Below are 57,671 nucleotides of genomic sequence, written 5' to 3' on the forward strand. Positions count from 1 at the left end.
TCGGAGCGCGCGCCGTTCTCGCCCTCCAGGGTGACCCGATAGTGCACCGTCTGGCCGGATTCCAGACCCGTGATGCGGAACCGGCCCGCACCGTCGCTCGACGGATCGAGTTGCGGTCCCTCGAAGCGGCGCGCATTGGAGAAGGACTCCGACGACGCGGTCTCCACGATCATCCGCGCGGGTGCATCGGACCGCGCCCAGATCAGCGCGCCGTCGGTGCGCGGATCGCCCGAGGCGATGCCGTGCGTGAGGTTCGGCCGGCCCGTGACCAGCCCGGACGACGACGCGCCGGCTCCCGTCGAGGACGATCCGCCGCACGCGGCCAGGAGTGATCCCGCGGGGATCAGGAGCGCGCCGGCGGCACCGGCTTTGAGGACGGATCGCCGGGAGGAGGCGGATCGAAGCGGGCTGGACTGAGAATCGCTGAGGGGCATGCGAGGAGGATGGCGCAGCCGAGTTCCCGGCCGGCGAACACCGGGTTACCAGCGCGGATGGGAGAGGGTGTCCACCAGGTGAACGGCGAAGGCGAGAACCGAACATCAACTCTGTTAACGTCGAATGCGCGGTAATCACACGTCCGGTGGGCCCGCTCGTCTAGCCACAGGCAGCCCGGTCCGCACGGTGACCAACGCCAGGGGCTGATGAGCATGCCTGATAACTCAACAACGTCCGGGAGTTCGCCGCTGTCGACAGTGGGGCTCCAGGAGACCGAGCAGGAACGGAAGAAGACACTGCACAAGGCCATCGCGGCATCAGCGATGGGCAACTTCACCGAATGGTTCGACTACGGCGTCTACGCCGCCACCACCGCGTATCTGACTCAAGCGTTCTTCCCCGGAACCCTCGGCACACTCGGCACACTGCTCGGGTTCGCCGTCTCGTTCGCGCTGCGTCCCCTGGGCGGGTTCGTCTGGGGCCCGCTCGGTGATCGACTCGGCCGGAAAGTGGTGCTGGCCACCACGATTCTGCTGATGGCAACCTCCACCGCACTGATCGGCGTGCTCCCGACGTACGCCCAGGTGGGTGTTCTGGCACCGATCCTGCTGATCGGCCTGCGCGTGGTCCAGGGCTTCTCGACCGGCGGCGAGTACGGTGGCGCCGCCACCTTCATGGCGGAGTACTCGCCCGACGACAAACGCGGAAAGTACGGGAGTTTCCTCGAATTCGGCACCATGTGCGGCTTCGCGGGCGGCACCGCTTTCGTGCTGATGATGCAGCAGTTCCTGACCAGCGAGGAGATGTACTCCTGGGGCTGGCGGATCCCGTTCTTCGTGGCGATTCCACTGGGCTTCGTGGGGTGGTACCTGCGTAACCAGCTCGACGACACCCCGGTGTTCGAGGAGATGGCGGACGAGCAGGAGGCGCAGGGTTCGGCGTGGGATCGCTTCACCTCGCTACTGCGGGACTACAAGCGCCCCATCATGATCATGTTCGGCATGGTGGTCGCGCTCAACGTGGCCAATTACACGCTGCTGGCCTACATGCCCACGTACCTGCAGAACACGATCGGCCTCACCGAATCGGATACCTCGGTGCTCATGCTGATCGGCCAACTGGCCATGGCGCTGTGCATCCCGTTCTTCGGCGCACTGTCCGACCGCACCGGCCGCAAACCGATGTGGTGGATCTCGTTGATCGGCCTGCTCGTCATGGCCGTACCCATGTTCTGGCTCATGGGCCAGGGGTTCTGGTGGGCGGTACTCGGATTCGTGGTGCTGGGTCTGCTGTACATCCCGCAGCTGTCGACCATCACCGCGACCTTCCCGGCCATGTTCCCGACGCAGGTGCGGTACGCGGGCTTCGCGATCTCCTACAACGTGGCCACGGCGATGTTCGGCGGCACGGCGCCGTTGGTGAACGACGCCGTGGTGGAGGGAACCGGGTGGAACCTCTTCCCGGCGGTCTACATGATGGGCGCCTGCGTGATCGGCCTCATCGCACTGCCCTTCCTGCAGGAGACCAAGGGCTGCTCGATCCGTGGCACCGAGGTACCCGGTCCGGACACCAACGCCACGCGACTCGCGCAGATCGAGGAGGCGAAGGCCGCGGCCTGATCGCTGCTGCGACACTGGTCCCATGACCAGGATCATCGCGGGGGCGGCCCGCGGGCGCCGGCTCGCGGTGCCGCCCCGCGGCACCCGCCCCACCTCGGACCGGGTGCGCGAGGCCGTCTTCAGCGCGCTCGTCGCACGCCTGGACTTCGACGACCTCGCCGTCCTCGACCTCTACGCCGGATCCGGCGCGCTCGGGCTGGAGGCGCTGTCCCGTGGCGCGGCGCGCACCGTCCTCGTCGATCACGACGCCAAGGCCGCTGCGATCGCCAAGGACAACGCCCGCACCGTCGGCCTCCCGGGGGCGACGGTGCGCCGGGGGAGCACGGGCAGCTACCTCGGCGGCACGCCCGAGCCCTTCGACCTCGTCTTCCTCGACCCGCCCTACGACGTGCCGGCCGCCACCGTCGACGCCGACCTGGCCGCCCTCACGCACGGATGGCTCAATCCCGACGCCTACGTGGTGCTGGAGCGGTCGGCGCGCACACCGTCGGCGACCTGGCCCGACGGACTCGAACCCGTCATGAACCGCGACTACGGGGAGACCCGCATCGAGATGGCCGTCTGGCAGGATCTACCGGCATGAGTAAGGCGTGCTGCCCCGGATCGTTCGACCCGATGACCAACGGCCACCTGGATATCTTCCGCCGCGCTGCGAAGCTCTTCGACGAGCTGGTGATCACCGTGGTGGTCAACCCCAACAAGCAGGGGATGTTCTCGATCGACGAGCGGATCGCGCTGATCGAGGAGAACATCGCCGACCTGCCGGGCGTCACCGTCGAACGGTGGGAGGGCCTGCTCGTCGATTACGCCCGCGATCGGGGGATGGCCTGCATCGTGAAGGGGCTGCGCAACTCCACCGACTTCGATTACGAGCTACCGATGGCGGGCATGAACATGCACCTCACCGACGTCGAGACCGCCTTCCTCACCACCGCACCCCAGTACTCGTACGTGTCGAGTTCCCTGGTCAAGGAGGTGCGCAAATTGGGCGGTGATGTCTCGGCGCTGATCCCGGCCAACGTGCAGGCCGCGCTGGACGCCAAGCTCGGCGGCTGAACCACCGACACGCGCCCGGGCGGATCCGACGAATCAGCGGCACCACGCGTCACAATGGTGTAGCGGTCGCCACGAGGTGACCGTGGGCGAAGGGGTAAGGCCGTGTACCGAGTTTTCGAAGCGCTGGACGAGCTGGGAGCGATCCTCGAGGAGGCGCGCAGCGTCCCCATGACCGCGGGCTGCCTCGTACCGCGCGGCGACGTCCTCGAACTCCTCGACGACATCCGCGACGCCTTCCCGGCCGACCTCGACGACGCACAGGACGTGCTCGATCAGAAGGATCGCCTGGTCAGCGAGGCGCGTACCCACTACGACACCACCGTCAACCAGGCGAACTCCGAGGCCGACGCCACGCTGAGCCGTTCGCGCGCCGAGGCCGATCGCATCCTCTCCGACGCCAAGGCGCAGGCGGACCGCATGGTCGCCGAGGCGCACCAGCACGCCACCGGCCTGGTCGCTGAGGCCCGCGCCGAGGACGAGCGCATCCGCCGCGGCGCCCAGCGCGAGTACGAGGCCGTCACCGGCCGCGCCCGCGCCGAGGCCGACCGTCTCACCGCCGACGGCAACGCCACCTACCAGCGCTCGGTTGCCGAGGGCATCGCCGAGCAGGAGCGCCTCGTCTCGGCCACCGAGGTGGTCGCGGCCGCCAAGGCCGAATCGGATCGCATCATCGACGCCGCCCACGCCGAGTCCGACCGGCTGCGTGGCGAGTGCGACGTGTACGTGGACACCAAGCTCGCGCAGTTCGAAGAGGTGCTCGGCGCCACCGTCCGCTCGGTGAACCGCGGCCGTCAGCAGCTGCGCACCGCGGCCGGTGTGCACGACTACAGCGACCACGGCGCCACCGACGGCTACCTGGAGGAATTCGCCGATTCCCGCGCCGAGGCGCGGTAGCTGGCGCACCACACCGCATCGGACGTACACTCGGGTGTTTGACTCGAATCGTCGACCTACACCGAGGTAGTTGTGAACGAAATCCAGACGGCCGTACGTCAGCCGGCCGGTAAGCCGTACGTCCTCGATGTCCGCAGCTTCGGCCGCCGGCCCGGTACATCGGCGCAGGTGCACCGCACCGTGGCCGCCCCCGGTCGGATCGGCGTCGACCTCATCGGCATCGACACCGGCGAGGAGATCGACATGGATCTCCAGGTGCAGGCGGTCTCCGAGGGCGTGCTGGTGACCGGCACCGTGAGCGCCGACACCACCGGACAGTGCGCGCGGTGCCTCGCCGACGTCTCCGGCGCGGTCAACCTGTTCCTCACCGAGCTGTTCGCGTACCCGGACAGTGAGACCGACAAGACCACCGACGACGATGAGATGTTCCGCATCGACGACGACATGATCGATCTCGAGCAGGCCATCATCGACGGCGTCGCGCTGGAACTGCCGCTCTCCCCGCTGTGCGCCGAGGACTGCCCGGGCCTGTGCCAGGGCTGCGGTGAGCGTCTCGCCGAGCTCGAGCCCGGCCACGCCCACGAGCAGATCGACCCGCGGTGGGCCAAGCTCGCGAAGTTCGGCCCCGGCGCCGCCGAGGGCGAGGCCGACCGCACGTGAGCAAGCGTCTGCCCGCGCCGCCCGCGTCGGATCGCACCCCGCTGCTGGAGGCACTGGGCGTCGGGCTGGACGACGAGCTGCTCACCCTGGCCCTGACCCATCGCTCGTACGCCTATGAGGCCGGCGGGCTCCCCACCAACGAGCGCCTCGAGTTCCTCGGCGACAGCGTGCTGGGTATCTCCGTCACCGAGTGGCTGTACACCACGCATCCGGACAAGCCCGAGGGTGAACTCGCCAAGATCCGCGCCAGCGTCGTCAACATGCACGCGCTGGCCCGGGTGGCCCGCAAGCTGGGGGAGGGCGGCCTCGGCGCGCACCTGTACCTCGGCCGCGGCGAGGAGCTCACCGGCGGCCGCGACAAGGACTCGATCCTCGCCGACGGCATGGAGGCTCTGCTCGGCGCCATCCACATCGAGCACGGCATCGACACCGCCCGTGACGTGGTGCTGCGCCTGTTCGAGCCGATGCTGAACACCTCGTCCACCATGGGCGCCGGGCTCGACTGGAAGACCTCCCTGCAGGAGCTCACCGCCGAGCGCGACCTCGGGGTGCCCGCCTACCGGATCACCTCCACGGGCCCGGACCACGACAAGGAGTTCACCGCCGTGGTCGTGGTGGACGAGCGCGACCTCGGCGAGGGCGTGGGCCGCACCAAGAAGGAGGCCGAGCAGAGGGCCGCCGCCGCGGCCTGGAAGGCGCTGGACGCCGACGATTCCGTCACCGCCGGATCCGAGGAATCGGCCGCACCCGAGCCGGCCTGATGCCCGAACTGCCCGAGGTCGAGGTGGTGCGCCGCGGTCTGGCGGATCACCTGGTGGGTCGCACGGTGACCTCGGTCGAGGTGCTGCACCCGCGCGCCGCGCGCCGCCACGTGGCGGGCGACGCCGACCTGATCGGTCAGATCACCGGCAGCACGGTCTCGTCGGCCGAGCGCCGGGGCAAGTTCCTCTGGCTCCCGCTCGAGCGCGGCGGCCGGCCCGCCGACACCGCGGTCGTGGTGCACCTCGGCATGAGCGGTCAGATGCTGGTGGGCGAGGGGCTGGACACGCACCTGCGCATCCGGGCCGGGCTCGACGACGGTGCCGTGCTCCGGTTCGTCGACCAGCGCACCTTCGGCGGCTGGGCGGTGGACCCGCTCGTCGAGGTGGATGGCACCCTCGTCCCGGAATCGGTGGCGCACATCGCCCGGGATCCGTTGGACGAGCGATTCGACCGGGCCGCAGTGATCAGCCGGATGAAGGCCAAGGACACGGAGATCAAGCGCGTCCTGCTGGACCAGACGGTGATCTCCGGCGTGGGCAACATCTACGCCGACGAGGCACTGTGGCTCGCCGGCGTTCACGGGCGGCGCCACGCTTCCGCGCTCACCAAGCCCGCGCTGGGCCGGCTCATCGACGATGCCACCGGCGTGATGCGTAGGGCACTGGACCAGGGCGGCACCAGCTTCGATGCGCTGTACGTGAACGTCAACGGGCAATCCGGCTACTTCGAGCGATCCCTCAACGCCTACGCGCGCGACGGTGAGCCATGCCGCCGCTGCGGAACCATCATGCGGCGTGAGCAATTCATGAACCGGGGATCGCACTTCTGTCCCACCTGCCAGACCGTGCCGCGCCGCTGACCGCTACCGCCGGCGATCACGACGGCGACGACGACCGGGCGGGCGCGGTGAGCAGGTGCTGCACGAGATAGACGACGACGCCCAGGATCGCGAGCAGGCCGATCGCGGGAACGAGGGCGACGGTGCCGCCGCTCGGCTGCGCGGTCGCGCACAGGAAGATGCCCGCGAACATGAGCTGCGTCAGGGCGCCGATGGCGAGGAAGAACCGGGACATGGTCGCGTCGAACTCCGGGCGGTGCTGCGGTGTCAACCAGTACCCGCGACGCGGGGTGTTGATCGCCGAATCGGGCAGCTTCGGTGCGAACGCCGCGAGTCCGCCGAACAGGATCGCGAGCCCGCCCGCCAGCAGGCCGAGGGTGGTCAGCGCCTCGCTTTTCGGGGCCCACGACGTGGCATCGCCGCGGAAGGAGAAGTGGGTCGGAAACGGATCGGGACCGGACACCGCCGCCCACGTCAGCGCGGCGCCGCAGAGAAGGACGGAACCGAGGAAGATCCACCATCGTGTCCGCATGCAAGGACCGTACCGCTGGCCGTCGAACCCGGGGAAGGCCGACGGTGCGGGTAGATTGGTCGCATGGCCGACGATCCGACCGCCCCGACCCCTGCGACCGAACTGTGGGTGGAGCGCACCGGCGTGCGCCGCTACGTCGGCCGCAGTTCCCGCGGTGCCGAGGTGCTCGTCGGCTCCGCCGATGTCGAGGGCGTGTTCACGCCCGGTGAGCTGCTGAAGATCGCCCTCGCCGCCTGCACCGGGATGGCCTCCGACCGTCCGTTGGCGCGCCGCCTCGGCGACGGGTACGACGCCACCGTCCGCGTCTCCGGCGACGCGGACCGCGAGAACGAGACCTACCCCGAGCTGAACGAGGTCCTGGAACTCGACCTCTCCGAGCTCGACGAGGAGGCGCGTGAGCGGCTCCTCCTGGTGGCGCGGCGGTCCATCGACCAGGTGTGCACCGTGGGGCGCACGATCAAGGCGGGCGCCGTCGTCAATCTCGACATCACCACGGAGTGATGTCCGTGGTCGATGAGCAGGCGCGCATGACGGCCTGGGTGCACGGTGGAGTCCAAGGAGTGGGATTCCGCTACTGGACCAAGACGCAGGCCCTGGAACTCGGCCTGCTCGGATACGCTGCCAATCAGCCGGACGGGAGGGTCCGGGTGGTGGTCGAAGGGGATCGATCCGCATGCGACACTCTGCTCGAGCGGCTGTGGTCGGGTGATGGTCCCGGTCGCGTCGACCTGGTGGTGGAGTTGTTCGGGCCCGCGCGCGGTGGGCTCCCGTACTTCGAGGAGAGGTGAGCGATGCAGCCGCCCGTCCCTGAGAACAGGCCGGTGGGAGACATCCCCGGGCCGGAGTCGAACTATCTGCCTCCGGTGCCCGGCATGCCGCCGACCGTGTCCCTGCCGGACACCGTCGACGAGCCCCGGCGCCCCGGCCGGATGCGCCAGCAGGACGAGACCACACGCGCCCGCCCGGAGACCGTGGCCGAGGCCCGCGCCCGTACCCGGGCGCAGCGCCAGCGCGTCCAGGAGCAGGAGCAGCAGGCCCGTGAGGCAGCCGAGGCGCTCGCGAAGAAGGCACGCCGCCGCAAGCAGATGATCGGCGCGGGCGTCGGCGTCGGCGTCGTCGGCACCATCGCGCTGCTGTACGCCGCCATCCCCGACGACAACGGCGGCTCCGTGCCGGCCCGCACCGAGACGGCCTACTGCACCGTCGACGGCCAGGTCGTCTCCGACAACTACTGCTCGTCCGGAACGTACAACCCCGTCACGGGTTTCATTCTGCTCAACGGCATGAGTTACCGGTACAACTACGGCGGCGCCGTCGCGAACGGCCGCGTCGTCGGCGGTTCCTACGACCGGCCCGCGAACACCAACTTCCGCACGCAGTCCGGTGCGGCCGTGGATCCGGGCAAGGCCACCTCGTTCAACAACAGCGGTCAGTCGAACGCGGGGAGCAAGCCCCCACCGCCGGCGGCGAACTCGGGCGGCTCGAACAAGGGCGGCACCAACGCGGGCAACAGCAACAACGGAGGCAAGAACATCGATCGCGGTGGCCTCGGAACGTCCAACAAGGGCGGCTCCAGCGGTGGTTCCAAGTCCGGCGGGTCCTGACGTGCGGCGAATGCGGGGAACGCCCCGCCCGAACTGGCGCCAGACGATCCAGTCGCAGGGTCTGGTGTTCGGCACGCCCGCGCGCGACGGCTCGGGCGGTAGCCGCGAGTACTGGGACGAGTCGGTCTTCTACGAGTTCGACATGGACGAGGTCCTCTCCCTGGAAGCCCAGGTGGGAGTACTGCATTCGATGTGCCTGCAGGCCGTGGAGAACGTGATCCTCACCGAGCGGTACGCCGACTTCGGCATTCCCGAGTGGGCCTGGGGACCGATCGAGGAGTCGTGGAAGCGGCAGGATCCCCACGTCTACGGCCGGTTCGACCTGCGCTACGACGGACGCCGTCCCGCGAAACTCCTCGAATACAACGCCGATACGCCCACCTCGCTGCTGGAAGCGGCTGTGGTGCAGTGGTACTGGTTCCAGGAGACCGCGCCGGATGTTCGTCCGTGGGACGAAGGCGGCTACGACCAGTGGAACTCGCTGCACGAGTCCCTCGTCGAGCGCTGGGCCGAGGTCAAGAAGGTCATCCCGCCGTCGGAGCTGCACTTCTCCTGGTCGAGTGCCGATGAATCCGGCGAGGATCACGTGACCACCGGCTACCTGCAGGAGACCGCCGCCGAGGCGGGCTTCGACACCGTGGGGCTGCCCATTGAAGACATCGGCTGGGATCACGACCTCAAGACCTTCGTCGATCTCGAGGACGCCCCGATCAACGCCGTCTTCAAGCTCTACCCGTGGGAGTGGGTGCTGGAGGACGACTTCGGCAAGCGCGTGGCCGAATCGCTCCCGGCCACCACGTGGATCGAACCGCTGTGGAAGACGATCCTGTCGAACAAGGCGATCCTCGCGGTGCTCTGGGAGATGTTCCCCGATCACCCGAATCTGCTGCCCGCCTACATCGACAACCCGGGCTTCCTCACCGAGTACGTGAAGAAGCCGAAGCTGGGACGTGAGGGAGCGAACCTCACCATCGTGGACGCCGGACGCGAGACCGCCACCGGCGGTGTGTACGGCGCCGAGGGCTACGTGTACCAGCTGTTCGACCCGCTGCCCGAGTTCGACGGATACCATCCCGTGATCGGCGCCTGGATCGTGGGCGACGAGCCCGCCGGCATCGGCATCCGTGAGACCTCCGGCCTCATCACCGACGACGGTGCCGCCTTCGTACCGCACCGCATCACTCCGAAAGGGACCCCCGCCTCGTGAACGTGACACTCCTCGCCGATGTGCAGCTGAACACGATCGGCCGCGGTATCGGCGCGATCTGCCTGTACGCGCTCGTGGGCCTCGTCCTCATGGTCGTCGGCTTCTACGCGGTCGACCTGTCGACCCCGGGCAAGCTGCGTGAGCTGGTGAAGGCGGGCAAGCCCAATGCCACCTACATCACCGCCGCGGGCATGCTCTCGATGGCCTTCATCATCGTGGTGGCGATCTACGCCGCGGGCGGTCGCCTCGTGGAGGGCGTGACCTACGCGCTCGTCTACGGCCTGGTGGGCATCATCGCGCAGATCGTGTGCGTGCGGGTGTTGGACCTGGTGACCGGTGTGGACCTGGACGAGCTCATGCACGCGGACGTCTTCCTGCCGCAGGCCCGCGTGATCGCCGCCTGCCACGTGGCCCTCGGCCTGATCGTGGCGATGGCAGTCTTCTAGCCGGCCCCCGATGTCGAGCTTGGACGAGGCGCGGCGCCGGTTCCGCGACGACCTGATCGCGCACGACTGGCTCGTCCCCACCGGGATGGACGGCCTCTACGGCCGAAGTGAGCAGTTCGAAGCCGTGGTCGCGAAGATCGATGCGCGGGTGTCGACCGAAGCCGCTGCGGCCTTCGCCACCCGGCCCCGCACCCTGCGGTTTCCTCCGGTCTTCCCCAGCGAGACGCTCGACCGGACCGATTACGTCGCCTCGTTCCCCGATCTCGCGGGCAGCGTCCACTCCTTCGACGGCGGCGATCCCGAGCACCGGGCCCTCCTGGCGGACCGGGAGGAGGGCTTGGGGTGGGAGCGGCACCTGAGCCCGTCCGGGGTCGCTCTGGTCTCGGCAGCGTGTCAGCCGGCCTATCCGACGCTCACGGGGACGCTGCCGTCCGAGGGCGCCCTGTTGGACGTCTACGGGTACTGCTTCCGCCGCGAGCCCGCGATCGACCCCCTCCGCATGCAGGCCTTCCGCGCGCACGACTACGTGCGGGTCGGCGATGCCGCGCAGGCCGTGGAGCACGCCGACGAGTGGATCCGCCGCGCCACCGCGGTGCTGAGCGATCTCGGACTGGATGTGCGGCCCGAAACGGCGAACGATCCGTTCTTCGGTCGGGCCGGAAGGATGCTCAAGGCCAACCAACTCGACCAGGCGTTGAAGACGGAACTGGTGATACCGCTGTACGGGCCGGACAACCCCGCGACCGCCGTCGCCTCCTGCAACAACCACCAGGATCACTTCGGACAGAGGTTCGACATCCTCCAGTCCGACGGCGCGCCGGCGCACAGCTCGTGCGTGGGCTTCGGGATCGAACGGATCGTCCTGGCGATGGTGCGCACGCACGGTGTGACCCCGTCGTGGGTGTGATCACCGGTCCGACGTGCGCGTCCGTGCAGGGGTTGTGGTCACCGACGGAGGGCCCGTGCGCACACCGCGGCGACTCGTTGCGATCGCATCGCGTATCTTCGTGACGCTGGTGTAGCTTGACATGACTGGTCGCCCGGATGGGCAACCCATGTAGCAATACTTCACTGTCGGCACAATCGATCAGAGGGGGTCGTGCGCCGTGGAACAGACGCTGCGCTCCATTCTCGGCAAATACGGCAAGCTCGCCGTGGATGCGAACTCCATCGCTACGGACGACGATCTCTACGCACTCGGAATGACCTCGCACGCCAGCGTGGCCGTCATGGTCGCCATCGAGGACGAGTTCGATATCGAGATCCCTGATCGGCTACTCAAGAAGGAGACCTTCGGATCGCTCGGCGCGCTGACCGAGATGATCGACGGGCTCCGAGCGTGAGTTCGGGATCGCGGATCGCGATCGTCCACGAGCGGTGGACGGAGATGGGGGGCGCGGAGTCCGTCATCGAGGAGTTGCTCCGGGAGTGGCCCGATGCGCCCGTGTACGTCCCGTTCGCCGATCCCGCGATCGTGCCGGTCGAGCTCGCGGGCCGGCTTCGCGCGACGCGGCTCGATCGGTTGTACCGGGCGTACCGGGCCGGCGGCCTCCGCTCGCACGCGCCGCTGATGCCCCTGGCCCCCGCTGCTCTTCGCGGGGTCGACGTCGGCGATGTCGATGCCGTGGTGATCAGTCACTTCGCCTTGGCAGCAGCCGCCGCGCCGACGGTGGGCGTGCCGACCGTCGGCTATGTGCACTCGCCCGCGCGCTGGGCCTGGGACTCGACCCTCCGGGCGGGTGAGGCGAATTCGCCGGCCGGCCGCCTGGCGCTGGCCCTGCTGGCGAAGCAGGCCCGCGCCGTCGAGAGAGCCGCGGCGCCGAGCTTCACCCGGATCGTGGCGAACTCGAGTGTGGTGGCCCGCCGGATCGAACAGTGGTGGGGCCGCGAGGCCGAGGTCGTCCATCCGCCCGTCGACGTGACCCGATTCAGTACCGGGCCCGCGGGGGAGCGGGAGGACTACTTCCTCATGGCGGGCCGGCTGGTGCCCTACAAGCGCGCCGACCTTGCAGTACGCGCGGCGCGGGCCGCCGGGGTCCGCCTCATCGTGGCGGGCGAGGGCCGGTGGGAGCAACGGTGCCGCGAATTCGCCGGCCCCGAGACCACGTTCGTGGGGCGGGTCGACGATGCACGCATGGTGCAGCTCATGCAGCGCGCGCGGGCGGTGCTGATGCCGGGAGTCGAGGACTTCGGGATCGTGCCCGTGGAGGCCATGGCGTGCGGCACCCCGGTCATCGCGCTCGGTGAGGGCGGCGTGCTCGATTCGGTGATCGACGGCGTGACCGGCGTGCTGGTCCCACCGAGCGACGACGACGGCGTCGTCGCCGGATTCGCCGCCGCGATGTCGGGATTCCGCGACGAGTCGTTCGATCCGCAGGTGATCCGCGCCAGGGCGGAAAGCTTCTGCCCTAAGCGGTTCCGCCAGCAGATGCGAACCGTGGTGGAGTCGCTGTGACCTCGCGATTCGACCCCGGCGATGCGCCCGCCGTCGGCTATTCTGGCGCGGTGAGGCTGCTCCCGGAACAGATGAATTTCGTGCGGGGCCGCAATGACGCACCGGGTACCTCGCTGATGACGATCGGCACCTCGTCGCTGCTGCCCGCGGGCGCCGATCTGGCGGTGTTCACCGAGGCGCTGCACCGCACCACCGACGAGTGCCGCAGCCTGGGCCTGCGCATCCTGTCCGAGGGCGCGAACCTACAGGTCGACTACGGCCCGTTGCCCTTTCGCGGACACCTCACCTTCGCGTCCGAGGGCGAATTCCTGACATGGGGGAACGAGCGGTTCCGGAAGCCCTACCTGCTGGACGGTACTGCGCTGGGCGAACAATGGACGGTCGAGGTGGACGGCCGGGTGGGATACGCCATGTTCGGTGACCACGCCGTCCTCGACGGCTACGCCGCCGCCCTGTTCCGCAATCGCCTCGCCAAGGTCTATGTGGCCCTGCTGGCGGGACGCGAACCGGAGCATTTCGAGTTCGTCGAGGTCGACGAGTTGCTCGCGAACCGCGAACCCTTCCCGGTGGACCTGGAGATGTGGTCGTCCCTGCTGTCCACCGAGGGCTGGGCGAACCCGCAGCTGTCACTCACCTCCGCGACGGCGGCGATGGCTCCCGATCCCGTCACCTTTCGTCACGATCTCCACATCACTCCGTCCGGGCGGCAGTGGCCGCACCACCTCCTCGGGCTGGTCGGCGCGTACTGCGCGCGCTACACCGGCAACCGGCGGTCGATCATCGGCTCGGTGATGGTGAACCGGCTGAACCAGCGCGAGCGCGCCGCCGCGGTCACGATGACCAACGTGGTGCCGATCCGGCTGGACGTGAGCGAGACGGCGACCGGCGCCGAACTCGCGAATCAGGTCTCGGCGGGGATCACGCGTGCCGGCCGCGGCCGCGTCGACACTCGAGAGCTGTTCCAATCGATGCCGGGCGCGATCCGCGCGGGCAGGCTGTACGGGCCCACCGTGAACGTGATCCCCTTCCTGCGGCCGGACCCCGAGAACGAGAAGTGGAACACCCGGGTCCACGGCTACGGTCCGGTCAGCGACGTCTCGGTGGTCATCACGCAGACCGGAGCGGGCGACCTCATCCTGTTCACGGAGTTCAACCCGCAGTTGTATTCGCCGGTGCGGGCGCGGACGCATGCCGACCGGCTCGCCCGGTGGCTCGATGCCACGGCCGGCGCACCGGATCGCCCGCTCAGCGAGATCAGTGCCCTGACACCGGCCGAGGCGCAGGCGCACCGCGCGCTCGCCGGCACGCCCGGCGTGACGCTCGAGCTCGCGCCGAACGCCGATGCGGCAGAACCGGTGTGGGGTGCTCCGACCGACGCCGTCGAGCTGGCGCGTGCGGGCGGACAGAACGGCGTGTACGGGATGACGGTGACCACCGATCTCGGTGATCCGGCGCTGTTCGGCAGCGCGGGCTGGGTCACCCTGCTCACCGAGCACGGTGCGGTGCCGACCGACTATCGGGTGGAGCTCACCGAATCGGGGTGCGTGTACCGCGGGACCGGAGCCGAGCGGGTGCGCGTCCACGGCGGATTCGTCGAACTCGGCGAGATACGGCACATCCTGCGCGGGGACCACGTCGACGATGTCCGGATCACCGTGGGCCCGCCGGTCCGGGCCGTGGTCACGGTGAGCGCCGATGCACCCGACGATCTCCCCGACGTGCTGCGCGCGGCCTGCCCCAACGAGGTCCGGCTGCGGTTCACCGGTCCGGGTGCGAAGGCCACATCGTGAGCGGTACGAGCAATTCCGATCCGCTCACGGTGCACATGGCGGGCGCCGAATGGCCGCGCACCAGTCGTGGCGGCATCCCGAGCTACTTCGCGAGCCTCTTCGCCGCCCTGCGGGCGCGCGCGGACGTCGAGGTGAGCGCCGACGCCTTCGGTGACGCCGAACCCGGCGGCGGCAGCTGGGGCCCGCCGGAGGGCAACCTCCTCACGCGAGCGCGCGCCAGCTCGGCCGGCCGCGATGCCGATGTGCTCGATCGGCACTTCGCGCCCTACGGTCCGGCGCGCGGGCATTCGGCGCTGGTGACGCATTTCCACGGTCCGTGGGCATTGGAGAGCGCCGCCTCCGGTGCGAGCCCCGCTGCGGTACAGGCCAAACGGGCCTGGGAGTGGGTTCGATACCGGCGCTCTGCAGCGATCGTCGTACTGTCGCAGTACTTCGCCGATGTCCTGGTCTCGACCTACGGTGTGCCGCCCGAGGACGTGGTGGTGATTCCACCGGGCGCCGATCTGGATCGGTTCCGCCCCACTCCGATTCCGGACGGCCGTCCCCGCGTGCTGACTGTGCGCCGCTTGGAACGGCGCATGGGAATCGACGTGTTGATCCGGTCCTGGCCCGCGGTCCTGGCCGCCCTGCCCGACGCGCGGCTCGACATCGTCGGCACGGGTTCGCAGGGCGCGGAGCTCGCGCGGCTCGTGAGCGACCTGCGGCTCAGCGACTCGGTCCGGCTGCACGGCGCGGTCTCCGACGCCGAACTCGCAGCCGCGTACGGCGCCGCCACGGTGACCGCGGTCCCCACCCGATCGCTCGAGGGTTTCGGCCTGGTCGCGCTCGAATCCCTCGCCGCGGGACGGGCGCCGGTGGTCACCGACGTCGGAGGCCTTCCGGATTCGGTGGTCGGGCTGGCGCCGGACCTGGTGGTACCCGCGCTCGATGAGGGCGCGCTGGCGGATCGGCTGGTGCGCGCGCTCGAGGGCGACCGGCCGGACGTCGACGCCTGCCGCCGGCATGCCGAGGAGTTCACCTGGCAGCGCTGCGCCGACCGGCACGTGCAGCTGTACCGGAGCCTGGTGCGATGACGAAGGTGGCGTTGCTCTCGCACTCCGCGGCACCGTCGGGCGCCGAACTCGCCTGGGCCCGCATGGCCCGGCGGTTCCCGCAGCACGGGATCGAGCCGCTCGCGGTGCTCACCGAAGCAGGCCCCCTGCAACAGATCCTGGCGGATGCGGGCGTCGAGGCGACTGTGGTCGACACAGGATTCGCGAGCTCATCCGTGTCGATCGCCGGATCCCGGTTGCGCTGGATCTCCGGTGCGGCGCGGATGGTGCGGGCCGGATGGCGCATCGGCGGCGTCCTGCGGGCAGCGGGCGCCGAGGCCGTGCTCGCCGAGTCGACCAAAGCGCTGTTGATGGGAACGGTCGCTGCCCGCCGCGCCGGGATCCCGCTGATCTGGCACGTGCACGATCGCATCAGCCCCGACTACTTCGGTCCCGTCGCCCTCATCCTGCGAGCCCTGGGCCGCGGCGTCGCCCGGGGATTCATCGCGAACAGCCGCACCACCCGCGACACCCTGTGGACCGGCGGCCGGCCGGCCGCGGTCGTCTACCCCGGCGTCGACCTGGCCTCCGTGCCGGGCGGTGCGCCGCAGCGCGCACCCGACGAAGCGCGCGTGCTGATGCTCGGTCGCTTGGCGCCGTGGAAGGGACAGGACCTCGTGCTCGAGGCCCTCGCGAGGACGCGTACCGAGAGTGCCGTCCGATTCGTCGGCGGCACGCTCTTCGGCGAGCACGAGTACGCCGATCAGCTGCGCCGGCGGACTGCCGAGCTGGGACTCGGCGAGCGCGTGGCCTTCGTGGGCAATGTCTCCGAGCCGCTCGCCGAGGCCGCCGCCGCCGATGTGGTGATTCACTTCTCTCGCCTCGCCGAGCCCTTCGGCCAGGTGGTCGTCGAGGCGATGGCGGCCCACTGCGCGGTGATCGCCGCGGCGAGCGGAGGCCCCACCGAGATCATCGACGACGGTGTCGACGGGGTTCTCGTCCCGACCGGTGATCCTGTGCTGCTGGCCGCGGCGATCGACCGGCTGATCGACGACCGGGACCTGCGGACCCGGCTCGCCGACAGAGCCGCGGCGCGCGCCGAGGACTTCGGCATCGATGCGTCCGCGGAGCAGGCGGCGCATCTGATCCACCGGACGCTCGACGGACGGCGGCCCCGATGAAGGGCGCAGTGGGCGTGATGCGCGACGTCGCGCTCGTCTCGTTCGGGAAGTACGGCCAGTACCTCATCACCCTCATCACGCTCCCGCTGTGCGCCCGGTTGCTGGGCCCGTACGGGATGGGCCTTCTGACAGTGGCGCTGTCGACCTTCTTCCTCGGTGCGCTCGTCACCGACCAGGGCATCACCGCCTTCCTCGCCGCCCGGATCGGCGACCCCGGGCTCAGTGAGCTGCGCGGCGCCTACGGCGTGATGCGCGGCACGATGGTGGCGCTCCTCGGCGGACTCTGCGCGGCGACGCATCTGTTCTCCACATCCGACCTGCTCAACATCGCCACGCTCGGGCTGTTCGGCGGCGCGATCAGCGCCGCCGGAGAGGACTGGGTTCAGCTGGGCATGAAGCGATTCGGTGTGATCCTGGTGCAGCAGTCCGTGGGGCGCGCGCTGTACCTGCTCCTGCTCGTGGCGCTGCTACCGATCCGGCCCACCGCACACGTGGCGGTGCTGTGCATGATCGCCTCGTCTTTGGTGCCGGTGTGCTGGTCGTGGGTCTGGGCGTGGCGCGAACTGGGCCCGCCGGGGCGCCCCCGCGAACTCGGCGACCTGTATCGGCTCGGGGCTCCGGTGCTGCTGGCCCGGATGCTCGAGAACTCGTACGAGCAGGGAGCTGCGGCCCTCTTCGCCGGTGCACTGCCGCGGCAGGCGATCGGCCTCTTCAGCGCCTCGGACCGGCCGGTGCAGGCGACCGGTTCGTTGCTCGACGCGGTCGGCTGGACCCTGCTGCCGCGGATGGCCGATCGCAAACGCATCGGCGCCGAGTTCTGGGGAGTGGTCCGGCGCATGGTGTTGGTGGTGGCCGGACTCGGCGCGCTCGCCGCCCTGATGCTGACGGTGCTGGCGCCGTGGATCGTTCCGATCCTGTTCGGGGCCGAGTTCATCGACGCGGTACCCCTGCTCCAGGTCGGGGCATGGTCGCTGCCGGGGATGGCGGTGGCCTCCTTCGTCGCGACCGCGGTCCTGCCGGTGCTCAGCGACAAGATCGGCGTGGTGGCCGGTGCGGCGACCGGTGCAGTGGTCGCCTTCATCACGCTCGGCGTCGCCTTCCAGACCCACGCACCGATGACGCTCGTCGTCGGCATCGCGCTCGCGGAGACCGCCGCGGCCACCTTCTATCTCGTCCGCGCGGAGGTACTGCGCCGTCGAGGAGTCGCGCCGACCCTTGCGGAGGAGACACCGGTATGAGAATCCTCTTCGCGGGCGACAACTGGTACGGCAGCAATGCCCGTTCCCTCGCCGACGGCTTCCGGGCCGCGGGCCATGAGGTCGTCGTCGTCGACACCACCGCCGTGACCGTGCCGACGCGCGGCACGCCCGCGTGGTGGTACGCCAAACGCACCGGCGAGCGCTCGCCGGCCACCGTCGACCGGGTGCACCGCGAACTGGCGGATTGCGTTGCCGCCCTGCGCCCCGACCTCCTGTTCTGCTACAAGACGGTGCATCTCGACCAGGCCCGGCTCCTGTCCCTGCCGGTGCCGGTCAAGGTGCACTACAGCGCGGACGATGTGACGAATCCGTACAACACCACGCCGGCCTACCTCGAACGGGAGGCCGAGTGGGACGCGGTGGTCACCACCAAGGCGCACAACGTGCCCGAACTGGACGCCCGCGGCGTGGCCCGGGTGATCCACGTCTTCAGCGCCTACGACCCCGCCTGGCACCGCCCCGTGGCACGGCGCGGCCCCGTCCGGTACGACGCGGGATTCATCGGCGCGATGCGGCCCGACCGCACCGAATTCCTGATCGAACTCGCGGGCGAACTGGGTGACCGGTTCTACCTGGCGGGCCCCGGCTGGCGGCGGAATCTCGGAGCCAGGACCAGTGGCGCCCGGATCGCCGGCCCGCAGTACGGCGAGGAACTCTCGGCCGCGATCGCCACGATCGGCGCCAACCTCGTGCTCCTCAACTCCGATAACCGCGACACCCACACCTGCCGGACCTTCGAGGTCCCCGCGGCCGCCGGACTCGTCGTGGGGGAGCGCACCGTCGAGCACGAGGCGCTGTTCGACGACGGCCGGGAGGCCTACCTCTTCGACAGCCACGAGGAACTCGCCGAGATCCTGCGTCGCTGCGCCGCAGCTCCCGACGAGGCCGCCGCGGTCGCCGCGCGTGGCCACCGCAGAATCGTCGAGGGCGGCCACACCTATCGCGATCGGGCGGAACAGATCCATGCCGCCCTGGGCTGAGGTCACCCCGGGGTGGGGCAGCATCGTGCAGACCGCGATCCCCCTGATCGCGCTGGCCCTGGTCGCTGCGGCGGGGCGCGGCGCCCCGCGGGTGCTGCTGCTGATCCAATCGGCGTACTGGACGATCTCGTTCATCGCGCGCCCGGTCCTGCTGCTGGTGGCCACGCCGACACCGTCGTTCGGCGACAACATCGCCGATACGCGGCTCTTCCACGCGGGATACGACCGCGGCATCGCCCAGGTGCTCCCGCCGGTCACCTCGGGGCTCTGGATCTACGTTGCCTGCGTCGCCGCCTTCGTCCTGTTCCAACGCCTCCAACCGCCGGACCGGCGGCCCGACGCGGACCTGCCGAAGCAATCGGCCGCCGTGATCGCCACCTTCGTCGTGCTGTGGTGCGTGGGACTGGCGGCCAGGGGTTTCGCGTACCTCACCGGCACCGTGAGTCGCGCCGGTGAGGTCGCCGCAGCCAATCCCTACCTGTCCATCTTCACCGGGATGGGAGCCATCGGCGCCGCGGCCCTCATCCTCTACCTGCGACTGGATTCGCCACGGTGGAACGCCGTCGCGATCGCCGTCCTGGTGGGGGGCGAGTTCGCGTGGGGGGTGGTGCAGTCGTCGAAGACCCCCTTCATGGGTGCCCTGATGGCGGTCACGGTGCGCCTGCTCCTCACCGGATTCACGAAGATGCGCGCCGTACTGCTCGCGGTCGGCGGGATCGGTGCGGTGGGCGTCTTCGGCGCGCTCCAGGGCCTCAAGGTCGGCGCGACGACCGCGCACCTGACCTCGGGCATCGATGCGCCGTATCCGCCCGCGTGGGGGCCGCTCCTGCCGCTGATCCGGCGGTTCGACCTGTTCGAGGCCGCCACCGACAACACCTTCTACCGGGGGCCCGGCTATCTCGATATCTCCGATGTCCTGCTCCGGATGCCCCTGAACCTGATTCCCGCGCAGCTCGGTGTCGACAAGAAGCTCGCCGGGCCGGACTGGGCGGAGCGGGTGCGCGCCAGCTCCGTCGACATGTCGGGCGTGCAGGTCTCGCTGGCGGAAGGGCACATCAACGAGGGGATCCGGATCGGCGGAACGTCGGGTGTCCTCGTGGAATCGATCCTCGTGCTGCTGGCCGTGTGCGCGGTATCCCGGTGCCTGCGGGGACGATCCGTCCCGGTGCTCACCATGGGGGTGGTCTTCGTCGCACTGCCCGCCCTGTTCGAGCGCGGCGCGCTGGGCATTTCGGAGGTCGCGGGGAAGGGACTGCAGCAGTGTGTGCTCGCCACCGCGGTCTTTGCAGTCGTATGGTTCATCCGTATCCTGGGTGCGCAAGATCGCCAGCGCGCACGGGGTGCGCACGCCGAGGCCAGTGGGGGCGAGGCAGGCATGCGGTCCGAATGCGGGAGTCCGCCGTCGAACCCCGGCCCCGGAGTCGCCGCTCCGGTTCTTGCGGCCGTACCGAAAGGAATCCCATAGTGACGCTCCGTGACGTCACCCAGTTCGTGCGGCGAGGGTGGTGGCTCGTCCTGATCTGCGCGGTCGCCGGAACGGTCCTCGGCGTCGGGTACGCGCAGTCCAGGCCCCTCGTGTACACCGCGACGGCGCAGTCCTACGTGGTGGTGAACAACTCCGGCACTTCGGGCGGCGACATGTACAACTCGGTCCAGGCCGCCCAGGCCCGGATGGCCACCTACGCCGAGCTCGGCACCTCCCCGAAGATCACCGCCGAGGTCGCCAAAGCGCTGCAGCTGACGATGAGTCCGGAGGAGATCGCCGCCCAGGTGAAGGTGACCTTCGCCCCGGGGACGTTGTTGCTGCAGTTCACGGCGACCCACCCGTCCGACGTGATCGCGCAGGGGCTGGCGGGGGAGACCGCACGCCAACTGGCTCGCGAGGTGTCCGAACTCGAACTCCCGAGGCCCGGGTTGCCGCCGTGGGTGCGGCTGCTCCCCGTGACGGACGGATCCGGGGCCGTCGCATCGGTTGCCCCGGTGTCGAAGTACGGCGCCGCGGGTCTCGCGGTCGGTGTCCTCCTGGGGTGCGCCGCGGCCTTCGTCCTGATCAGGCTTCGTCCGCGCGTCGCGACGGCCGGCGAACTGGGCGACGACCTCGGCGTCCCGGTCGTGCGCGCCGAGAACGGCGTCGCGGTGCGCGATACCGTCGTCGCGGCCGCCGGTGCCGCCTCGGCGGGGACCGGTGTGTCGATTCTGGTGTCGGCGGTCGACGGTGACGCCTGGCCGATGGCGCAGACCCTCGCCGAGGATCTGGCCGACACCGATTCCGCTGTGCTGCTGATCGACTGCCGTGCGGTGGGACCCGCCTCCGCCGCCTCGGCGTCGGCGGGTGACGCGTCGGGCGGAGCGGAGCCGAGCCTGCGCGCTGCGTTGGCCGCGGGCGTCGACGGCGCGCAGAGCGTTTCCCGGACCCTGGCGCCGGAGGCGGGCACGGTGGCGGTGCTCCCGTCCGGGGCTCGATCCGGGGACGCAGCCGATTCGACGGTGTCCGATCGCCTCCTGTCACCACGCGCGCACGATGTGGTGCGCACGCTCGGCGCGGGTTTCGACTACGTGATCCTCGGCGGCGTGCCGGCGGAATCCCCGGCGCGGTTGGACGAGAGGGTGCGCCTGGTGGTGGCGCGCCTGGGCACGCGATCGCCGGACGGGTACCGCCGCGCCCTCGGGATGAACGAGCCCTCCCGGGCCGGGCACACCGTCGTCGCGGCGAAGTCGAACCCCTGGTGGCAGCGGCTTCCGATCGGAACCAAGGAGTGACGGAGGTGACCGAGGAGCAGCGCACCGACGATCGTGCCGCCGCTGGCCCCGTCTCGCACCGCGAGGTGCACACCTACCTGGGAACGGATCCGGATGCGGTCTTCGGTGTGCTCCATCTGCCCGCCTCGGGCCGCGCCCGGGGATCGGTGCTGCTGCTCCCTTCGCTCGCGAAGGAGCAGTTCGATGCGACCCGTGGAATGCGGAGGCTCGCCGCACAACTGGCCGACCGGGGGCTCGCCGTCCTCCGTATCGATTACCTCGGTACCGGGGATTCCGCGCATTCCGAAGACGGTGACGACGCCGTCGAGCAGTGGGCGGCGAGCTGTCGTACGGGCTTGGCCTACCTGCGCGAGCTGAACGCCGGGCCGCCCGCCGTCGTCGGGCTCCGGGCCGGTTGCCTGATGGCCGCCCGCGCGCTGACCGAGGGACACGAGACGGGGCCGGTCGTACTGTGGGATCCGGTCTCCTCCGGGCGGGCCTTCCTCCGCGAGCAACGGGCCCTGTACCTGATGACGGTCGGCGCAGACGACCGATCGGTGTCCGGCTCCGTGCCGCTCATCGGGACCACGTTGTCGGAGACCGCGGCCGCGGCCCTGTCCGGGCTGCGCCTGGATCCGGAGAGGGTCGGCACCGGTGGCCGATGGCTGGTGGCGACCCGGCCGGGAGGCGGCGACCGCAGAGTCGAGGCCTTCGCGACGGCGGTCGACGCGGACCGCCTCGACGTCGAGCACATGGCCGAGTACGTCCAGCCCCCCGACTACCTCGTGCGCATCCCGGACGACGCCATCGACGCGATCACCGACTGGCTCGATACCGCCGCCACCGGTCCGGAGGTCCCCGTCGACCCACCGATCCGCCGGACCGCGCGCCTGCGTGACCCGGCGGGCGGCGAGGTGACCGAGAGCATCGAATACCTCGGTCCCCATTCACTGTTCAGCATTCGGACGACACCCCCAGGGCACGCATCGGAATCGGCAGGGGACGCGACGCCCGGCGTGCTGTTCTTCGCGACGGCCAATGACACCCACCACGGCCCGAACCGTGAGTGGGTGCGCTTGGCACGCAGAGTCGCCGGAACCGGTGTGGTGGCGGTGCGTTTCGATCGCCGGGGCGCGGGGGAGTCCGGGGTGGTGCTCCGCGGAGAACGCGCGCACGGCTACTCGGAGGAGGCACGCGAGGACGCCGATACCGCCGCGGCCGCCGCCGATCCGGACTCGGCGGGACTGGCCGCGGTCGGCGTGTGCTCGGGTTCCTGGCTGACGGCGCATCTCGGGCGGGAATCCCGTTTGGACGCAGCGGTTCTCGTCAACCCCGTGATCTGGTCGTGGCGCACCAAACGCGCGCTGCGCAATGCCGATGGCCGGACGCGCAGGGGGTGCCGCGGTCCGATCCCGCCTTCCAACGCTCGTTCCGCGGGCGGGTGAAGGCCCTGCTGCAGTCCCGGCTTCCGTACCCGGCCTGGCGCCTCCTCGGTATCGCGGGAATCACCCAGGTGCCGGAGGTCCTCCTGCGCCCGCTGGCGGACGCTGATGTGCACACCACGGTGGTCCTGGCGCCGCCGGACGCCGAGTGGTTCACCGGACAGCGCGGTGGGGAGGGCCTCCGGAGCCTGAACCGGCGCAGTCCCGCCCCGCGAATCGACATCGTATCCACCGAATTCGGCGATCACCCCGCCTACCACGCCGATGTCCGCGCGGCGGTCGCGGAAACGGTGCTGCAGTGGTGCAGCGACCGGGGGACCGTCGGGAGCGATCGTGGGTGAGGACGAGGCCGAAGGACGCGAAGGAGTTCTGAGCCGACGCCTCCTCTTGGGCCTGGGGGTTGGTGCGGCCGCCACGACCGCCGCCGCCTGTCGCTCGTCCGCCGAGCCCCCGACCCCCGTCGACCCCGGGCCCGACGGCCGGATCAGCATCGCCTCCTACGGGGCGGTCGGGGACGGGAAGGCCGATGCCACCGCCGCCTTCGATGCGGCGGTCCGCGCAGCCGCGGGCAAAGCCCCCATCTACGTGCCGCCGGGCGCTTACCGCGTGACCCGCTTTCCCGACCTCCCCGATTTCACCACGATCATCGGTGCCGGTGCCGACCTCAGCACGGTGGTGTACGACGGCGAGGGCACGCTCATCACGCTCCGCGACAGGCACCGCGTGGCCTTCTCCCGCATGGGTTTCCACCTGACCGGCGTGAAGGCGACAGCGGTGCAGCTCGCGAATTCGTTCCGCTGCTCCTTCGATGCGGTGACCCTCCGCGGAGAGCACAACGCCGAGACCGCGCCGCGCTTCCACGGCCAACGCGGTGTGGTGATGGAGGAGAACACCGGCGGCACCAGTTTCATCAACTCCGACATCAACAACTTCGGGGTGGGCATCACCACGAAGTGCATTCAGAACTACGTCACCGCGTGCAAGTTCGCCAACAACCGCATCAGCATCCTCGGGTCCGGCGCAGATCACAACGCCGGCCTCTCGCTCACCAACGTCGAGCTGGTGGGCACCGGCGACCCGCGGGTCACCGAGACGCACATCCGGGTGGAGGGCGCCGCGAACGACTGGTTCCTCACCAACTGTTGGTTCGAGGGCTGCGACACCGGCCTGGCCATCGGCGACGCCAACGGCGGGCCGGCCCAGCTGGGCCTGGTGAACGTCAAGATCGGCGCCCGGAAAGTGGGGATCGATCTCAGGTACTGCCGGCAGCCGTACCTCGCGAACGTCGCCTTCGACACCGATACCGGCACGACCGCGCCCCCGATCCCGGTGCGGATCGACGACACGGGCTGCCCGCAGGGCACCGCCGTCAATCTGATCTCGGGCGCGGCCGAGGACGTATCGTTGTCCCTCTTCCCGGAGGGATGGAGCGTGCAGGGCCGCTACGGCGTCCGCGGTAGCACCGTGCTCGGCCCGATGCTGATGCGTGCGCCCACCGTCGCCGACTCACCGGCGGCCGGACCGGTGATTCGCAGCGATGACGGGGCCTACTGGCAGCTGGTCGTCGACGCCCGCGGGGCGCTCAGCACGAAGCCGCTCGGCTCGAAGCCCCCGCGATGATCACCGCTACGCCCACTGACCAGGCGCGCCGAGCGATACCGCGAGGTCGCGGCATCCGACACCACGGGTATTCTCGACAATCGTGTATCTCAAGTCGCTCACGCTGAAGGGCTTCAAGTCCTTCGCTTCGGCGACCACGCTGCGCCTCGAACCGGGCATCACCTGCGTCGTCGGTCCCAACGGATCGGGCAAATCGAACATCCTCGACGCCCTGCGCTGGGTGATGGGCGAGCAGGGCGCCAAGGGCCTGCGCGGCGGCAAGATGGAGGACGTCATCTTCGCCGGCACCTCCGGCCGCGCGCCGCTGGGCCGCGCCGAGGTCACGCTGACCATCGACAACTCCGACGGCGCGCTGCCCATCGACTACTCCGAGGTCTCCATCACGCGGCGCATGTTCCGCGACGGCGCCGGCGAGTACGAGATCAACGGCACCAAGTGCCGGCTCATGGACGTCCAAGAGCTGCTCTCCGATAGCGGTATCGGCCGCGAGATGCACGTGATCGTCGGGCAGGGGCAGCTGGCGGCCATCCTCGAATCCAAGCCCGAGGAGCGTCGCGCCTTCATCGAGGAGGCGGCCGGCGTGCTCAAGCACCGCCGCCGCAAGGAGAAGGCGGTCCGCAAGCTCGACTCGATGCAGGCCAACCTGGCGCGGCTCACCGACCTGACCACGGAGCTGCGGCGCCAGCTCAAGCCGCTGGGACGGCAGGCCGAGGTGGCACGACGGGCCCAGACGATCCAGGCCGACCTGCGCGACGCCCGGCTGCGGATCGCCGCGGACGATCTCGTCCGGCGCCGCGCCGAGCTCGCCGATCAGAGCGGCAACGAGGCCGCGGTGCGCGAGGAGCAGAACATCGTCGCGGCGCAGTTGGAGGAGATCAGCGCGCTGGTCGCCTCGCACTCCGAGGCCGTGGCCGCGCTCGATCCGGCCGTGAAGGCTGCCGGCGAGGGCTGGTTCTCGCTGTCGGCGCTGGCCGAACGGGTCTCGTCGACGGGACGCATCGCCTCCGAGCGGGCCCGGCTGCTGTCCGAGCCCGTGCAGCACGCCCCCGGCCGCGATCCCGATGAGCTGGACGCCGAGGCCGAGCGCGTGGCCGAGGAAGAGGCCGAGCTCATGGAGGCCCTCGAAGAGGCCGCCATGATCCTGGAGGGCGCCGCCGAGGAGCTGGCCGAGCGCGAGGAGGCCGCCCGCGCCGCGGAGACCGCGCACATGGCCGCCGTTGCGGCGGTCGCGGACCGTCGGGAAGGGCTCGCCCGCCTGGCGGGGCAGGTCGAGACCCTGCGCACCCGCGCCGAATCCGTCGACGCCGAGGCCGGACGCCTCACCGCGGCCATCGCCGAGGCCGTGGAGCGCGCCGAGGCCGCGGAGACCGAGTTCGAACAGGTCCAGGGGCAGATCGCCGAGCTGGACGCCAACGAGGCCGGCCTGGACGAGCATCACGAACGCAGCTCGGCCGCGTTGGTCGCGGCGCAGGCCCGCGTCGAGGAGTTGCAGGCCGCCGAGCGCGCCGCCGAACAGAAGGTGGCCTCGCTGGCTGCCCGGATCGAGGCGCTCACCCTGAACCTGGACCGGGGCGACGGTGCCGCCTGGGTCGTCGAGCACGTGGACGGGATCACCGCGGCCGTCGCCGAGCGGCTGCAGATCCGCCCCGGATACGAGAAGGCCATCGCCGCGGCGCTGGGCCCGATCGCCGAGGCGGTCGCCGCACCGTCGGTGGCCGTGGCGTCCGCCGCGCTGGCCCGACTGCGCGAGGCCGACGGGGGCCGCGCCGCGCTCGTGGTCGAGGGGCTCGCCGCCCCGTCGTCCCCGGCGGGTTCGCTGACCGACGGTGCCGTGTGGGCGAGCGAGTGCGTGACCGCCCCGTCGGCGTTGGACGGTGTGGTGGCATCCGCGCTGGCCTCGGTGGTACTCGTCGACTCGGTCGCCTCCGCGGTGTCCGTGGTGGAGGCGCGGCCGGAGCTGCGGGCCGTGACCACCGACGGTGACGTGATCGCCCACGGCGTGCTCACCGGTGGTTCCGCCGCCCGGCAGTCCACGCTGGAGGTGCAGAAGGCGATCGATGCGGCGGAATCGTCGCTGGGGGAGACCCGGCGATCTGTGGAGTCCGTGACTGCGGCGCTGGCCGGTGCGACCGAGGATCTGGCCGCGCGGCGTGAGGTGACTGAGGCGGCGCTCGCGGCCCTGCACGAGTCGGATGCGCAGCTCGGCGCGATCTACGAGCAGTTGGCACGGCTGGGGCAGGCCGCCCGGAGCGCGCGTGACGAGGCGGAACGCCTGGTGGCGCAGCGGGATCGGATCGAATCGTCGCGGGACGAGACGCAGGCGGCGCTCGTCGAGCACGAGGAGCGGCTGCGGCTGGCGGAGGAGCTTCCCGAGGATTCGGTGTCGGTGGGAACCGATGAGCGGGACGCCGCCGCGGCGGCGTTGGCCTCGGCGCGCAGCGTGGAGATGGAGGCGCGGCTCGCCAAGCGCAGCGCCGAGGAGCGCGCCGTGGGCGTGCGGGGCAAGGCCGAGGGGCTGCGCCGTGCGGCCGCCGCGGAGCGGGCGAACCGGGAGCGGATGGAGCGCGCCGCTGCTGTGCGCATGCAGGCCGCTGCCGTGGCGTCGGCGTGTGCGGAGGGTGCCTCGCTGGTGTCGGATCGCCTGGGGCGCGCGGTGACGCGGGCTGCCGCGCACCGGGATTCGCTGGAGGCGACGCGTGCGCAGCGAGCGGGCGCCCTGGATGTGGCGCGGCAGGAGTCGACGGCGCTGTCGGCCCGGCTGACCCAGTTGACCGATGCCGTGCACCGCGACGAGGTGGCGCGGGCGCAGGCGGCGCTGCGGATCGAGCAACTCGAGGAGCAGGTGCTCACCTCGTTCGGTATGGCCCCCGACGATCTCGTGGCCGAGTACGGACCCGATGTGCCGCTGCCTCCGTCGCAGCTGGAGCTCGACGAGTACGAGGCGGCCCGGGAGAGGGGCGAGCAGGTGGTCCGGCCGGTGGGCATGCCCTTCGAGCGTGCGGCCCAGGAGCGCCGGCTGAAGTTGGCCGAGAAGGACCTCGCAACGCTGGGCAAGGTGAATCCGCTGGCGCTGGAGGAGTTCGCCGCGCTGGAGGAGCGCTACAACTTCCTCTCCACTCAACTCGAAGACGTGAAATCGGCCCGGCAGGATCTGCTGAGCGTGGTCGACGAGGTGGACGCCAAGATCCTGCAGGTGTTCACCGAGGCCTGGGTGGACGTGGAGCGCGAGTTCGTGGAGGTGTTCGCGACGCTGTTCCCCGGTGGCGAGGGCAAGCTGATCCTCACCGATCCTTCCGACATGCTCACCACCGGCATCGACGTCGAAGCCCGCCCGCCGGGCAAGAAGGTGAAGCGGCTCTCGCTGCTCTCCGGTGGCGAGAAGTCCCTGACCGCTATCGCCATGCTGGTGGCCATCTTCCGTGCCCGACCCTCACCCTTCTACGTGATGGACGAGGTCGAGGCGGCTCTGGACGACACCAACCTGCGGCGCTTGATCTCGTTGTTCGAGCAGCTGCGGGACAAGTCCCAATTGATCGTCATCACGCACCAGAAGCCGACGATGGAGGTCGCCGACGCGCTCTATGGTGTGTCCATGCGTGGCGACGGCATCACCCAGGTGATCTCTCAGCGGATCCGTGGGCAGGACCTCGGCGCGCTGCCGGTCTGATCCAGCTAGTACAGGCGCTGGGACAACGTCGGAAATGCCTTAACAATAATGTCGAGCAGTTGGCCAGCAGCAGCCTCGTCGAGTTGGATTGACTGGCTGCTCTTCGGATCTGACTGACGATCGTCAGAGCCAAATGTGGAGAGATGTAAGAGGTCACCGTTGCCGTCGGTAACCACGGAGTAGTAGCAATCGACCTCGGTAGGGTGCCGGCGAACAGTTTGGGAGCCAGGTTCCAGAGCACGGATGCGAGCCATAGTTCCCACCCTAGGGCGCGTAACCGGTGCCGTGACGTGAGAGCGGAATCTTGAGACGTCGGCACTGCGCCGCATCTGGAGCTTGTTGTACGCGGCTCTAGCTCGTGCTCGGTGCCGACGAGGGCCACCGATAGCCCGATCACCAAGGTGGTCAGTCCCTTGAGGGGTGGGAAGCGCCGTGCAGCGCGTCCTGCTCGACGCACCCGTACCGGTGCTCACCGTGAGGACCCCGGAGTAGCGTAGGAGCGGAACGGCGACGGGCCACGACGAGAGGGTACGAACCAGTTATGACCAGCAACGACGCCCAGGCGAACATCGGTGTGGTGGGGATGGCGGTGATGGGCTCGAACCTGGCCCGCAACCTGGCCTCCCGCGAGGGCAACACCGTGGCCATCTACAACCGGTCGCCGGAGAAGACGCGTGAGGTGACTGCCAACCATCCCGAGGCGAACTTCGTCGCCAGCGAGTCGATCGACGATTTCGTCGCCAGCCTCGCCAAGCCCCGCACCGCGATCATCATGGTGCAGGCGGGTGCCGGCACCGATGCCGTGATCGACCAGCTGGCCGAGCGGTTCGAGCCGGGCGACATCATCGTCGACGGTGGCAACGCCAACTTCCATGACACCATCGCCCGCGAGGCGCGCATCTCGCCGACCGGCATCCACTTCGTGGGCGCCGGCATCTCCGGTGGCGAGGAGGGTGCGCTCAAGGGACCGTCGATCATGCCCGGCGGCACGGCCCAGTCGTACGAGACCCTGGGCCCGATCCTCGCCTCGATCGCCGCCGTCGCCGAGGGCGAGGCCTGCGTGACGCACGTCGGCACCGACGGCGCCGGCCACTTCGTCAAGATGATCCACAACGGCATCGAGTACGCCGATATGGAGCTCATCGGCGAGGCCTACGACCTGCTGCGCAACGTGGCCGGCCACTCGCCCTCCGCCATCTCGGACATCTTCAAGAAGTGGAACGAGGGGCCGCTTAACAGCTACCTCATCGAGATCACCACCGAGATCCTCAAGCACGTCGACGCCGAGACCGGCAAGCCCTTCGTCGATATCGTCGTCGACCAGGCCGGCAGCAAGGGCACCGGCGTCTGGACCGTGCAGACCGCCCTCGACCTGGGCGTGCCCGTGGGCGGAGTCGCCGAGGCCGTGTTCGGCCGCGCCGTCTCCTCCAAGCGGGGCCAGCGTGACGCGGTCCGTGCGCTCGGCATCGCCCGTCCCGAAGCCCCGGCGGTCGACGACTCCTTCGTCGACGACGTGGCCAAGGCGCTCTACGCCTCGAAGATCGTGGCCTACGCCCAGGGCTTCGACGCGATCATCGCCGGCGCCGAGAAGTACGACTGGAACATCGATAAGGGTGCCGTCGCCAAGATCTGGCGCGGCGGCTGCATCATCCGCGCCCAGTTCCTCAACGTGCTCGCCGACGCCTACGCCGAGAACCCCGACCTCGCCACGCTTCTCGAAGCACCGTACTTCGCGCAGGCCATCCGCGACGGCGAGGCCGCGTGGCGCCGCGTGGTGATCACCGCGACCCAGGCGGGCGTGCCCATCCCCGGCTTCGCCACCGCGTTGAGCTACTTCGACTCGCTCAACGTGGACCGGCTGCCCGCCGCCCTGGTGCAGGGCCAGCGCGACTTCTTCGGCGCGCACACCTACAAGCGCGTCGACAAGGCCGGCACCTTCCACACCCTGTGGTCCGGCGACCGCAGCGAGGTCCAGACCGACTAGGGCGCACCGATGCCCATCGACGTCCGCCCGGCCACCGTCTTCGACGATGTCCGGGCGGTGGTCGGTCCGAAGAAGGACACCTCGAACGTGTGCTTCTGCCTGAGCTACCGCATCGGCTCCAAGGAGAACCAGGAGCTGCGCGGCCCCGCCCGCGCCGACCGGGTGCGCGGCCTGTGCGCCGAGACCCCGCCGCCCGGCGTGCTGGCGTACGACGGCGAGGAGCCGGTGGGCTGGGCGGCGATCCACCCGCGCTCGGACACCAGCTTCGCGACCAACCGGAAGATCCCACACGTCGACGACCTCGACCCGTGGTCCCTGTGGTGCATCCGGGTGCGCCCCGGTCACCGCAAGCAGGGCATCAGCCACCACCTGGTCGACGGTGCGCTGGCCTTCGCCCGGGACAACGGGGCACGTGTGGTCGAGGCCTATCCCGTGGACAACCGCGGCGCGAAGGTCGACCTCACGATGGCGTACGTCGGAACGCGAGCGATGTTCGAGCGCGCCGGATTCGAGTACGTCACCGATACCACCTCGGTGCTGAACGGCTTCACCCGCGTCCTGATGAGGTTCTCCCTCGTCTGATCAGAGGATCTCGACCGCGTCGCCGTGCACTCGGTGCTCCGGATGATTCCGCACCCTCATCAGCACGTTGTGCCGGGGCGACGACCACTGTCCGAACCGGCTGCGGTGCAACAATTGTCGCAACAACTTGAGATTCGAAAACCTTGCTATTTGTTGAAGTTTTGCATTCGCCTCGGATCGCGTTAACTCGGCGTTAAGCTGGCGTCCTCATCGGGTGTTCTCATCATGTGGTCGAGGAGGGCGAGATCGTGGCGGAGGCTGTGGACGAGTCGGGGCGCTCGAAAGGTCCACCAGGACAGCGAAAGGCGTTTGCCTGGGCGGTCTACCTGCTCGTCGTGGTCGTCGTGGTCTCCGCGGCCGTCTACTACTCCTTTCAACGAGGTGGCCTTACCGCTGACATTCGCAACAAAGCAACGCTCATCGCTCCCGCGGGCGCCGGCGGCGGTTGGGACCTCGTCATGCGCGAATCGCAGGCGATCATGCGAAAAGAGAAGATCGCCACGAACATTCAAGTGATCAACGTTCCGGGAGCCGCAGGGACGATCGGGCTGTCTCGGCTCCACTCCATGCCGGGGCGCGCTGATGTCGCGATGGTCGGCGGTACCGGACTCGTAGCCGGCGTCCAGCAGACCAAATCGGCGGTGAAGGTTTCCGATGTCACCCCGATCGCGCGGATCTTCGAAGAATACGACGTGCTCGTGGTGCCCGCGAACTCCCCGTACAAGACCGTCGACGACCTGGTTGCAGCGTGGAAGAGTAACCCGCAATCGCTCCCGTTCACCGGCGGCGGAAGTTTCGACCAGCTGGTCATGGCCCAGTTTGCCAGGGCTGCAGGAATTTCGCCGAAGGCTACGACGTACATACCGAAGGCCGGCGGCGGTGAGGTGGCACAGGCGCTGGTGACCGGTACCGCCAAGGCCGCGTTCTCCGGCTACGCCGACCTGGTGGACCAGATTCAAACAGGACGGCTGCGCGGGCTCGCGATGGCAGCCAAGGATCCGATCAGCGGGGTCGATCTTCCGACGCTCCGCCAATTGGGATACGAAGTCACGCTGGCGAACTGGCGTGCGATCTTCGCGCCACCGGGAATCTCCTCCAATGATGTCAAGAACATCCGGGACGTCTTCGCGGAGGTCTTGCGGACGGAGGACTGGGCGGAGGCCGAGCGCAGGAACAAGTGGACGCGGTCCTGGCTCGACGGGCCCGAACTCGCGACCTTCATCGCCGACGAGGATCGCGTCGTCGCCGGACTGTACGAGGAGCTGGGCAAATGACCATGGAGGACGAAGGGGCGAGCCTTGCGACGGCGCGCACCCCGAGCGGACGTTCCGCGCTCGTCGTGCCGGCGATCCTCGCCGCTGCGAGCACACTCGTCGTTATCGGCATTCTCACCATGGACGTCCAGGCCAAGGATAAGCCCGGACCGACCTTCTTCCCGTGGCTGCTCGCACTCGCGGGGTATGCACTCGCCGCGGCTCTCGCGGTGAGCTTCATCCGTCATCCCGATGAGCTCGCGCGGGCCGAGAAGAAGTTCCGGACGTACACCGATTGGGCTGCTGCGGGCTGGCTCATCGGTGGGCTGCTGGCCTTCGCGGTCCTGCTCGAGATCCTCGGCTGGATTCTCGCGGCCGCCCTGCTCTTCTGGTGCGTGACGAGAGCGTTCGACAGCAAGCGACCCCTGGTCGATGTCTCCGCCGCCCTGCTGCTCTCCAGTCTCGTCTTCCTCATCTTCGGCGTCCTGTTGGACGTCCCGCTTCCGTCCGGGATCTTGGGGGGCCTGTAGACATGGATCAATTCGGACTGCTACTCGACGGATTCGCGGGTGCCCTGTCGCCTGCGAACCTCATGTGGGTCGTCATCGGCTGCCTGATCGGGACCGCCGTGGGCGTTCTGCCGGGCCTGGGCTCGTCAATGGCTGTCGCGCTTCTTCTGCCGATGACCTTCGCGCTCAATCCCACCGCGGCCTTCATCCTGTTCTCCGGCATCTACTTCGGCGGCCTCTTCGGAGATTCGACGATGGCCATCCTGATGAATACTCCCGGTCAGGCCTCGGCGATCGCCTCGACCTTCGAAGGTCATCAGATGGCGAAAACGGGAAGAGCACCGCAAGCGCTCGCGATCGCCGCGATCGGTGCCTTCATCGGCGGCATGGTCGCATCCTTCCTGGTGGTCCTTCTCGCCCCGTTCATGGCGGATGTCTCGACGAAGTTCGGTCCAGCCGAGTATTTCGCCCTCGCCCTGCTCGCCTTCGGTGCGATCTCCTCGGTCGTTTCCGAATCCGTGATCAAGGGACTCGCATCCCTGGTGATGGGGCTGATGCTGGCCACCGTCGGGATAGATCAGATCTCCGGGACCGAGCGATTCACGTTCGGCTCCGCGAACCTGTTCGACGGGATTTCGCTGGTCATCGTCGCCGTCGGCATGCTGGCGCTCGGTGAGATCATCATCGTGGCAGGACGATTCCGCCGCGATCCCGCTCCGAAGGCGCTGGGCGCCAAGGCCGGGCGTGCGTGGCTCTCCCGCTCCGAGTTCAAGGAGGCGATGCCCGCGTGGGGCCGCGGCACCGCCATCGGGCTGCCCTTCGGTGTCATTCCCGTGGGCGGATCGGAGGTCCCGACCTTCCTGGCCTACGACGTGGAGCGCCGTCTGGACAGGCGACGGAAGGTCCCGATGTTCGGAAAGGGGGCACCCCGAGGGCTCGCAGCGCCGGAGGCCGCGGGAAACTCGACAACAGGCATGGCGATGGGGGCGCTCCTCTCACTGGGCCTGCCGGTCTCCGCGACCGCCGCCATCATGCTCGCAGCCTTCCGGCAGTACGGGCTTCAGCCCGGGCCGTTGCTGTTCGACAATTCGCCGGACCTGGTGTGGGCGCTTCTCGCGAGCTTCTTCATCGCCATGGTCGTGCTGTTGATCATCAATCTGCCGTTCGCCCAGCTATGGGCGAAGCTGCTGCTGATTCCCGCGCCCTACTTGTACGGCAGCATCATCGTCTTCTGCGGACTCGGGATCTATGCGACCTCGCCGACGACCTTCGATCTGGTGATGTTCCTCGGTATCGGGCTGTTGGCCTTCACCTTCAAGCGCTACGACGTGCCGATCGCGCCCCTGTTGATCGGCATGGTGCTCGGGCCGCTCGCCGAGACCAGCGCCCGTGATGCTCTGCTCTCGTCGAACGGGAACTACTCGGTGTTCGTGTCCTCGCCCATCTCGGTCGGCCTCTACAGCTTGTTGCTCCTGGTGCTCCTGCTCAAGGCCCGCCAAGTCGTCACCTTCCGTACCGGAAAGGATGTCTGAACATGACGATTCTCGTCGCCCACTCGACGACCCCGGAGAGCGCGGCGGCCCTCCAAGCGGCCTACGCGGAGTCGGAACGTCGCGGCAGGGAGGAGATCGTGATCTTCATCCTGGACGGGGACGAGCCGGATATCGCGAATGCGGCCGAGCGGGGCCTCGCGGTCACCTTCCGGCACCCGAAGGAACTCGATCGCGATCCGGTGGGCGGACTCGTCGACGCCGGGACGGAGCTGGACGCCTCCGTGCTCATCATCGGTATCAAGCACCGCACCCCGACCGGCAAGCTGCTGTTCGGTTCCTCCGCGCAGCGGATCCTGCTCGATGCGACCTGCCCTGTTCTCGCGGTGAAGGTGAATCAGGGCTAGGCGGCAGTCGAGTCAGCGCCAGCCGAGGGCCGGGGCCACGTCCTTGACCAAGGACTCCAGGAGCTTCGTGTTGTACTCCACTCCCAGCTGATTCGGCACCGTCACCAACAGCGTGTCGGCGGCGGCGATGCCCTCGTCCTCCCGCAACTGCTCGATCAGCTGATCCGGTTCGGCGGCGTAGGTGCGGCCGAACACCGCACGGAACGAGTCGATGGTGCCGAACTGATCACTTCCTCGGCCCTCGTGACCGAAGTAGGCGCGGCTCTCGTCGTCGATGATCGGCATGATGCTGCGGCTCACCGAGACCCGCGGCTCACGGTCGTGTCCGGCCTCCGTCCAGGCCTCGCGGAACTTGCAGATCTGCGTGGCCTGCTGGACGTGGAAGGGCTCGCCCGACTCGTCGGTCTTCAGCGTGGAGCTCATGAGGTTCATGCCCTGCTTCGCCGTCCACTCGGCGGTCGCGTCCGATGCCGCGCCCCACCAGATCCGGTCGCGCAGCGTAGGGGAGTGCGGCTCCACCCGCAGCAGGCCCGGCGGATTCGGGAACATCGGCCGAGGGCTCGGTTGCGCGAAACCCTGGCCCTCGAGCACCTTGAGGAACAGTTCGGTGTGCGAGCGTCCCATATCGGCATCGGTCTCGCCCTCGCCGGGCTCGTAGCCGAAGTAGCGCCAGCCGTCGATCACCTGCTCGGGCGATCCCCGGCTCACCCCGAGCTGCAGTCGCTCACCGGCGATCAGATCAGCAGCGCCCGCGTCCTCCGCCATGTACAGCGGATTCTCGTAACGCATGTCGATCACGCCCGTGCCGATCTCGATCCGCGAGGTCCTCGCGCCCACGGCGGCGAGGAGCGGGAAGGGCGATCCGAGCTGCTGAGCGAAATGGTGCACGCGGAAGTAGGCGCCGTCGGCGCCCACCTCCTCCGCCGCCACCGCCAGATCGATCGACTGGTGCAAGACGTCCGATGCGCTGCGGGTCCGTGACCCCGGCGCGTCGCTCCAGTGTCCGAACGAGAGGAATCCGATCTTCTTCATAGCCCCCTCAACTCCGGACTGCGGTCCGATTATTCCTGGATCAGGACCGGGTGCGGGGAAGCTGCCGGCCCACCAGGCGCCCGCCCTCCAGCAGGTGCTCCGCGACCAGCCGCGGCACATCGTCGACGCTCACCCCGCCGTACCAGGCGTCGTCGGGTTGCACCGTGATCACCGGCGCGTGATTGCACGGGAACTGGCACCCCGTCACCGTGACCAGAACATCGTCGTCGCCCAGGTCGTGCCGCCGGAGCTCATCGCTCAGCGCGCCGGAGAGGCCGGACGCACCCCGCGCCGAACACCGCGGCCCGCGGCACACGAGTACCTGGTGCCGGTGGCGCGGCACGTCCTCCCACGCGGCCGATTCCAGCGGCACCGCATCTGCGGCCATCGGAGCGCCACCGGCGGTGATCGCGGCGGCGAGGAGGGCCGGATCGGGCGCGGAGAGCAGTGTCGGGGCGAGGCGCACCGTCGGGGCCGCGGCGCTGAGCGCGAGCCGCTCCCGCAACCAGTGCGCGGCCACCCGGCGCAGCCATGAACGCTTGGGTCCCGGTTCGGCCCAGCCGGTCCCGATCAGCAGCAGTTCGGGGGCACCGCCGTCGGCGGCCCGGCTGAGCACATCGACCAGCGCGGGATCGTGCACCTGGAGGAAGGCCGGCTCGGCACCCGAGCGCAGGGCGAGCGCCGTCAGCTCGTCCGGATCGATACCCGCCGACATGCCAACGAGGACCGTGGTCACGGCAGTCCCTTGATGCCGTCGGCGATCCGGCGTGCCCCGTCGAGCAACCGGACGCCGGAGGTGGTCTCCGAGAACGGGATCACCACGAACCTGTTCTCCCGCACGGCCCGCAACTGACTCATCGCCGGATCCGTGCGGGCGAAGTCGATGCGGGACTGCGCGGGACTGCTGGTGGAATCGGCCACCACGATCACGTCCGGATTCGAGCCGATCACGTTCTCCATCGACACATCGGCCCAGTTACCGGGCCGGTCCGCGAAGACGTTCACCCCGCCGACCGATTCGATCAGCAGCTGCGGCGAGCCCTTGCCCGCACCGACGAACGGGATATCGGTCTTGGAGTCCCACCACAGGATCCGCTGGCCCCGGGCCGCACCTTTGAGTGCGTCGCCGTTCAGCTCCGTCTTCTGGTCGGCGGTGAGTTTCGCGGCCGCCTCCTCGGCGCCGAAGGCCTTTCCGGCTGCGGCGAACTCGTCCCAGATCAGGTCCCAGGTGGCGCGCTCGGGCTTCTTCTGGCAGCCCGCCGGGGCGAGCACGGTGGGAATGCCGCGACCCGCCCACTTCGCGCGTTCCCCTCCGGCCTTGTCCGTGAACGCCGAGGCATAGGACGCGTAGATCAGGTCCGGGTTCACCGACAGGACCTTCTCCTGCGTGGGGTACTTCGGGGCCAGCACGGGAACGGTCGCGTAGTCGGCCTGGTACCGCGGGGCCACCGCGTCGTCGAGGTAACCGGTGCCCGCCATCCGGCTCGCGACGCCCAGCGCCAGCGCCACCTCGGTAGCGCCCTGGTTCATGGTCACGATCCGCTGCGGCGCGGCCTTGACCTCCGAGGGGACATCGCACGTCGTGACCGTCACGGGGAAGTTCCCGGAGGTCTGCGTGCTGGGGCCGGCCGACGGTGCGCCGGCGCCGCACCCGGCGAGCACGGCACTGGAGGCGATGAGGGCGGGAAGCGCGGAGCGCATGGTTCGACTCGTTTCGTCGGCCACCCCGTGCGCGGGAGCGGCGATGGACATCGCGAGCCGGGCGGTATCGGACTCGAGGCAGTGCCTCACACCGTTGCGCGCCAGTCCCGGATTCCCACCGGATTCCCGCAGCCGACTCGGATCGTGACGCTATCAGGCGCAGTTCCGCTCCCGTGGCATCCACGGGGAACGGCGACAGGGGGCTACCGCCGGGTGGCCCACGCGGCGATCGACAGCGCCGCCACCCAGGCGGCGAGCACCGCCAGCGAGACCCAGGGCGACCAGGAGACCGTGTTCGCGGGGACGCCGATCGTGGCGAACTGGGCGTTCGTCGCCGGAAGCCATGCCAGCACCGCCCGGCCGAAGGGGAGCGCCGGAACCGCGATCGCCTCCACCAGGAACCACCAGCCCAGGACCGCGCCCACGCCGGCGGTGGTCGACGATGCGAGGTACCCGACCGCCAGGCCCAGGATGCTCAGCAGCGCACCCGCGACGGGTGCCGCTACCACCAAGCGAACGACCTCGCCCGCCGGCGCGGGCAGTCCCGCGACCGCGCCGATCACCGCCGCCACCGCGGCGGACGCCAGGCCCGTAACCGCGCCCCCGGAGCCGGCGACCACGGCCTTCGCGGTGTAGACCAACGAGCGGCCGGGGATCAGGACGCGGGTCAATGCGAGCGTGCCGTGGTCGCGGTCCAGCCCCACGAGCAGCACACCCGAGACCGCGAGCAGCGCGCCGCCCACCAGACCGAACCCGTACGCCGCCGTGGTCACCGTGGCGCCGTGGAACGCGGATGCGAACACGCCCACCACGATCGCGACCGCGATGCTCACCGCCACCGTGCCGCCGAGCACCGCGCGGTATCCCGCCGACGTGCGCGCCTTTCGCGCCTCGGCCGAGACCGCGCGGCGCAGCGCCGGCCGTGGGATCACCGAATCAGTTGTCCCGTTCGCGACATCCGTCATGGGCGGGGCGTCGTCGTCGCCCGTCAGCCGGAAGTACACCTCCTCGAGCCCGGACCTGCCGGACCGGGCGGCCGGAACCAGTTCGGGGAGCGGGGCGTCGGCGACGACCGCACCGTCGCGCAGGGCCACCACCCGATCCGCGGTCTGCTCCAGCTCGGCGAGCAGGTGCGAGGACAACAGCACCGTGCGCCCCTCGTCGGCCAACCGCCGCAGGGTGTGCCTGATCCACGCGATGGCCTCCGGGTCGAGTCCGTTGACCGGCTCGTCGAGCACTACGGTGCCCGGATCACCGAGAACCGCACCGGCGATCGCGAGACGCTGCCGCATGCCCAGTGAGTACGACCCCACCGACTGCTGGGCGACCTCCTGCAACCCCACCAGCTCCAGCGCCGCATCGACCCGCGCAGCGGGCAGTCCCATCGCCGCCGCCAGCCACAGCAGGTGATCGCGCGCCGATCGCGACGGTGCCGCCCACTCCGCATCCAGCAGCACCCCGATCGTGGTGCCCGGGTTGGGGAGTTCGTGGTAAGGCGTGCCGTCGATGGTGACGGTCCCCGAGGTCGGGATCTCCAGCCCGGCGATGAGCCGCAGCGTGGTGGATTTGCCGGCGCCGTTCGGGCCGATCAGCCCGGTGACCGCGCCCGACGGGGCCGTGAAGCTGAGGCCCTCGACCGCCACCGTCGGGCCGTAGCGAACCGTGACGTCCCGGAGCTCGATCACCGCGGCTTCGCGACGACGACCGGCGCGGGAACGGGTCGCGGCGAGGGCTTGACCGCGGCGACGGACCCGGTGGTCGGCGCGGCGGCCGGCGGCTTCGCCACGGACGATGACGGTCCGGACGGCCGGGCACTGGTCGTCGGTGCCGCCTTCGGGTCGTTCTTCGGACCACTCTTCGGATCTGTCGGGGAACCGGTGACAGGGCCGCCGCCCTTGCCGCTGCGGGCGAGTTCGGCCAGTTCACCCAGGCCGCTGAAGACGATCGGGGACCACCGGCCGGTCTGCAATCCCGTGAGCACCTGCGCCTCCCAGGCCACGAAGCAGGCGCCGAGCGGGGTGGCGACCATCTCCTGCAGGACCGGCGCGAGATCGTTGCCCGCCTTGGTCAGCGCGTCGATCACCTTGGGGCGGTACTGGGCGTACCAGGGCTTGATCGCGTCGTAGACCGCTTGCTCGGCACCGTTGAGGGCTCCGACCGGACCCGCCAGCGCGGGCTGCGCCTTGGTGATCTCCGGGGCGAGCGCTGCCAGGAAGGGCCCGAACAAGCTGAGGATCGGGTCGTACGCCTGTCCCGCGGCGAAGGCCTCATCGGTGAAGGCTCCGGCGGCGGGTGCCAGCAGGATCAGCGACGCGAGGCCGCCCTTCTCCTTCGGCTTGGGCCACCCCAGCGGGCACTGGATATCGGCCGGGTTCACGCCCGGGACCACGCCGGCCACGGCCGCCGGGGCCGAGGCGCTCGACCCCGCCGGTGCGGTACTCGGCGAGGGGGCCGAGGGCGCCGGGGCGGGCGGTGCAGTCGGCGCCGCGGCGGCGGTGCCGACGGGGACGGTCACGGCCAGGGTGGCCGCGATCGCGAGGCCGAGAGTGCGCGGAAGGCGATACATGCGTGGCTCTTTCGTCGGATCGATCGGGAGAGGAGGCAGGTCACCGGGTGGGTGGGGGTCCGGGTTCGAAGACGCCCTCCAGGTGCCAGACGCCGGTGAAGTCGTTGAACGGTCCGCCCTGGATGTGACTGGTCCAGTCGAGGGTGAAGCGCCGGGTGGCGGGATCGAAGGTGCCGGTGGCCGATGGGCCGGTCGACTTCGCCGCGGCGGGCTGGGCCAGCCACCGCTGCGAGACCACGTCCCACGCCTTGGCCACGTTCTCCTGTCCGGCGGCGGTGGCGTCGGTCTGCGGCACCGGTTTCGGAGCGCCCTGGTTGAACTCCTGGTTGTTCCACGATGCCGCCCAGGCCGCGACATCGGCGGAGAGCGCGGTGCCGGTCCGGGTGACCGAGGGTGCGGGCAGTGCGGCCCTGGTCTGCGGATCGACCGCGTTGGTGGAGATTCCGAACAGCACATCGAAGAACTTGGTGGGCGTGATCACGGAACCCGATATCGAATCACCATTGCGGAAGCCGGGTTTCGCCTCCGATTGGTAGGCGCCCGTGCGCAGCCCGCCTGCGGCCCCAGGGGAGAGTGCGGTCACCTCGCCGCCGGCGATGGGCGAGTTGGCGTTCGAGACGAACGGGCCCTGCGCGGTGCCGCCGACGATCGCCATCTTGAAGTAGGTACCCGTGGGCTTACCGTCCGCGAAGCCGCCCGGGGTGAACCGGAACAGACCGACCAGCTGCTCGGGTGCCTCCTGTGGTGCGTCGCTCGACGCCGAGCCGCACGCGACCGCACCGCCCGCCGCGAGCGTGACGAGGGCGAGGGCGAGTGCCCTGCGTGCCGTCATGGATGAACCTTTCGTCGGAGCGCGAGAACGGATGCCGTGGCGGCGATCCCGAGTGCGAGTTCCGCCCACGGGAGCAGGGCGAAGGTGCCGCCCGGAACCGGGACGAGCCGGTTGGTTCGCGCGAGTCGTTGGTAGTCGGGGAGGTTGTCGTTGATCGCTCCGGTGAGCGTCGCCAGGTCGGAGGACACCGTCTGCCACGAGGCCGTGAATGCACGGATCTCGGGTGTGCGGCGCACCGCGGTGCCGCGATCGATCTCGCCGACCGCGCCCACCAGGGTCAGGAAGTCCTGTTGCAGGGTGACCACCTGCTCCTGCGTCATGATCGGCGCGAATCGGTCGATCACCCGCTGGGCCGATGCGGCGTTGGTCGCCAGTCCGGAGGCGAACGGGTGGATCAGCAGGAAGACAGCGCCGAGCAATGCGGCGGCCGCCGCCCACCTGCGCGAGGAATCCGCCCCCGACCGCAGGAGCACCGCGCCGGAGATCGCGAGCCCGATTCCGACGAGCAGGAGCAGCTGCGGGACTGTACCGAGTCCGCGGATCGACCCCAGCCGATCGACATCGCCGCGAGCCGCGGTCGCCGACACCAGGAGATTGCGGGCATTGGACTCGATCGCGGGGGAGCGGCGGGCGAACTCCGCGGTGCGCGGGGCCGTGGCCAGGCGCCCGGACGCGGCCTCCGCCCGGGCCGCAGCCCCGAATCGCGCGACGGAATCGACGTCACCGTTCAGTCGCGCGAGGGATTCACTGGTCAACTGCGGCCCGAACGCGTCCAGCATCTTCGTCGCGCCGACCGTGGTCTTCGGCAGGCCTCCGGCGATCGCCGAGGCCGCGAGGCCGATGCCGATCACGAGGAGTACCACCGCCGGCCACCGCCGCGGCGGTGCCGTCGCCGCCGTGCGGGGTGGGGCCACGGCTCGTAGCCGCGGCACGCCCGCGAGCAGGGCGCCGGACGCCTCGGGCGCAGCGGTCACCCGTTGTAGGTGCCTGTGAGGTGCCACAGGCCGGTGAAGTTGTTGAACGGTCCGCCCACGATCTGGCTGGTCCACTGCAGGGTGTAGGTGTTCCCGTTGATCGAACCGGTCACCGCGCTGGTCTTGCCGGGGAAACCGCCGCCCGGCTTCGGGGCGCCCTGGTTGAAGACCTGGCCGTTCCACGCGACACCGAAGGCCGACAGATCACCGGACAGCGACGATCCGTTCCGGGTGATGGTCGGCACCGACGTGGCCGAACCGGTCTGCGGATCGGTGGCCTTGGTCGAGGTCACGAAGTCCGAACCGAAGAAGGTTCGCGCGCCCGTCACCTGCGACTGGTACGAACCCGAGGTCAACGTTCCGGAGAGCGGCGTGAGCGTCTTGTCCGAGCTGGACGAGTTGCCGTTGGCGAGGAAGGGCCCGGACTGCGAGCCGCTCGGCAGGATCATCCGGAAGTACGACCCGGAGCCGATCGAGAAGGTGCCCTTGAGGGTGTCCGCGTGGGCGGCGGGGGTCGCGACCACGGTGGAGGCCGCCGCCGCGGCGAGCGACAGGCCCGCGATGAACGCGCGGCGGGGAAGGGTGTTGCGCATGAGTCGATCTCGCTTTCGGTGGAGTGAATGACCCGGTGGACGTGACGGTAGCCCCGGTATTACGGACGGCGAATAATTCGGCTCACCACGAATCCGAAGGTGTGATCTGCGTTTCGTCGGGGCTTGCCCGCTGCGCTCGGCGGACGTAGATTTCAACACATGATGAAAAATGGGTGTCTCATCGTGGGCGGCGGCCCCGCCGGAATGGTGCTCGGCCTGCTGCTCGCCCGTGCCGGTGCGCGCGTCACCGTGCTGGAGAAGCACAGCGACTTCCTGCGCGACTTCCGCGGTGACACCGTGCACGCCTCGACCCTGCGGCTGCTCGACGAGCTCGGTCTGGGCGCGCGCTTCGCCGCTGTGCCGCACCGTCTGGTCGAGCAGATGACGGTGCAGCTCGACGCCGGCGAAGCGGTGGTCGCCGACTTCCGCCGACTTCCGGGGCAGCACAAGCACATCGCGTTCGTTCCACAGTGGGACCTGCTGGACCTGCTCGCCGACGCCGCTGCCGCTGAACCGAGCTTCACCCTGGTGCGTGACGCCGAGGTGATCGACCTGATCCGAGAGGGGGAGGCGATCGGCGGCGTGCGATATCGCGATCGGCGGACCGGAGCCGAGCACGAGGTGCGGGCCGCGCTCACCGTCGCCTGCGACGGCCGCGACTCCGCGGTGCGCGCGGCCGCGGGAATCGTCCCGCGCCGGTTCGGGGTACCGATGGACGTTCTCTGGTTCCGGCTGCCCCGCCGCGATGGCGACCCCGACGGGGTGTTCGGCCGCATGAGCGCTGGGCGATTCGCCGTCACAATCGATCGAGGGGAGTACTGGCAGTGCGCCTACGTGATCCCCAAGGGCGGCGATATCGCGCTCCGCGAAGGCGGACTCGACCGCTTCCGGCGCGAGGTGGTCGGGCTCGCGCCGTGGGCCGCCGACCGCATCGCCACCCTCGGATCGCTCGAGGAGGTGAAGCTGCTCAACGTGGAACTCAATCGCGCGCGCCGCTGGTACGCCGAGGGACTGCTCCTCATCGGCGACGCCGCCCACGCCATGTCGCCCGTCGGTGGCGTGGGAATCAACCTCGCCGTCGCCGATGCAGTCGCGGCCGCCCGGATCCTCGGGCCCACCCTGGGCGAGGGAGGCCCCGTTCCGGTCGGACTACTGCGGCGCGTCCAGATCCGGCGGTGGCTCCCCACTGCGCTGGTTCAAGGGGTTCAGCGCGTCGTGCACCGGGCGGTGCTCGCGCCGGCTCTCGCCGCACCCGGCACCGTCGGGACGGGAAACAGGATGCCTCTGCCCATCCGAGTCCTGCGTCGATTCCCCGTGCTCCGGGGCCTGACCGCGCGTGGAGTGGCCATCGGACCACTGCCCGAACACGCACCCGAGTGGGCACGCCGGGCGTCCGCATGAGCGCCGATCAGCGCCGTCACGGCGTTGACTAGAGTCGTGGGGTGACTACTTCGACCATCGCGATCCTGATCGCCGTCGTCGCCGTTGTGCTGGTGCTGATCGCACTGGCGACCGGCTACTACCTCAACAAGCGGCGTCAGGTCTCTCTGAAGGACGACACCACCGAGCCGAAGAGCCTGGACAAGTCCGGCGGCTATCAGGCGGGCGGCGGATTCAACTTCAGCGAGGGCACGCGTGCGAAGGAACCGGTCCCGGCCACGCCGAAGGTGGAGCCGAAGCCGGCCCCCGAGGCGACCGCGGCGCCCGTGCCCGTGGACACCGAGCCGGAGGCCCCGGAGCCCGAGGTGACGCTCGCGGACCTCGCGGAGACCGAGGAACAGCGTCGCGCCGAGGAGGAGCGGGCGCAGGCGGAGGCCCGTCGCGCCGTCGCCGAGGACGTCGAGCCCGATATCGCGAACGTGGCACCGCAGGCACCCACCGAGATCGAGGAGCTCGAAGACGAGCGCGCCGCACAGGGTGAAGCGCCGCTCAAGCAGCTCGACGAGATCGCCCCCACCGAAGGGCGACTCGACCGGCTCAAGGGCCGCCTGGCCCGCTCGCAGTCGACCGTCGGCGCATCGCTGCTCGGCCTGCTCGGCGGTGGCGATCTCGACGAGGACTCGTGGGAGGAGATCGAGGACACGCTGCTCATGGCCGACCTCGGCACCCCCACCACGCTGAAGGTGGTCGAGGAACTGCGCCGCCAGGTGGCCACCAACGGCGTCGCGAACGCCGCCGAGGCCCGCGCACTGCTCCGCAAGGTCCTCATCGACGAGGCCCACCCCGAGTACGACCGCAGCATCAAGGCGCTGCCGCACGCCGGCGCACCGTCGGTGCTGCTGGTGGTGGGCGTGAACGGCACCGGCAAGACCACCACCACCGGCAAGCTGGCGCGCGTGCTCGTGGCCGATGGCCGTCGCGTGCTGCTGGGCGCCGCCGACACCTTCCGCGCCGCCGCCGCCGACCAGCTCCAGACCTGGGCCGAGCGCGTCGGCGCCGAGGTGGTCCGCGGCAAGGAGGGCGCCGACCCCGCCGCGGTGGCCTTCGACGCCGTCGCCCGCGGCACCGCCGAGGGTGTGGACGTGGTGCTCATCGATACTGCGGGCCGGCTGCACACCAAGACCGGCCTCATGGACGAACTGGACAAGGTCAAGCGGGTCGTCGAGAAGAAGGCCGAGGTCGACGAAGTCCTCCTGGTGCTGGACGCCACCATCGGGCAGAACGGGCTCTCGCAGGCCAAGGTGTTCGCCGAGGTCGTCGACATCACCGGTGTGGTGCTCACCAAGCTCGACGGCACCGCCAAGGGCGGCATCGTCTACGCCGTGCAGCACGAACTCGGTGTGCCGGTGAAGCTCGTCGGCCTGGGCGAGGGCGCCGACGACCTCGCACCCTTCGAGCCCGGCGCCTTCGTGGACGCGCTGCTCGGATAGCGGCGCGGGTAACACCCCCGTAACCGGAGGGCCGAAGTTCGCCCGGACCGGTTACACGAGGGCAACATCAGCGCGACCACGGGGAAACCGCCGGGGCAGAAGCTTTTCTCACCTGCGCCGCAAGGGCGCTCGCGAGGAGGTTTCACCCGTGCTCTTGGCTTCTGTCCCCGACGAACTCTTCGGGAAAGTCGACACCGGCACCACCGCGTGGATGCTGATGTCCGCCGCGCTCGTGCTGCTCATGACGCCCGCGCTGGCGTTCTTCTACGGCGGCCTGTCCCGCCAGAAGTCCGTGCTCAACATGATGATGATGTCCGTCGGCTCGCTCGGCGTGGTCTCCGTCATCTACGTGCTGTGGGGCTACTCCACGTCGTTCTCCGGCGAGGGCAACTACCTCGGCCTCTTCGACAACCCCTTCAAGTACTTCGGTCTCGACCAGCTGACCCAGACCAAGGAGGTCGCGGGTGAGACGCAATACGTGCTCAGCGCAGCGGGCAGCGGCCTGCCGGCCATCGTCTTCGCGGGCTTCCAGCTGACCTTCGCCGTGATCACCGTGGCACTGATCTCCGGTGCACTCGCCGAGCGCGTGAAGTTCGGCACCTGGCTGCTGTTCACCGCCATCTGGACCACCATCGTGTACCTGCCGCTGGCGCACATGGTGTGGGGCGGCGGCCTGCTCTCCGGTAAGGAGGGCAGCATCGCGGCCGCGATGTTCGGCACCACCGACGGTGCGGCCAACGTCGCACCGATCGACTTCGCCGGTGGCACCGTGGTGCACATCAACGCCGGTATCGCGGGCCTCATCCTCGCCATCATCGTGGGCAAGCGCCTCGGCTTCGGCAAGCACTCCTACCGCCCGCACAACATCCCCTTCGTCATGCTCGGCGCCGCGCTGCTGTGGTTCGGCTGGTTCGGCTTCAACGCCGGTTCGGCGGGTACCGCCAACATGACCGCCGGCCTGGCCTGGGTGAACACGACGGCCGCCACCGCGGCTGCGATGCTCGGCTGGCTCGCGGTGGAGAAGTTCCGCGACGGCCACGCCACCTCGGTGGGCGCCGCGTCGGGCGTGGTCGCAGGCCTCGTGGCAGTGACTCCCGCCTGCGCCAACATCAGCCCGATCGGCGCCATCGGCCTGGGCATCGTCGCCGGTGTGGCGGCTGCGTACGGCGTGGCACTCAAGACCAAGTTCGGCTTCGACGACTCGCTCGACGTGGTGGGCGTGCACCTCGTGGCAGGCCTGATCGGCACCGTCTCGCTGGGCTTCATCGCCAAGGACACCGGCCTGTTCTACGGCGGCGACTACAAGCAGCTGGTGGTCCAGGTGGTGATCGCCGTGGTTGCGATGGCCTTCACCGCGGTGCTCACCGTGGCCATCGCCTTCGCGCTCAAGCCCCTGGGCTGGCGGATCGACAAGGAGTCCGAGGCCGACGGCATCGACAACTCCGAGCACGCCGAGACCGCGTACGACCTGGTCTGAGCGCCCGGCACATAAGCTGACTACCACCGACTGAGTAAGGATCATTCATGAAGCTGGTCACCGCGATCGTCAAGCCGTTCACGCTCGAGGATGTGAAGGCCGGACTGGAACAGGCCGGAATCCTCGGCATGACCGTCAGTGAGGTGCAGGGCTACGGCCGCCAGAAGGGGCACACCGAGGTGTACCGCGGCGCCGAGTACTCCGTGGACTTCGTCCCGAAGGTCCGCATCGAGGTCGTCGTCGACGACGCCGTGGTCGACTCCGTCGTCCAGGTGATCGTCGACGGTGCCCGCACGGGCAAGATCGGCGACGGCAAGGTGTGGGTCACGCCCGTCGAGTCCGTGGTGCGCGTGCGCACGGGCGAGCGCGGCGCCGACGCCATCTAGGCCGGAGGAAGACGGGTGGCGGCTCCGCGCGAGACCAACGAGCCGGGACGCTCCGGTGCGGCGACCGAACTGGTCGCCGCCCGGAACCGCCTCCTGGACAGGGCCTCCGGCCCGCACCGGATCGACCCGGCCACCCTGAGAGCCTCCATGGCCGACCTCGCCGAGGTCTGGCTCGCCACCAACGGCGCCGCCGCGGGAATCGGCCCCGACAGCGGTCTGGCGCTGGTCGCCGTGGGCGGACTCGGCCGCCGGGAACTGCTGCCGTACAGCGACTTCGACCTCCTGCTCGTCCACGATAACGGCGTCGATCCGGACATCGTCACGGCCGCAGCGGAGAGCATCTGGTACCCGCTGTGGGACGCCCACATCAAACTCGATCACAGCGTGCGCACCGTGCCGCAGGCCGTGCAGGTGGCCGCCTCGGACCTCTCCGCCGCCCTCGGCCTGCTCGATGCCCGGCACATCGTGGGCGATGAGGAGATCACCAATCTGCTGATCAGCGGCGTGCGCCGGCAATGGCGCGCCGATATCCGGTCCAGGCTCGACGAGACCTCGACCCAGGCGCGCGAACGGTGGCGCCGCTCCGGTGAGATCGCCCACCGCGCCGAACCGGACCTCAAGAGCGGCCGCGGCGGCATGCGCGATGTGCAACTGCTGCAGGCGCTCTCGCTCGCCCAGCTCACCGACGGCATCCCGACCCCGTCGGGCTCCGGCCACGGACGGTCGGGCAACGAACTCGCACAGGCCTACGAGCGACTGCTCGACGTGCGCACCGAACTGCACCGGATCTCCGGTCGCGCCCGGGACCAGCTGCGTGCCCAGGACGCCGACGAGATCGCCGCCGCCCTGCGCCTGGGCGACCGCTTCGACCTGGCCCGGATCATCAGCGACAGTGGCCGCACCGTGGCTTTCGCCGTGGACACCGGGCTGCGCACCGCGACCAATGCGCTGCCGCGCCGCGGTGTCTCGCGGTTGCGCCGCGCGCCCGTGCGCCGGCCGCTCGCCGACGGTGTCGTGGCCCACGCCGGTGAGGTCGCGCTCGCCCGCGACGCCCGCCCCGAACGCGACCAGGGGCTCACCGTCCGCGTCGCCGCCGCGGCCGCCGCCGCGGCCCTGCCGATCTCCGCCTCGACCCTGCGCCGGCTCGCCGACGTGGCGCCCGCGCCGCGCAGCCCGTGGCCGGCGGAGACCGTCGCCGACTTCCTCGCCCTGCTCGGTGCGGGCCGCAACGCCGTTCCGGTGATCGAGGCGCTCGACCGCACCGGCCTGTGGGGGCGGCTGCTCCCCGAGTGGGGCGCCGTCCGCGATCTGCCACCGCGCGACGCGGTGCACACCTGGACCGTGGACCGGCACCTCATGGAGGCCGCCGCCTACGCCGCGAACCTCGCCACCCGCGTGGCGCGACCCGACCTGCTGGTCCTGGGCGCGCTGCTGCACGACCTGGGCAAGGGTCGCGGTGGCGACCACAGCGTGATCGGTGCCGAGATCGCCATCGCCATCGCCGCGCGAATGGGCCTCGACGACGCCGACACCGCGGTGCTCGAGGGCATGGTGCGGCATCACCTGCTGCTCCCGGCCACCGCCACTCGGCGCGATCTCGACGACCCCGCCACGATCGAGTTCGTCGCCGAGCGGATCGGCAACGATCCGGTGCTACTCGAACTGCTGCACGCGCTCGCCGAGGCCGACTCCCTGGCCACCGGCCCCGGCGTCTGGGGCGACTGGAAGGCCGGGCTCATCGGGGAGCTGGTGCGGCGCACGACCCGCGCGCTCGACGGCGACACCCCGCCGGCGCCCGAGCCCGTGGCTTCCGAGATCGCCGCGCTCGCGGCCGACGGCGGAACCCACGTGCGGATCGAGCCCGCCCCTGCACTGGGGCCGCACACCTTCACCGCCACCGTGATCGGGCCCGACCGACCGGGTGTGCTCGCCCGGATGGCCGCGGTCCTGGCGCTCGCGGGGCTGCGGGTGCAGAGCGCCACCGTGACCGGCATCGGCGACAGCGCCGTCAACACCTTCGTGGTGGTGCCGACCTTCGGTGATCCGCCCGACCCCGCCATCGTCCGGCAGCGACTGCTCGCCGCGCTCGACGGTGCCGATGTGCTCTCCGAGCTCCGCGAGCGCGAGCGGTCGGCAACCGCGCCCGCGGATGGTGACGAGGCCGCTCCACCGCTCCGGGTGGCCGCGCCGCCGCACCTGCGCTGGTTCGACGGTGCGCCCGGGACCGCCGTGCTCGAGGTGCGTGCGGGAGACACGCCCGGCCTGCTGGCGCGGATCGCGGCGGCGCTGGAGGACGCCGGGGTGGACATCCGGTGGGCCCGCGCCGCGACCCTCGGTGCCACCGTCAGCGACGTCTTCTGTCTCGATGCGGCCGGCGACGAGACCGCGTTCCGGGCTCGTGCGGAGGCCGCCGTGACGGCTGTTCTGCCCGAGGCCGCGCCGCCCACTCCACCGGAGGACGCGGGACGGCCCTAGCCTCCGATAAGCTGGAGCAATGTTCGAATCCCTCTCCGATCGGCTTGGCGGCGCACTCTCCGGACTGCGCGGCAAGGGCCGGCTCACCGACGCGGACATCGACGCCACCGCGCGGGAGATCCGGCTCGCCCTGCTCGAGGCCGATGTCGCGCTGCCCGTGGTGCGCGCCTTCGTCGCCCGCGTCAAGGAGCGCGCCAAGGGCCACGAGGTCTCGGCCGCGCTCAACCCCGCGCAGCAGATCGTCAAGATCGTCAACGAGGAGCTCGTCGGCATCCTCGGCGGCGAGACCCGCAGGCTGAACCTGGCGAAGACCCCGCCCACGGTGATCATGCTCGCGGGCCTGCAGGGTGCCGGTAAGACCACCCTCGCCGGCAAGCTGGCGCATCACCTCAAGAAGCAGGGCCACACGCCCATGCTCGTGGCCTGCGACCTGCAGCGTCCCGGCGCCGTCGATCAGCTCAAGATCGTCGGTGAGCGCGCCGGAGTGCCCACCTACGCGCCGCACCCCGGCACCTCCGTCGGCGGCGAGGGCACGCTCGGCGTGAGCGCCGCCGACCCCGTCGAGGTGGCCCGCGGCGGCATCGCCGAGGCGAAGGCCAAGCAGCACGACGTGGTGATCGTCGACACCGCCGGCCGCCTCGGCATCGACGAGGAGCTAATGGGCCAGGCCCGGGCGATCCGCGACGCCGTCGACCCCGATGAGGTGCTCTTCGTCCTCGACGCCATGATCGGCCAGGACGCCGTGACCACGGCGCAGGCCTTCGCCGACGGCGTCGACTTCACCGGTGTGGTGCTCACCAAGCTCGACGGTGACGCCCGCGGTGGCGCCGCGCTGTCGGTCCGTGAGATCACCGGTAAGCCGATCATGTTCGCGTCCACCGGCGAGAAGCTGGACGACTTCGATGTCTTCCATCCCGACCGGATGAGCTCGCGGATTCTCGGCATGGGCGATGTGCTCACCCTGATCGAGCAGGCCGAGCAGGTCATGGACCAGCAGAAGGCCGAGGAGGCGGCGGCCAAGATCACCTCGGGTGAGCTGACGCTGGAGGACTTCCTCGACCAGATGCTGATGATCCGCAAGATGGGTCCGATCGGCAACCTGCTGGGCATGCTGCCGGGCGCCGGCCAGATGAAGGACGCGCTGGCCGCGGTCGACGACAGCCAGCTCGACCGCATCCAGGCCATCATCCGCGGTATGACCCCGGCCGAGCGCAACGATCCCAAGATCATCAACGCCTCCCGCCGCCTGCGCATCGCCAAGGGCTCGGGCGTTGCGGTCTCCGACGTCAATCAGCTGGTGGACCGGTTTTTCGAGGCCCGCAAGATGATGTCGCAGATGGCGGGCTTCGGTGGCGGCCCCAAGCGGATCCCCAAGCGCAAGCAGAAGGGCAAGCAGGGCAAGAAGGCCAAGCGGCAGGGCCCCACGCAGCCGAAGATGCGCGGCGGCTTCCCCGGGATGCCGGGAATGCCGGGCATGCCCGCCGGAATGGACCTGTCGAGCATGCCCAAGGGGCTCGACCAGTTGCCTCCGGGCCTGGAGGGCATCGATATGGCCGCGCTGGAGGAGCAACTCCGCAAGAAGCGGTGATCCGCTGAGCTACTGTGCCGAGAATGAGCAGTGTGCACTTCTCGGGCTTCACCCTTCCGGGCGGGGAACGCGACGAGTTCTGGGTGAGCGACGGCGCGATCACCCGTGACCGCGCGCCCGCCGATGCCCGGCTCACCGGCTGGGCGATCCCGGGCTACGTGGACGCGCACTGCCACGTGGGCATCGTCTCCGAGGGGGAGCCGGACCTGGTGCAGGGCCGCGCCCTCGCGCTCGAGGACGTCCGGGTGGGCGTCACCGTGATCCGTGAGCCGGGATCGGACCTGGACACCTCGCCGCTCGATGGGAGGCCGGGACTGCCGCGGTTCGTCCGGATGGGGCGGCACATCGCCCTGGTGAAGCGGTACACCCGCGGCCTGGGGGAGCAGCTCGACGATCCGTCGCAGCTCGTGGACGCGGTGCGGCGGCGGGCCGCTGAAGGGCATGCGTGGATCAAGCTGGTGGGGGACTGGATCGACCGGTCCGTGGGCGACCTCGCGCCGCTGTGGCCCGATGACGTGCTCGCCGAGGCCGTGCGGGTGGCGCACGAGGCGGGAGCGCGGATCACCGCACATGTCTTCGGTGAGGACGCGTTGCCCGGTCTGCTGGCCGCCGGGGTGGACGCGATCGAACACGGTTCCGGGCTCACCGACGACACCATCGCGGTGATGGTGGAGAAGGGGATCGGCTTGGTGCCCACCATGATCCAGATCGAGAACTTCCCCTCCATCGCCGCCCCGGCGCAGCAGAAGTTCCCCACCTACCACCGGCATATGACGGCCCTGCACGACCGTCGCGAGGCCACCTTCCGAGCCGCCTGGGAGGCCGGGATCGCGATGTACGCGGGGACCGATGCCGGCGGCTTCAACGTGCACGGGGCCCTTCCCCGGGAGATCGCGGCGCTCGCCGCGGTGATGCCGCCGGAGGAGGCGATCGCGGCGGCGTCGTGGCGCGCGCGGCAGTGGCTCGGCTTCGCCTCGATCGAGGAAGGTGCCCCCGCCGATCTGGTGATCTACGCGGACGACCCGCGGATCGCGCTGGCCCAGGGCGCCCTACCCGCCCCGGTGGCGGTGCTGGTGCGCGGGCAACTCGCGGAACTCTAGGCCTTGACGACATACCCCTAGGGGGTATCGTGGTCGGTGTCATCGGCACCGACCACGAAGGTGGACAGTATGCGTACCTCCCGGATCCTCACCTCCACCGCGCTCGCCGCTGCGGCCGTGCTCGCGATCGCCGGCTGCGGCACCGACAACGGGGGGCAGGGTGGCCAGCACGCCGGCCACGGCTCAGCCACGAGCGCTTCGTCGGACCATGCCGGGATGCCCGGCATGGGCGCCGACAGCCTGTCGGCCACGCGCAACGGCTACACGCTGGCCGCCAAGGACCCCGGGCAGTCCGGCGGCATCTCGTTCACCATCACGGGCCCCGACGGGAAACCGGTCACCGACGTCGTCGACGAGCAGACCGAGCCGATGCACCTGTACCTGGTGCGGGACGACCTCACCGGCTTCCAGCACGTGCACCCCACGGCCTCGGGAGACGGGTCGTGGACCGCTCCGGTCGCCGCGCCGCTTCCCGGCTCCTACCGCGTGTACGTGCAGGTGATCCCGCGTGCCGCCGAGAAGGACGGCCCGATCATCCTCTCGAACCCGGTCGCCGTGGCCGGCATCGGCAAGGACGCCAAGGCGCCGCTGCCTCCCGCCGCGGCCTCCGCCACCGCGGGCGAGTTCGGCGTGACCGTCTCGGGCACTCCCGCAGTGGGCACCGAATCCCGGCTCTCGATCGCCATCTCCCGCAACGGTTCCCCGGAGACCGCGCTCCAGCCGTACCTGCAGAGCTTCGCGCACGTCACGGCGATCCACGAGGGCGATCTGGCACTGTCGCACCTGCACCCCGTCGGCGGACCCGCGACCGGCACCGGCGGTCCCACCGTCGAGGTCGACGCCATGTTCGGCGCCTCCGGGAACTACCGGATGTTCGTCCAGTTCCAGGTCGACGGGCAGGTCCGGACGGTGCCGATCACCGTGGCCGTGCCCTAGCGATCACGCGTGCGCGCGCAGCGCCGCGATCACCCACTCGGCGACCGGCACCATGGCCGGGCGCTGCGGCCAGCCGTTCAGCACCGCCAATAGCGACCAGTAGCGCTCCACCCGGGCATCGGTGAAGGTGACCATCTGGTCGGCCATCGCGCCCCGGTCCGTGCCGGCGGGCACCAGCGTGTCCAGAAGGGCGCCCGCCGCGGCCGACGCCGGATCGACTCCGGAATCCACCGCCTCGCGCGCCGCCTCCAGGTCCACCATCACCGGGGCCTCGGTGGCCTGCGCGCCGGTCACCGCCATCTCGCGGGTGCGGGCCCGGAACGCGGGATCGGCGACCAGGGCGGCCACCTCGATCCACGCGTCCACCTGGGCGGGCGTGGGATCGTCCGGGAGCGTGGCGGGCAGGGACCGCATTCCGGTGGCGATGTGCGCGCCGGGGGCGTCGGGTGCGATGCCGGCGAAGGTCTCGTCGACGAAGTCATCGATGATCCGCTGCCGCTCGGCTGCGGACAGGGTGGCCATCTCGTGCATGATTCTGAGCTCCTCGGTCGAACTGTTCCTGGTGGCGACCGAACGGAGCACGGCGCGGCGCACGCGGAGCGTGCGGATCTCCGCATCGAGCGCTCGGGCATGGGCTAGCGCCACCTCGGCCAGGCTGGTCTGCCGGTCGAGGAGGGCGCGCACCGTCTTCACGTCGACCCCCAGCGAGCGCAACGTGTGCACCAGCTCGAGCCGCGCGACCGCCTCCGCGTCGTACCGCCGATATCCGGCGGCACTGCGAGTGGTGGGCGGCACCAGCCCCTCGTCGGACCAGAACCGGATCGTCTTGACCGACAGTCCGGTGCGGGTGGCGAGGTCGCCGATGCTGAACAGGGTGTCGTGTTCGGTCACGGGATACAGCCTGCGGTCTCCACTATGGGGAGAGTCAAGACTCTTTTCGTACCGACCGCGGGGCGCGGGGTCGCCCGATCCACCACTGCGCCTTCGGTGCGCGGCTGAGCAGCTCGACGATGCCCAGCGTCACCACGATGGTCACGGCGTACGCGATGATCGTCCCGACCGGGCTCGGAAGGGCGGTCGAGAGCCACGGCGTCCCGTCGGGAGCCTTGGGCAGCAGCAGGACCGACAGCACCATCACGTGGACCAGGAAGACGCCGAACGAGCGCTTCGTGCCGTACGCGGCGAACCGGGTGATCCGGGGGATCCGGTGCCGGTTGCGGGCCAGCAGCAACCCGGTGGTGTAGACGGCGACCACGAGCGCGACGTAGACCGCGAAGTTGATCGGCTGGAACGCGGCCGAGACCACCGACGGGGCGGTCTGCTCGTCGAGCTGCATCCGGTAGTGCACCAGCAGTGCCGCGACGGCCGCGCCGGTTCCGGCGTACACCAGCGGCGCGTTGCCCAGCAGGATCGCTTCGATGCGCTCGCGGTGGAAGGCGGCGAACACGCCCAGCAGGATGAAGAACTGGTACGGGATGAAGGTGGCGTAGATGTGCCAGAAGTTCTCGGACCACCAGCCGGTGGTGGGGTTCCAGTGGGTGACCACCGCGTAGATGGCCACCTGGAGCACCGCGCTCACCACCAGGATGCGGCCGTGTGCGCCGCGCGTGCGCTCGGCGAAGGCGATGATCAGCGGGAACAGCAGATAGATCTGGATGGTGACGAAGATGAAGTACAGCTGGTACCCGTTGATCCCGCCCCACTTCAGGTTGTCCCAGAATTCGCCCAGGCTCGTGGGGATGGTGGAGAACCGGCCGTCGAGCGTCATGTCATAGACCCAGTACGCGAAGGCCCAGATCACGAAGGGGATCACCACCAGCGGCAGTCGCTTGCGCCAGAACTGCAGGGGGCTCAGGCGCGCGCCGCGCTCCACCACGCCGTACGCCAGCACCAGACCCGTGAGCGCGAAGAAGGCGTTGCGGGTGAAGTGCAGGTTCATGGCGATCGCGTTGGTGACGACGCCGTTCACCTCGTCGTTGGTGTTGGTGAGCGCGTGCATGAAGACCACCAGCAGGAAGGTGATGGTGCGCACGAAGTCGAGTTGGTGCAGGTAACCGCCGGACCGCGCCTTCACGGGCTCACCGGACTTCGCAGGCGCCGACCGTGCGACGTCCCGTGCGGGAGTCGCCTTCCGGGCGGTATCCAGGTACGAAGCCATGGAGAAGATTGTGCTGTCCAATCCTGCGGGGTTGCTGGACGCGGCCTGGCAGGGGTCTACACCGGGCAGTGGTGGGAGCTCAGACTGCGACGTACGTTGAGTTTACCCGTCGGTAACCTTGCTCCTGCAATGAACGCGCCGGAAGTGGCACGGATCACGCGAACACCACGAACTGCCGTCGAGCCTAGTCGGCGGTCGCCTCAGTAGTGGAACACCGACCTCGGCGCGGCTCCCTCGTTCGCATTGCACAGCCGCTGCAGCGCGGACGCGAAATCGTCGCGCAGCTTCCCGGCGAGATCGCCCGAGAAGCCCTCGCGGACCACGATCCGCAGCACCGTCACGTCCTGCGCGTCGGCCGGCATGGTGTACGCCGGAACCTGCCATCCGTACGTGCGCAGCTCGTGCGAGACGTCGAACGCGGTGAACGGCGTACCGTCGGCCAGCTGGAGCGTGACGACGGGCAATGCCGAACCGTCCGTGATGATCTCGAGGTGCGGCAGCGCATCGAGCTGCCCCGCGAGCCAGGTCGCGGTTCCGCGCAGCGCCTGCATCACCCGGGTGTAGCCGCGCCGGCCGAGCCGGATGAAGTTGTAGTACTGGCCGATGATCTGGGCGCCCGGGCGGGAGAAGTTCAACGTGAACGTGGGCATATCGCCGCCCAGGTAGTTGACCCGGAAGATGAGCTCCTCGTCGAGTGCGGCGCGATCGCGGAAGACCACGAAACCGATGCCCGGGTAGGTCAGGCCGAACTTGTGCCCCGAGACGTTGATGGACGCCACCCGGGGAAGCCGGAAGTCCCACTCCAGATCGGGATCGAGGAAGGGCGCCACGAACCCGCCGCTCGCCGCGTCCACGTGCACCGGTACATCGGGGCCGCCGGACGATGCGAGCTCGTCGAGCGTCGCGCAGATGCCGGCCACGTCCTCGTACTCGCCGGTGAAGGTGGTGCCGAGGATCGCGACCACGCCGATGGTGTCCTCGTCGACCGCCGCGCGTACCTGCTCCGGGGTCACCACGTACCGCCCGGGGGCCACCGGGAGATACACCGGTTCCACATCGAAGTAGCGGCAGAACTTCTCCCACACCACCTGCACATTGCTGCCGAGCACCAGTTTCGGCCGGCCGGCATCGCCACCCGCGGCCAGGCGGGCCTTGCGCCACCGCCACTTCAGCGCGAGCCCCGCGAGCATCACGGCCTCGGACGAGCCGATCGTCGTGGTCCCGGTGGCCGACGACGGATCCGCGGGGTCCAGATCCGGGGCGTGGAACAGATCGGCGACGATCGCCACGGTGCGCGCATCGATCGCCGAGGTCGCGGGGTACTCGTCGTGGTCGATGGCGTTCTTGTCGAAGGATTCCGACATCAGCGCCTGGCCCTGCGGCTCCATCCAGGTGGTCACGAAGGTCGCCAGGTTCATCCGCGACTGCCCGTCCAGCATCAATTCGTCGTGGATGAAGCGGTACGCCTCCGACGGGCCGGTCTCCTGATCGGCGAGCCGGGACCGGGGGATGGGCTCGGTGCCGAGCCGGCCCGAATACGCGGGCATCAGGACCGAATCGTCATCGAGTGGCGTGCTGAACTCGCTCATGAGCGCACGCTACCGCCGAACCGCGGCGTCGGCAGGGCGGCGCGGGTGGCCGCGATTTCGCCCAGCTCGCAGGGCATGGCAGAATGGATCGCTGCTGACCGGCGCCGGTACGTATGCCGCCCGGCGGTCACGCTTTGAAGACGGCAAAACCGGGTGCGCCATCCAGGCGCATCGCTGAATTGCACAGTGACTACAACGTAAGAGGAACACAGCAGATGTCTGTCAAGATCAAGCTCACGCGGCTCGGCAAGATCCGCAACCCGCAGTACCGCGTCGTGATCGCCGACGCCCGCACCCGCCGCAACGGCCGTGCGATCGAGTCGATCGGCAAGTACCACCCCAAGGAGGAGCCGTCGCTCATCGAGATCGACTCGGAGCGCGCTCAGTACTGGCTGGGTGTCGGCGCGCAGCCGACCGAGCCCGTGCTCGCCCTCCTGAAGGTCACCGGTGACTGGCAGAAGTTCAAGGGCCTCCCCGGCGCCGAGGGCACCCTGAAGAAGGCCGCCGAGAAGCCGTCCAAGCTGGACCTGTTCAACGCCGCCCTCGCCGAGGCCGACAAGGAGCCGAGCGCTGCGGCCACCACGGCCAAGAAGAAGGCCGAGAAGAAGGCCGCCGCCGAGGCGCCCGCGGAGGCTCCGGCCGCCGAGGCCGCTGCTGAGGCGCCCGCCGAGGCCGCTCCGGCCGAGACCGCCCCGGCTGCCGAGTAATGAGCGCCGTCGTCGCCGATGCCGTTGAGCACCTCGTTCGCGGCATCGTGTCGAACCCGGACGACGTCCGCGTCGACCTGATCACCGGCCGTCGTGGCCGCGTGATCGAGGTCCACGTGAACCCGGACGACCTGGGCAAGGTGATCGGCCGCAGCGGCCGCACCGCCACCGCCCTGCGCACCCTCGTCACCGGCATCGGTGGCAAGGGCATCCGGATCGACGTCGTCGACACCGATCGGGTCCGC

General features: G+C 69.9%; 55 protein-coding genes and 1 riboswitch (2 of these 56 running past the window's edge). Of the genes, 42 read left to right on the forward strand and 13 right to left on the reverse strand.

What is annotated here, in order from left to right:
• On the reverse strand, nt 1-434 hold the 5' portion of the coding sequence (locus tag ABD108_RS12625; protein WP_220659369.1) for an alkaline phosphatase D family protein. Its footprint begins 1,192 nt before the window's first position; only the first 434 of its 1,626 coding nucleotides appear in the window; the start codon lies at nt 432-434; the stop codon falls past the left edge of the window.
• A 207-nt stretch (nt 435-641) separates the two neighbouring features.
• Between ABD108_RS12625 and ABD108_RS12630 the strand changes: the two genes are divergently transcribed.
• From ABD108_RS12630 to mutM, 7 genes are all read left to right on the forward strand, one after another.
• Nucleotides 642-2,054: an MFS transporter gene (locus ABD108_RS12630; protein WP_255585849.1), complete on the forward strand. Its 1,413-nt coding sequence runs from the start codon at nt 642-644 to the stop codon at nt 2,052-2,054.
• Nucleotides 2,055-2,076: 22 nt separating this feature from the next.
• Nucleotides 2,077-2,637, forward strand: coding sequence for a 16S rRNA (guanine(966)-N(2))-methyltransferase RsmD (gene rsmD / locus ABD108_RS12635; RefSeq protein ID WP_220659368.1), 561 nt, complete (start codon nt 2,077-2,079; stop codon nt 2,635-2,637).
• A complete protein-coding gene (coaD, locus tag ABD108_RS12640) occupies nt 2,634-3,110 on the forward strand; it encodes a pantetheine-phosphate adenylyltransferase (RefSeq protein ID WP_220659367.1) in 477 nt (158 codons plus the stop codon). Before rsmD ends, coaD begins: the two co-directional genes overlap by 4 nt.
• Nucleotides 3,111-3,212: 102 nt before the next feature.
• Nucleotides 3,213-4,004 carry a DivIVA domain-containing protein gene (locus ABD108_RS12645; RefSeq protein WP_220659366.1) on the forward strand — a complete coding sequence of 264 codons (792 nt, stop codon included), beginning with the start codon at nt 3,213-3,215 and terminating at the stop codon, nt 4,002-4,004.
• A gap of 72 nt (nt 4,005-4,076) precedes the next feature.
• Nucleotides 4,077-4,664: a YceD family protein gene (locus ABD108_RS12650; RefSeq protein ID WP_220659365.1), complete on the forward strand. Its 588-nt coding sequence runs from the start codon at nt 4,077-4,079 to the stop codon at nt 4,662-4,664.
• Entirely contained in the window at nt 4,661-5,425 is a 765-nt protein-coding gene (gene rnc, locus ABD108_RS12655) for a ribonuclease III (RefSeq protein ID WP_220659364.1), read from the forward strand. Before ABD108_RS12650 ends, rnc begins: the two co-directional genes overlap by 4 nt.
• On the forward strand, nt 5,425-6,285 hold the full coding sequence (gene mutM, locus ABD108_RS12660) for a bifunctional DNA-formamidopyrimidine glycosylase/DNA-(apurinic or apyrimidinic site) lyase (protein ID WP_220659363.1): 861 nt from the start codon (nt 5,425-5,427) through the stop codon (nt 6,283-6,285). Before rnc ends, mutM begins: the two co-directional genes overlap by 1 nt.
• Before the next feature lie 16 nt (nt 6,286-6,301).
• Here the strand turns inward: mutM and ABD108_RS12665 are convergent, their stop codons facing one another.
• A complete protein-coding gene (locus ABD108_RS12665) occupies nt 6,302-6,796 on the reverse strand; it encodes a hypothetical protein (RefSeq protein WP_220659362.1) in 495 nt (164 codons plus the stop codon).
• Between the two features lie 63 nt (nt 6,797-6,859).
• Here ABD108_RS12665 and ABD108_RS12670 point away from each other — a divergent pair, with 63 nt between their 5' ends.
• The 25 genes from ABD108_RS12670 (at nt 6,860) to ABD108_RS12790 (ending at nt 34,442) form a co-directional block, all read left to right on the forward strand.
• A complete protein-coding gene (locus ABD108_RS12670) occupies nt 6,860-7,297 on the forward strand; it encodes an OsmC family protein (protein ID WP_220659361.1) in 438 nt (145 codons plus the stop codon).
• Nucleotides 7,297-7,584, forward strand: a complete 288-nt coding sequence (locus ABD108_RS12675; protein ID WP_255585848.1) for an acylphosphatase — start codon at nt 7,297-7,299, stop codon at nt 7,582-7,584. The genes ABD108_RS12670 and ABD108_RS12675 overlap by 1 nt, the downstream gene beginning before the upstream one ends.
• Nucleotides 7,585-7,617: 33 nt before the next feature.
• Entirely contained in the window at nt 7,618-8,400 is a 783-nt protein-coding gene (locus ABD108_RS12680; RefSeq protein WP_220659360.1) for a hypothetical protein, read from the forward strand.
• A 1-nt stretch (nt 8,401) separates the two neighbouring features.
• The gene (locus tag ABD108_RS12685; protein ID WP_220659359.1) at nt 8,402-9,607 is read left to right on the forward strand and encodes a glutathionylspermidine synthase family protein; all 1,206 of its coding nucleotides are present in this window, start codon (nt 8,402-8,404) and stop codon (nt 9,605-9,607) included.
• A complete protein-coding gene (locus ABD108_RS12690) occupies nt 9,604-10,053 on the forward strand; it encodes a DUF350 domain-containing protein (protein ID WP_305111591.1) in 450 nt (149 codons plus the stop codon). The genes ABD108_RS12685 and ABD108_RS12690 overlap by 4 nt, the downstream gene beginning before the upstream one ends.
• A 10-nt stretch (nt 10,054-10,063) precedes the next feature.
• Nucleotides 10,064-10,960, forward strand: coding sequence for an amino acid--[acyl-carrier-protein] ligase (locus ABD108_RS12695; RefSeq protein WP_220659357.1), 897 nt, complete (start codon nt 10,064-10,066; stop codon nt 10,958-10,960).
• Between the two features lie 199 nt (nt 10,961-11,159).
• Nucleotides 11,160-11,396: an acyl carrier protein gene (locus ABD108_RS12700; RefSeq protein WP_220659356.1), complete on the forward strand. Its 237-nt coding sequence runs from the start codon at nt 11,160-11,162 to the stop codon at nt 11,394-11,396.
• The gene (locus ABD108_RS12705) at nt 11,393-12,508 is read left to right on the forward strand and encodes a glycosyltransferase (protein WP_255585847.1); all 1,116 of its coding nucleotides are present in this window, start codon (nt 11,393-11,395) and stop codon (nt 12,506-12,508) included. The genes ABD108_RS12700 and ABD108_RS12705 overlap by 4 nt, the downstream gene beginning before the upstream one ends.
• Nucleotides 12,509-12,558: 50 nt before the next feature.
• On the forward strand, nt 12,559-14,298 hold the full coding sequence (locus ABD108_RS12710) for a condensation domain-containing protein (protein WP_220659355.1): 1,740 nt from the start codon (nt 12,559-12,561) through the stop codon (nt 14,296-14,298).
• Between the two features lie 35 nt (nt 14,299-14,333).
• Nucleotides 14,334-15,371: a glycosyltransferase family 4 protein gene (locus ABD108_RS12715; RefSeq protein WP_220659651.1), complete on the forward strand. Its 1,038-nt coding sequence runs from the start codon at nt 14,334-14,336 to the stop codon at nt 15,369-15,371.
• Nucleotides 15,368-16,510 carry a glycosyltransferase family 4 protein gene (locus ABD108_RS12720; protein ID WP_220659354.1) on the forward strand — a complete coding sequence of 381 codons (1,143 nt, stop codon included), beginning with the start codon at nt 15,368-15,370 and terminating at the stop codon, nt 16,508-16,510. The genes ABD108_RS12715 and ABD108_RS12720 overlap by 4 nt, the downstream gene beginning before the upstream one ends.
• Nucleotides 16,507-17,748 (forward strand): lipopolysaccharide biosynthesis protein, encoded by a 1,242-nt coding sequence (locus ABD108_RS12725; RefSeq protein ID WP_255585846.1) that lies wholly within the window; start codon nt 16,507-16,509, stop codon nt 17,746-17,748. Before ABD108_RS12720 ends, ABD108_RS12725 begins: the two co-directional genes overlap by 4 nt.
• A complete protein-coding gene (locus tag ABD108_RS12730) occupies nt 17,745-18,749 on the forward strand; it encodes a CgeB family protein (protein ID WP_220659353.1) in 1,005 nt (334 codons plus the stop codon). Before ABD108_RS12725 ends, ABD108_RS12730 begins: the two co-directional genes overlap by 4 nt.
• Nucleotides 18,733-20,214, forward strand: a complete 1,482-nt coding sequence (locus tag ABD108_RS12735) for a hypothetical protein (RefSeq protein ID WP_220659352.1) — start codon at nt 18,733-18,735, stop codon at nt 20,212-20,214. Before ABD108_RS12730 ends, ABD108_RS12735 begins: the two co-directional genes overlap by 17 nt.
• The gene (locus tag ABD108_RS12740) at nt 20,214-21,509 is read left to right on the forward strand and encodes a Wzz/FepE/Etk N-terminal domain-containing protein (RefSeq protein ID WP_220659351.1); all 1,296 of its coding nucleotides are present in this window, start codon (nt 20,214-20,216) and stop codon (nt 21,507-21,509) included. Before ABD108_RS12735 ends, ABD108_RS12740 begins: the two co-directional genes overlap by 1 nt.
• Before the next feature lie 5 nt (nt 21,510-21,514).
• Nucleotides 21,515-22,933 (forward strand): alpha/beta hydrolase family protein, encoded by a 1,419-nt coding sequence (locus tag ABD108_RS12745; RefSeq protein ID WP_343930471.1) that lies wholly within the window; start codon nt 21,515-21,517, stop codon nt 22,931-22,933.
• Nucleotides 22,885-23,271: a hypothetical protein gene (locus tag ABD108_RS12750; protein WP_343930472.1), complete on the forward strand. Its 387-nt coding sequence runs from the start codon at nt 22,885-22,887 to the stop codon at nt 23,269-23,271. Before ABD108_RS12745 ends, ABD108_RS12750 begins: the two co-directional genes overlap by 49 nt.
• 46 nt (nt 23,272-23,317) lie before the next feature.
• Entirely contained in the window at nt 23,318-24,550 is a 1,233-nt protein-coding gene (locus tag ABD108_RS12755; protein WP_255585845.1) for a glycosyl hydrolase family 28-related protein, read from the forward strand.
• Between the two features lie 82 nt (nt 24,551-24,632).
• Nucleotides 24,633-28,217 carry a chromosome segregation protein SMC gene (gene smc, locus ABD108_RS12760; RefSeq protein ID WP_343930473.1) on the forward strand — a complete coding sequence of 1,195 codons (3,585 nt, stop codon included), beginning with the start codon at nt 24,633-24,635 and terminating at the stop codon, nt 28,215-28,217.
• Between the two features lie 541 nt (nt 28,218-28,758).
• Nucleotides 28,759-30,201 (forward strand): NADP-dependent phosphogluconate dehydrogenase, encoded by a 1,443-nt coding sequence (gndA, locus tag ABD108_RS12765; protein ID WP_343930474.1) that lies wholly within the window; start codon nt 28,759-28,761, stop codon nt 30,199-30,201.
• A gap of 9 nt (nt 30,202-30,210) precedes the next feature.
• On the forward strand, nt 30,211-30,783 hold the full coding sequence (locus tag ABD108_RS12770) for a GNAT family N-acetyltransferase (RefSeq protein WP_343930475.1): 573 nt from the start codon (nt 30,211-30,213) through the stop codon (nt 30,781-30,783).
• Between the two features lie 227 nt (nt 30,784-31,010).
• Nucleotides 31,011-32,057 (forward strand): Bug family tripartite tricarboxylate transporter substrate binding protein, encoded by a 1,047-nt coding sequence (locus ABD108_RS12775; RefSeq protein WP_343930476.1) that lies wholly within the window; start codon nt 31,011-31,013, stop codon nt 32,055-32,057.
• Entirely contained in the window at nt 32,054-32,566 is a 513-nt protein-coding gene (locus ABD108_RS12780; RefSeq protein ID WP_220659345.1) for a tripartite tricarboxylate transporter TctB family protein, read from the forward strand. Before ABD108_RS12775 ends, ABD108_RS12780 begins: the two co-directional genes overlap by 4 nt.
• Before the next feature lie 2 nt (nt 32,567-32,568).
• Entirely contained in the window at nt 32,569-34,077 is a 1,509-nt protein-coding gene (locus ABD108_RS12785) for a tripartite tricarboxylate transporter permease (protein ID WP_343930477.1), read from the forward strand.
• 2 nt (nt 34,078-34,079) lie between these two features.
• Nucleotides 34,080-34,442, forward strand: coding sequence for a universal stress protein (locus ABD108_RS12790; protein ID WP_220659344.1), 363 nt, complete (start codon nt 34,080-34,082; stop codon nt 34,440-34,442).
• Between the two features lie 12 nt (nt 34,443-34,454).
• Here the strand turns inward: ABD108_RS12790 and ABD108_RS12795 are convergent, their stop codons facing one another.
• The 8 genes from ABD108_RS12795 to ABD108_RS12830 form a co-directional block, all read right to left on the reverse strand.
• Nucleotides 34,455-35,474: an LLM class flavin-dependent oxidoreductase gene (locus ABD108_RS12795; RefSeq protein ID WP_343930478.1), complete on the reverse strand. Its 1,020-nt coding sequence runs from the start codon at nt 35,472-35,474 to the stop codon at nt 34,455-34,457.
• Between the two features lie 40 nt (nt 35,475-35,514).
• Nucleotides 35,515-36,210: a (2Fe-2S) ferredoxin domain-containing protein gene (locus ABD108_RS12800; RefSeq protein ID WP_343930479.1), complete on the reverse strand. Its 696-nt coding sequence runs from the start codon at nt 36,208-36,210 to the stop codon at nt 35,515-35,517.
• The gene (locus ABD108_RS12805) at nt 36,207-37,175 is read right to left on the reverse strand and encodes an ABC transporter substrate-binding protein (RefSeq protein ID WP_343930480.1); all 969 of its coding nucleotides are present in this window, start codon (nt 37,173-37,175) and stop codon (nt 36,207-36,209) included. The genes ABD108_RS12800 and ABD108_RS12805 overlap by 4 nt, the downstream gene beginning before the upstream one ends.
• A gap of 42 nt (nt 37,176-37,217) precedes the next feature.
• A riboswitch (cobalamin riboswitch) is annotated at nt 37,218-37,327 on the reverse strand.
• Nucleotides 37,328-37,378: 51 nt separating this feature from the next.
• Entirely contained in the window at nt 37,379-38,860 is a 1,482-nt protein-coding gene (locus ABD108_RS12810) for an ABC transporter ATP-binding protein (RefSeq protein WP_343930481.1), read from the reverse strand.
• Complete coding sequence (locus tag ABD108_RS12815; RefSeq protein ID WP_343930482.1) at nt 38,857-39,741, reverse strand: hypothetical protein; 885 nt, start codon at nt 39,739-39,741, stop codon at nt 38,857-38,859. The genes ABD108_RS12810 and ABD108_RS12815 overlap by 4 nt, the downstream gene beginning before the upstream one ends.
• 40 nt (nt 39,742-39,781) lie before the next feature.
• On the reverse strand, nt 39,782-40,573 hold the full coding sequence (locus tag ABD108_RS12820) for a hypothetical protein (RefSeq protein WP_343930483.1): 792 nt from the start codon (nt 40,571-40,573) through the stop codon (nt 39,782-39,784).
• Nucleotides 40,570-41,547: a hypothetical protein gene (locus ABD108_RS12825; protein ID WP_343930484.1), complete on the reverse strand. Its 978-nt coding sequence runs from the start codon at nt 41,545-41,547 to the stop codon at nt 40,570-40,572. Before ABD108_RS12825 ends, ABD108_RS12820 begins: the two co-directional genes overlap by 4 nt.
• The gene (locus tag ABD108_RS12830; RefSeq protein WP_220659336.1) at nt 41,544-42,140 is read right to left on the reverse strand and encodes a hypothetical protein; all 597 of its coding nucleotides are present in this window, start codon (nt 42,138-42,140) and stop codon (nt 41,544-41,546) included. Before ABD108_RS12830 ends, ABD108_RS12825 begins: the two co-directional genes overlap by 4 nt.
• A gap of 159 nt (nt 42,141-42,299) precedes the next feature.
• Between ABD108_RS12830 and ABD108_RS12835 the strand changes: the two genes are divergently transcribed.
• From ABD108_RS12835 to ABD108_RS12870, 8 genes are all read left to right on the forward strand, one after another.
• Nucleotides 42,300-43,541 carry an FAD-dependent oxidoreductase gene (locus ABD108_RS12835; protein ID WP_343930485.1) on the forward strand — a complete coding sequence of 414 codons (1,242 nt, stop codon included), beginning with the start codon at nt 42,300-42,302 and terminating at the stop codon, nt 43,539-43,541.
• A gap of 41 nt (nt 43,542-43,582) precedes the next feature.
• Entirely contained in the window at nt 43,583-45,010 is a 1,428-nt protein-coding gene (gene ftsY / locus ABD108_RS12840) for a signal recognition particle-docking protein FtsY (RefSeq protein WP_343930486.1), read from the forward strand.
• Nucleotides 45,011-45,221: 211 nt separating this feature from the next.
• A complete protein-coding gene (locus tag ABD108_RS12845; protein ID WP_343930646.1) occupies nt 45,222-46,487 on the forward strand; it encodes an ammonium transporter in 1,266 nt (421 codons plus the stop codon).
• 47 nt (nt 46,488-46,534) lie between these two features.
• Complete coding sequence (locus ABD108_RS12850) at nt 46,535-46,873, forward strand: P-II family nitrogen regulator (RefSeq protein WP_220659333.1); 339 nt, start codon at nt 46,535-46,537, stop codon at nt 46,871-46,873.
• Nucleotides 46,874-46,888: 15 nt separating this feature from the next.
• On the forward strand, nt 46,889-49,348 hold the full coding sequence (locus ABD108_RS12855) for a [protein-PII] uridylyltransferase (RefSeq protein WP_343930487.1): 2,460 nt from the start codon (nt 46,889-46,891) through the stop codon (nt 49,346-49,348).
• 19 nt (nt 49,349-49,367) lie between these two features.
• Entirely contained in the window at nt 49,368-50,936 is a 1,569-nt protein-coding gene (ffh, locus tag ABD108_RS12860; RefSeq protein ID WP_220659331.1) for a signal recognition particle protein, read from the forward strand.
• A 23-nt stretch (nt 50,937-50,959) separates the two neighbouring features.
• A complete protein-coding gene (locus ABD108_RS12865) occupies nt 50,960-52,036 on the forward strand; it encodes an amidohydrolase family protein (protein ID WP_343930488.1) in 1,077 nt (358 codons plus the stop codon).
• Between the two features lie 69 nt (nt 52,037-52,105).
• Nucleotides 52,106-52,972 (forward strand): hypothetical protein, encoded by an 867-nt coding sequence (locus tag ABD108_RS12870; protein WP_343930489.1) that lies wholly within the window; start codon nt 52,106-52,108, stop codon nt 52,970-52,972.
• A 3-nt stretch (nt 52,973-52,975) separates the two neighbouring features.
• Here ABD108_RS12870 and ABD108_RS12875 read toward each other — a convergent pair whose 3' ends face one another.
• The 3 genes from ABD108_RS12875 to gad form a co-directional block, all read right to left on the reverse strand.
• Nucleotides 52,976-53,863 carry a helix-turn-helix domain-containing protein gene (locus ABD108_RS12875; RefSeq protein WP_343930490.1) on the reverse strand — a complete coding sequence of 296 codons (888 nt, stop codon included), beginning with the start codon at nt 53,861-53,863 and terminating at the stop codon, nt 52,976-52,978.
• Between the two features lie 34 nt (nt 53,864-53,897).
• Nucleotides 53,898-55,130, reverse strand: coding sequence for an acyltransferase (locus tag ABD108_RS12880; protein ID WP_343930491.1), 1,233 nt, complete (start codon nt 55,128-55,130; stop codon nt 53,898-53,900).
• A 200-nt stretch (nt 55,131-55,330) separates the two neighbouring features.
• Nucleotides 55,331-56,719, reverse strand: coding sequence for a glutamate decarboxylase (gene gad / locus ABD108_RS12885; RefSeq protein WP_343930492.1), 1,389 nt, complete (start codon nt 56,717-56,719; stop codon nt 55,331-55,333).
• Nucleotides 56,720-56,934: 215 nt separating this feature from the next.
• On the opposite strand from gad, the gene rpsP reads away from it, so the two are divergent.
• A complete protein-coding gene (gene rpsP / locus ABD108_RS12890; RefSeq protein ID WP_220659325.1) occupies nt 56,935-57,426 on the forward strand; it encodes a 30S ribosomal protein S16 in 492 nt (163 codons plus the stop codon).
• Nucleotides 57,426-57,671, forward strand: the 5' portion of a protein-coding gene (locus ABD108_RS12895; protein WP_013126270.1) for an RNA-binding protein. Its footprint extends 3 nt past the window's final position; only the first 246 of its 249 coding nucleotides appear in the window; it begins with the start codon at nt 57,426-57,428; its stop codon lies beyond the right edge, outside the window. The genes rpsP and ABD108_RS12895 overlap by 1 nt, the downstream gene beginning before the upstream one ends.

Source organism: Tsukamurella strandjordii (assembly GCF_039525985.1).
GTDB lineage: Bacteria > Actinomycetota > Actinomycetes > Mycobacteriales > Mycobacteriaceae > Tsukamurella > Tsukamurella strandjordii.

Excerpts from the sequence above, each read along its gene's own strand:
- ABD108_RS12695 (WP_220659357.1), top strand. The coding sequence starts at position 10,064 with ATGTCGAGCTTGGACGAGGCGCGGCGCCGGTTCCGCGACGACCTGATC.
- ABD108_RS12735 (WP_220659352.1), top strand. The coding sequence starts at position 18,733 with ATGCCGCCCTGGGCTGAGGTCACCCCGGGGTGGGGCAGCATCGTGCAG.
- ABD108_RS12870 (WP_343930489.1), top strand. The coding sequence starts at position 52,106 with ATGCGTACCTCCCGGATCCTCACCTCCACCGCGCTCGCCGCTGCGGCC.
- ABD108_RS12880 (WP_343930491.1), bottom strand. The coding sequence starts at position 55,130 with ATGGCTTCGTACCTGGATACCGCCCGGAAGGCGACTCCCGCACGGGAC.
- ABD108_RS12720 (WP_220659354.1), top strand. The coding sequence starts at position 15,368 with ATGACGAAGGTGGCGTTGCTCTCGCACTCCGCGGCACCGTCGGGCGCC.
- ABD108_RS12670 (WP_220659361.1), top strand. The coding sequence starts at position 6,860 with ATGGCCGACGATCCGACCGCCCCGACCCCTGCGACCGAACTGTGGGTG.
- ABD108_RS12715 (WP_220659651.1), top strand. The coding sequence starts at position 14,334 with ATGGCGGGCGCCGAATGGCCGCGCACCAGTCGTGGCGGCATCCCGAGC.
- ABD108_RS12790 (WP_220659344.1), top strand. The coding sequence starts at position 34,080 with ATGACGATTCTCGTCGCCCACTCGACGACCCCGGAGAGCGCGGCGGCC.
- ABD108_RS12780 (WP_220659345.1), top strand. The coding sequence starts at position 32,054 with ATGACCATGGAGGACGAAGGGGCGAGCCTTGCGACGGCGCGCACCCCG.
- ABD108_RS12830 (WP_220659336.1), bottom strand. The coding sequence starts at position 42,140 with ATGCGCAACACCCTTCCCCGCCGCGCGTTCATCGCGGGCCTGTCGCTC.
- ffh (WP_220659331.1), top strand. The coding sequence starts at position 49,368 with ATGTTCGAATCCCTCTCCGATCGGCTTGGCGGCGCACTCTCCGGACTG.
- mutM (WP_220659363.1), top strand. The coding sequence starts at position 5,425 with ATGCCCGAACTGCCCGAGGTCGAGGTGGTGCGCCGCGGTCTGGCGGAT.
- ABD108_RS12665 (WP_220659362.1), bottom strand. The coding sequence starts at position 6,796 with ATGCGGACACGATGGTGGATCTTCCTCGGTTCCGTCCTTCTCTGCGGC.
- ABD108_RS12845 (WP_343930646.1), top strand. The coding sequence starts at position 45,222 with ATGCTGATGTCCGCCGCGCTCGTGCTGCTCATGACGCCCGCGCTGGCG.
- gndA (WP_343930474.1), top strand. The coding sequence starts at position 28,759 with ATGACCAGCAACGACGCCCAGGCGAACATCGGTGTGGTGGGGATGGCG.
- coaD (WP_220659367.1), top strand. The coding sequence starts at position 2,634 with ATGAGTAAGGCGTGCTGCCCCGGATCGTTCGACCCGATGACCAACGGC.
- ABD108_RS12785 (WP_343930477.1), top strand. The coding sequence starts at position 32,569 with ATGGATCAATTCGGACTGCTACTCGACGGATTCGCGGGTGCCCTGTCG.
- ABD108_RS12675 (WP_255585848.1), top strand. The coding sequence starts at position 7,297 with ATGTCCGTGGTCGATGAGCAGGCGCGCATGACGGCCTGGGTGCACGGT.
- rsmD (WP_220659368.1), top strand. The coding sequence starts at position 2,077 with ATGACCAGGATCATCGCGGGGGCGGCCCGCGGGCGCCGGCTCGCGGTG.
- ABD108_RS12815 (WP_343930482.1), bottom strand. The coding sequence starts at position 39,741 with ATGTATCGCCTTCCGCGCACTCTCGGCCTCGCGATCGCGGCCACCCTG.
- ABD108_RS12795 (WP_343930478.1), bottom strand. The coding sequence starts at position 35,474 with ATGAAGAAGATCGGATTCCTCTCGTTCGGACACTGGAGCGACGCGCCG.
- gad (WP_343930492.1), bottom strand. The coding sequence starts at position 56,719 with ATGAGCGAGTTCAGCACGCCACTCGATGACGATTCGGTCCTGATGCCC.
- rpsP (WP_220659325.1), top strand. The coding sequence starts at position 56,935 with ATGTCTGTCAAGATCAAGCTCACGCGGCTCGGCAAGATCCGCAACCCG.
- ABD108_RS12805 (WP_343930480.1), bottom strand. The coding sequence starts at position 37,175 with ATGCGCTCCGCGCTTCCCGCCCTCATCGCCTCCAGTGCCGTGCTCGCC.
- ABD108_RS12865 (WP_343930488.1), top strand. The coding sequence starts at position 50,960 with ATGAGCAGTGTGCACTTCTCGGGCTTCACCCTTCCGGGCGGGGAACGC.
- ABD108_RS12820 (WP_343930483.1), bottom strand. The coding sequence starts at position 40,573 with ATGACGGCACGCAGGGCACTCGCCCTCGCCCTCGTCACGCTCGCGGCG.
- ABD108_RS12850 (WP_220659333.1), top strand. The coding sequence starts at position 46,535 with ATGAAGCTGGTCACCGCGATCGTCAAGCCGTTCACGCTCGAGGATGTG.
- ABD108_RS12770 (WP_343930475.1), top strand. The coding sequence starts at position 30,211 with ATGCCCATCGACGTCCGCCCGGCCACCGTCTTCGACGATGTCCGGGCG.
- ABD108_RS12725 (WP_255585846.1), top strand. The coding sequence starts at position 16,507 with ATGAAGGGCGCAGTGGGCGTGATGCGCGACGTCGCGCTCGTCTCGTTC.
- ABD108_RS12730 (WP_220659353.1), top strand. The coding sequence starts at position 17,745 with ATGAGAATCCTCTTCGCGGGCGACAACTGGTACGGCAGCAATGCCCGT.
- ABD108_RS12630 (WP_255585849.1), top strand. The coding sequence starts at position 642 with ATGAGCATGCCTGATAACTCAACAACGTCCGGGAGTTCGCCGCTGTCG.
- ABD108_RS12835 (WP_343930485.1), top strand. The coding sequence starts at position 42,300 with ATGATGAAAAATGGGTGTCTCATCGTGGGCGGCGGCCCCGCCGGAATG.